Below are 57,671 nucleotides of genomic sequence, written 5' to 3' on the forward strand. Positions count from 1 at the left end.
GCCGTATCATGAAAACCATTTATAAAGTCAAAAGCGAGTGCAAAAAATACGATTAAAATCGTTATTATAAGTAAAGTATCCATTCTTGGAGGACTCCTTAAGCGTTCTTCATAATGATTGTTTCAAGTGTATTAGCAACTGTCTGACAGAAGTCAGCAATTTCTTCAAGGCTTTCATAAATTTCTTTGTATTTAATTAATTGGATTGGATCTTTTTCAACACTGAATAGATTTTTAATGGATTGGCGTTGAATTCCATCACAATATGATTCTAAATCTTTAATTTTTATTGCATTTTCGCGGATATTTTGCATTTTTTTAGTTGAAAGCAACTGTACCGCAAGTTCAATTTCATACGTACACTTTCTAATTGCATCGACAAATTTCAACATATATTCATCTGCGTCAATGATCGAGTACATTTCAAATAAAGCAGAGCAATGCTCTAGTCCATCTAATACGTCATCCATATTCATGGTTAACTGCAGAATATCTTCCCGTTCAATCGGTGTGATAAATGCATTGTTTAAATCTTTGATTACATCATGAACCATTGAGTCGCCTTTATGCTCATAATCTTTCATTGTGTCAGCAAAAACCTTTAGGTCACTAACATTATTCAGCTTAAAGTCAGCAAAATAATCAGCACTTTCTTTGATGTTTTGTGACATATTGATTAAAGCAACTGCGAATTTGTCCTGTTTTGATTTAAAAACCATGGTATTACCCCCATTTTTTAAAGCATATTTTTATGCACGGAATTTCATCCAAGAAATATAGTATGCATAGTATTGACTAAATCATTGTAATGGATTCCTTTACTAAAGGGAAAGAGATTTCGACGAAACTTTACAATAACTTAACAAAACAGATACAGTGTAATGAAATTCAACCAGTATACTGTATAGTTTTGTTAATTAAATTCCCTGATTTTACTATATACTCGTACATCACATAAAAATTACCGAATAGAATATATTTAACGAGTTTAGAAAGAAGACAGGAATGGGAAAATATATTAAGTACATAACTGCAAAGGGGAGAGAAAATGAAAAAAAATCTACTTGTACCATTACTAATTGGGATTGTTATTATTGGAGCAATCATCATGATATTTGTATCCAGCTATAACGGTTTTGTCTCTGAAGAAGAAAATGTGGATCAATCCTATGCACAAATCGAAAATCAGCTGCAAAGAAGATTGGATTTAATACCTAATTTGGTTAATACGGTTAAAGGTTATGCATCACATGAAAAAGAAACAATTACAGCGATATCCGACGCTCGCTCTAGATTAGCAGGAGCCAACTCACCAGAAGAGGAAGCAACCGCAAATAGTGAGCTTTCTGGAGCATTGAGCCGTTTATTAGTGGTAGTGGAAAACTATCCTGATCTCAAGGCTGATAAACAATTTACTCAATTAATGGATGAACTAGCTGGAACGGAAAATCGAATTTCAGTAGCCCGTAAAGATTATAATGCACAGGTATCCGTTTATAATAAAAAAGTTAAACGGTTACCTGGAGCCATCGTTGCAGGGGTAACAGGATTTGACGCAAAGGAATACTTTAAAGCTGATCCTAAGGCTGAAACAGCTCCAGATGTTGATTTTGGAGGAAATGACCAATGATGGTAAGAAAGGTTACCAGCCTTTTCTTATTAATTACCAGTTTGTTTTTTTTATATGGATTAACCAATGTGAATGCTGAGGCTGTCATTCCTGAACCTATTGGCGATATATATGTTCAAGATTTTGCGGATGTATTATCGCAGGAAGAAGAAACAAAATTACAGGCTGTCGGAAGAAGGTTAGATGATCAAACATCAACCCAAGTCTCGGTGCTGACTGTTGCTTCACTTGAAGGAACAGATATTGAAACGTTTGCTAATGAAGCGTTTCGAAAATATAAGCTAGGAAACGCCGAAAAGAACAACGGAGTCTTGCTTGTGCTGGCTCTTAATGATAAGGAAATAAGAATTGAAACGGGATACGGTCTTGAAGGAGTTCTTCCTGATGGCAAAGCAGGGAGAATCCTTGATGAATATGCAATCCCATATTTAAAAAATAACCAACCTGGCAAAGCGGTGACAGAAACCTACCAAATAATTACACAGACCGTTTCAGGTGAATATAAGGTGGATGAAAAGCCAAGCGCTGAAGCAAAAAGTCCAATTCCAGGCTGGCTGATGATTATTATTATAGTGGCTCTTGTCTTCCTCGATATAAAATTCTTTGGGGGAGCATTGTCATACACAATTCTCTCTATGCTTTCGAGAAGAGGAGGAGGTGGAGGCAGCGGCGGCCCCCGCGGTGGAGGCGGGGGTTCGGCTGGAGGCGGCGGTGCTGGGCGCGGCTGGTAAGGAATAAGGAGACAGAGCATCCTCTCAGTGCCAAAACAGGTTCGATTATTCCGAACCTGTTTCTTTTATGCATTTTCGCCCCCTGGTAAGCGAAACCTTTTACTCTCAAGCATATAAGTTTAAAATTCTGTTAGTTCGATGGTATAATTAGGCATAAAAGAAGGAGGTTATTAAATGATAGAAACAATTCAAGATTCTGTTACTTTACATAATGGCGTAAAGATGCCGCAGCTTGGCTTCGGTGTATTTAAAGTGAAAAATGGTTCAGAAACTGTAGAATCGGTTAAAAAAGCACTTGAAGCAGGATACCGGCATATTGATACGGCCGCTATTTATGGTAATGAAGAAGGCGTTGGACAAGCAATCAGAGAGAGCGGCATCCCACGTGAAGAATTATTTATCACCTCTAAGGTATGGAATACAGAACAGGGATTTGAGAAGACACTTCAAGCCTATGAAGACAGCTTAGAACGACTGGGTACGGAGTATTTAGATTTATACCTTATCCACTGGCCAGGAACGGATAAATATATCGATACCTGGAAGGCTCTTGAAAAATTATATAATGACTCTCGTGTGAGGGCTATTGGAGTAAGTAATTTCCATGTGCATCATTTAGAGAACTTAATGAAGCATACAGAACTTAAACCAGTTATTAACCAGATTGAACTTCACCCGCGTCTTTCTCAGCTTGAAATTCGAGAATATTGTAAAAAACATGACATTAAGGTTGAAGCCTGGGGTCCATTGGGACAAGGAAACCTAATTGACGAACCGACGATTAATCATATTGCTGATAAACATGGTAAGACGGCTGCGCAAGTCATGATTAGATGGCATCTGCAAAACGAGATTGTAGTTATTCCTAAATCCGTGACCCCGTCTCGTATTGTGGAAAATACACAAGTCTTTGATTTTGAATTAAGTTTGGATGAAATGAACCAAATTGACTCCCTCAACTTAGGAGAGAGATATGGATCCGATCCGGACAAAAATCTTTTTTAATAAGTGAACTAATAGTAGAGACCTCCGTTTACAGCGGGGGTCTCTTCTTGTTTATATTTTAATGATATATCTGAATATTTATACAATATTTTTTACGTAATTTATTATATATACCCAAAGTTTTTTTAAAAATGCGTAAAAAAAAATACAATTTTTTATTCGAGAAAAATGTTTTGACTGTTTTCAAACGGGGAAAGTAATTAGTACAACGGCAGAATAAAACAACTAAGAAAATCCAAACTATAGACAGGAGGCTCAATTAGGGAAAAACATCTTATATTCAAAATTAACATTATACTTTTAACATTTATTAATTAGGTATCATCTATATTTCGTTTTAAAAAAAGAAAAATCATTTCTTAGTGTTTATGCCGTGAGAACAGAGGTGTAGGTGTTTCCTACTTACTCTTTTACTCAATAGATATTTATACTTAAAAAATATTAGGAGGAATTTAATATGATGGGATTCTTATGGTCATTAATTATTGGTGGTATTATTGGTTGGTTAGCAGGAATGATCGTTGGGAAAGATGTACCATTCGGTATTGTTGGTAACATTATTGCTGGATTTATTGGTGCATGGTTAGGTTCATTAATCTTAGGAGATTGGGGTCCAGTCGTAGCTGATTTTGCTATCTTCCCTGCTTTAATTGGAGCTATTGTTTTAGTATTCATTTTAAGCATGATCTTAAGAGGTATGCGCAAAGCATCTTAATTAACATAAAAAAACCTTCCCAAATCGGGAAGGTTTTTTTTATGCCATGAAATTTTGGAAAATAGGAGGTTGATCTAAAAAAGGTGCTGTGCTTGTAATTTTAGTTTCTATAATAGGATGCTGAAATTCTATATGATAAGCATGTAAAGCTTGACGAGAAAATAACGGTTTTCCCCCGTAAAGGATATCTCCTGCCAATGGATGGTTGATGTAACTCATGTGCACACGTATTTGATGAGTTCGGCCAGTATCAAGTGTACATTTGATTAAAGTCAGTCGTTCCTTAAACCGATTAAGCACTTGAAAATGAGTAATGGCAGCTTGGCCTGATGGGGAGACTCGTCTTCTAGTAGCGTGGTGACGGTCACGGCCTATAGGTTCATTAACCGTACCTTTATCAGCCTTAATAATCCCTTGAGCTATTGCTAGATAAGTTCGCTTTATCTTTCGTTCTTCCAACTGTTTATCAAGCAAAGATCCGACAAAAGGACTCTTCGCAAATAAGACAGCTCCAGTAGTATCTTGATCAAGTCTATGGATATGTTTAAGGTAATTTAGCTTGCCGAGTGAATCTAAGTGAAAGGCAACTCCATTCAGCAGCGAATCATGATGATTTGGGTGAGCTGGGTGAGTATCCATTCCAGCAGGTTTATTCGCGATGAGAAGGAAATCATCTTCATATAAAATAGTAATGCCAAGATTTTTTGGGAAAACCGTTTCATTCGTATTATTTTCAAATACGGGTATGGATAATGTATCATCAATATTCATGGGCACATTCCAATTGGCTGGTTCATGATTTAAGGTGATTTTCTTACTCATTCGCCACGCATGTATGAGTTTTTTAGGTGCTTTCCAATATTCTCTAAGAAGGAAATCAATGGTGAAACCTTGCCACTCAAGCGGTACTTGAAGGGTCATCATTTCACCACATTTGCTAGTATGTAACATGTTTCATCCTACTTTCGACATAATTATTTAATATCTGTCATTTTACTGTCCGTTTTTTACAACAAAAGGTAAAACAACGCACCTTTTATCCTATAATATTTACTTATTGGATTTTATTCCCACGTAAAAATGATTACACAATATGATATTCTATTAGTAATAAATTATCAGGCAGTTCAGAAATATCATATGACATAAAAGGTGGGTTAAAGGTGAAGACAGTATTTTCATCGACTATTGAGCAAGAACAAGAAATCAATAACCTTGTCACGTATTTTTACAAGACAGTATTTCCACAATTCTTCACTAAAAATGAAATTCTTCATTTTATGCAAATTGGTGTATTACATAAAGACAGCGGCCGCTTTACCTATCATGGTACGTTAAAATCTGCTTTCCAAATAATGAGCTGCCTTCAAGTCATTTTAACATTGCTTGATAAAAAGATAACATGTACTTCTTTTCAATTAGACTTAGATTCCGAAGATTTATTCAACCATAACATACGCCTGCTCAGTGAAAATGGCCTTTTTTTCCCTTTTACGCATGAAAATTTTCATTTACTTGTAGAATCAGAAGATGAACGTTTCTCCTATGTAGAACCAGCTAATCAATTTCTTATCTAAAGAGTATACATAAATATAGACAGAAAAACAGGAGAAGACTTTTAAAAAGTCTTCTCCTGTTTTTTATAAATTAATTAATATCGTTCGTTTCAAACCAATTCTTAAATACTTCTTTTTCTTGATAACCGCTGATTCTGTCTTGTTCTTTACCATTTTCGTAATGGATAATTGTTGGTGTTTCAACAATTCCATAATCGTTCCAGCCTTGCTCAAACTCAAGAATGTTGTACTGTACAAGATCAATTCCCATTTCTTCAGCCAATGGAGCAACAACTGGTGTTGTTCTAACACAATGCGGGCACTCAGGACTGTAGTAATAGACAGTGATATCCGACTTGTCAGCTAATTTTTTGTCTAATTCATCCGGAAGAATGAGGTTTTGATAGTTAGGATCATCAAGTTGATCAACAGTTGATGATTTCAAATCATCCTTACCATAGGGATTACCATCTGATAGTTTATCTTCTTTTTGTATATTAGTCATAATACCGATTATAATAAATAACGCTACAATGATAGAGAGAAAAATCAACATTTTTTTCACGGTTAGGCCTCCTTATTTTTCCAAACGATGTAACTGCAAATAAAAATGAGTATAAATGCTGTGCCTGCGAGAAAGGGGATGGTAATAAAGCCGAACCAATTGATGTAACTGCCTGTACAGGGGACTCTGCCGCATGCAGCAGCATGATCTGCAAAGAATGTGACTTTTTGGATTAAATAATGATATGTAGAAATAAGTGCACCGATGCCAGCTAGAATCATGGTATAAAGGCTGATTTGATAATCTTTTTTTATTACGGCAATACCTAAAATAACCGTAAACGGATACATAAGAATTCTTTGATACCAGCATAATTCACAGGGTTCATATTGCTTTATTTCTGAAAAATATAAGCTGCCAAAAGTTGCAATGATCGAAATGGCCCATGCGAAAAATAGGAAATTATCTCGAGTAGCTGATTTTTTCATTTATACTCTCCTTACTTCGTATTCCCTAAAAATTATAGTATGATTTGATAAGTAAGTAAAATATATATACCCAGCTACTTCGTTCTGAATACCTAAGGTCATTTCTTTAAAGAAAGAAAAACTCAGTTGATCTTTCGTTTCATATGAGTAAAAGTAGGGTATGTTGTTAAAATGAAGCAGTGCCATTAAAGGAGTATGAAGAATATGGAAAACCTTGATCTACATAAGTATGAAAAAATTATGGAAATACGTAAAATGCGACTTGAAGATATAGAGGAAATTATCTCACTCCAAGAATTTTGTTTTCCTGGGATGATTCCATGGAAGAGGGAGCAATTAGAAAGTCACCTGCAAATTTTTCCTGAAGGTCAATTTGTAGCAGAATACGACGGGAAGGTAATAGGTTCTTGTTCGAGTCTTATCATTAACTTTGATGAATATGATGATCGTCATACTTGGGATGATGTGACCGATAATGGCTACATAACAAATCATAATCCAGATGGATATAATTTATATGGTATAGAAGTAATGGTTCATCCAGAATTTAGACGGATGAAGATTGGGCACCGATTATATGAAGCAAGAAAAGATTTAGTAGCTGAGCTGAATTTAAAGAGTATTATTATTGGTGGAAGAATTCCTAATTTTCATAAATATTCGGAAGAAATGTCACCAAGAGAATACGTAAAAGAAGTACAGCTTCATAAGCTGTATGATCCAGTCTTATCATTCCAACTGTTAAACGAGTTTTCTCTTATGAGAATCAATCCTAATTATCTTCCAGATGATGTTCAGTCTAATAAATATGCGACGTTAATGGAATGGAATAATGTCGATTACAGACCTAAGAATAAACGCTACTTTAAAACGTCTGAGCCTGTAAGAATTTGCGTAGTACAATACATGATGCGTCAAATTAAATCATTTGAAGACTTTGCCAATCAAGTAGAGTATTTTACTGATGTCGCATCCGACGCAAATGCTGACTTTGCAGTCTTTCCAGAATTGTTTACGACCCAGCTAATGTCATTCTTAAACGAAAGGTCGCCTAGCATGGCAGTCAAAAAGCTGACGGAGTTTACTGAACAATATATTGAACTGTTTACAACATTAGCCGTACGTTATAACGTCAATATCATTGGAGGATCTCATTTTGTAAAAGAAGATGATGATAATATCTATAATATTGCCTACTTATTCCGCCGTGATGGAACGATAGAGAAGCAATACAAAATTCATATCACTCCAAATGAACGTAAATGGTGGGGAATAAATGCTGGAGACAGTATTCGCGTTTTTGATACAGACTGTGGAAGAATTGCGATTCAGATTTGTTATGATATTGAATTCCCTGAAATGGCCCGTATTGCTACCGAAATGGGAGCGAAGATTATCTTCACACCTTTCTGTACAGAAGATCGTCAAGGGTACTTGCGCGTGAAATATTGTGCACAAGCTCGCGCAGTTGAAAATCAAATTTATACAGTTATTTCTGGTACAGTCGGAAATCTGCCGCAAACCGAAAATATGGATATTCAGTATGCACAATCAGGAATTTATGCTCCTTCAGATTTTGAATTTGCTCGTGATGGTATAGTTGGAGAAACAAGTCCTAACCTTGAAATGGTTCTTATCGGAGACGTGGATCTTGAAATTCTGAGACGGGAACGCCAAAATGGTACCGTACAGCAGTTAAAAGATCGCAGGCATGATATTTACCAGCTTCATTATCATAAAGGAGAAAAATAACAACAGGAATAAAGATGCAGAGAAGGGAAGGATTTCTATGAAATCCGTCCCTTCTTTTTTTAAAAAGATTGTGATAACTTTAGAAGATACATAATTAGTAAATATCAAACATTGTAAAATTAGAAAAGGAGTGTTTTTATGAATTGGAAGACCGGTTATCAGTCTTGGGCAGGATTTCAAAATCTTGATGAAGAATTAAAAAGAAAATTAGAAGAAATCAGCAGCGATGAAGCGCAGCTTGAGGATGCTTTTTATAAAAATTTAGAGTTCGGTACAGGCGGGATGCGTGGAGAAATAGGCGCAGGCACAAATCGCATGAATATCTATACGGTTAGGAAGGCAACGGCAGGACTAGCTGCCTATATTTCATCTTTTGGAGAGGAAGCAAAAAAACGTGGTGCGGTCATAGCCTTTGATTCACGTCATAAATCCCCGGAATTTGCTATGGAAGCAGCTAAAACACTTGGAACATACGGAATAAAGGCCTATCTGTTTGATGAACTGCGGCCAACACCTGAGTTAAGCTTTGCTGTTCGTGAACTAAATGCTTATGCAGGAATTGTCATTACGGCTAGCCATAATCCTCCTGAATATAATGGATACAAAGTATATGGTCCAGATGGAGCTCAACTTGCCCTTGAGCCGGCAGATCAAGTAATACGATTTGTTGATGACATTGAAAATGAACTGGTGCTTGAAATTGAAGATGAACAAACACTGAAGCAAAAAGGTTTGATTCAAGTTATTGGAGAAGAAATCGATGCATTGTATAATGAGCAGCTGCTAACTTTGCCAGAAAATCCTCAATTAGCGGAAGAAACTGATTTGGAAATAGTGTTTACGCCGCTTCATGGTACGTCCAATAAATCTGTGCGTCGGGCATTAAAGGACCTTGGCTATAAGCACGTTCACGTTGTTGCCGAACAAGAACTCCCAGATCCTAATTTTTCTACAGTTGCTTCACCGAACCCGGAAGAGCATGCTGCATTCGAACAGGCAATTACACTTGGGAACAGTGTCGATGCTGACCTGTTAATTGCGACTGATCCAGATGCTGACCGTCTAGGAATCGCCGTTAAAAACCACCAAGGCGAATACGTGGTATTGACTGGAAATCAAACAGGTGCACTATTATTGGATTATTTACTTACACAAAAGAAAGAAAAGCAAACACTTCCTCAAAATGGTGTGATCTTAAAGACGATTGTTACTTCGGAAATTGGTCGGAAGATTGCATCTGAATTCGGATTGCCTACTATCGACGTGTTAACTGGTTTTAAATTTATTTCCGAAAAAATTAATGCTTATAATGAAAGTGGAGAGCATAGTTTCTTATTTGGTTATGAAGAAAGTTACGGTTATCTAGTTAAAGATTTCGCAAGGGATAAAGATGCTATACAAGCCGCTATACTTGCGGTTGAAGTATGTGCGTATTATAAAAAACAAGGAAAAACCTTATATGAGGGTCTTTTAGAAGTGTTTGAAAAGTATGGTTATTATTTAGAAGGACTGCGCTCACTTACGCTTAAGGGAATCGATGGAGCTCGTCAAATCAATGGAATTTTAGACGATTTCCGTAATAACCCTCCAAAGCAAATTGCCCAACAGCACGTTGTTATTGAGGAAGATTATCGAAGCAGTCAGAAGCATTCTTTATTAAAGAATACTCAAGAACCAATTGATTTGCCAAAATCAAATGTACTCAAATATTTCTTAGAAGACGGTACATGGGTTTGCTTGCGGCCTTCTGGTACAGAACCTAAAATTAAATTTTATTTTGGCGTGCAAGGAACGTCAATGGCAGAAGCTGAAGAAAAACTTGCAGCAGTGACTTCCGATTTCATGGCTGGAATTGAAGCGAAGTTAGGCGTTAGCTAAGGATATGATAAAAGATGGAAGGACTAAGTCCTTCCATCTTTTTTTTATTTTTTAGCATAGAAACGTTTAGAAAACAAACGCTAAGAATAATTATTCAGAAACAGCCGCCCACTCCTCATAGGTACATTCCGTAGCATGATCCAAGTAACGGAATAGGGAATACAGCTTTGCTTGAACGATTGTATAATCGGTTTCAAAATGATACACATGGAGAAAATGTTCAATTTTCTTAGAAAGAAATTGATCTTTAGTTTGAACCATCAAAATGGTTAAATTATCCCAATCCGAGCGATGTGTACAAAATAATGCCCGGTCATAATCATTCTTCTCCATCAATACCCCTCCTTCATCAGGAGCTACTGTTAGTTTGTTCACGAAGCGTACGGCAATCTCTATGCAAAAAGTGGAGCTGTTGCTTTTGCACACTTGTTGCTATTTTCCTGAATAATATTGAGTATAAAAAATGTAGAAATAAGTGTCTTGTCACTGGTGAGCTTAGCAAACCGAAGAGGAATAAGCTTTGAAAAAAAATACATACTAAAAAGAACAAAATAGGTAGGAGGAATCACATGAAACAACTCATATGTGCCTGTTTAACCCTCTTGATTGTTTGCCAATTCGGACTGAATACATCTGCAGCAAATACTGGTTATGAAAAATATGGCCGAATAGCTATTGCCGTTGTTAAAGCCGATTATCCAAACGACGATGTAGTCGATTATGAATATAAGGGACGTACTCAAAATCCAAATGGACAAGCAGAGGATAGTTTTCAATTTCTAGTCAAAGATCAGGGAAAGGAAAGGACCGTGAAAGTGAAAATCAGACATGATTTAACGAATAAAAAAATGTTGAACCTTATAGTAGAAGAAAAGGGTAAGTAGACAGAGTATTATCCAGTCAGCCGCATTGAAAATGTCTTCTTCGTCATGTTCTCTCTCTTTTTTCATACAGTAGAGTAAGGATAGAAAAGGGGGAGAGGCAGATGAATACTTCAGAGCATAGGGATTTGGAGTATACAATAAGTGAAATTACCGAAATAGCAAAAGGTTTCGGTCTTGATTTTTATCCGATGCGCTATGAAATATGTCCTTCTGAAATTATTTATACATTTGGTGCTTACGGAATGCCAACCCGTTATTCGCATTGGAGCTTTGGAAAACAATTTCATAAAATGAAACTCCATTATGATTTTGGATTGAGTAAAATATATGAGCTCGTTATCAATTCGGACCCATGCTATGCATTTCTTTTAGATTCTAATTCCTTAATACAGAATAAGCTCATCGTGGCACACGTCTTAGCACACTGTGATTTTTTCAAAAATAACATTCGTTTTCAAAATACGAAACGTGACATGGTAGAAAGTATGGCCGCTACAGCTGACCGAATCCGCCATTATGAAACCATTCACGGTAAAAAAGAAGTCGAAACCTTTCTTGATGCCGTCCTAGCCATTGAAGAACATATTGACCCTTCGATGATGAGGGCAAAGTTTGATCTATTCGATGAAGAATCCAGTGAAGAAGTAAAACAAAAGCAGACCCCCTATGATGGATTATGGTCATTAGATACAAACGTTGTACCCGAGAAATCGCCAATAAAGAAACATAAGAAATTCCCGCCAAGACCAGAAAAGGACATAGTCCTATTTATTGAGCAATATAGCCGGGAACTCACCGACTGGCAGCGTGACATCTTAACCATGATGCGTGAAGAAATGCTCTATTTCTGGCCGCAGCTTGAAACCAAAATCATGAACGAAGGCTGGGCTTCGTATTGGCATCAGCGTATTCTTAGAGAGCTTGATCTCACCTCAAGTGAAGCCATTGAATTTGCTAAGTTAAATGCAGGAGTGGTTCAGCCATCCCGCACGAGTATCAATCCGTACTATTTAGGACTTAAAATATTTGAGGATATTGAGGACCGGTATGATAATCCAACAGATGAAATGAAAAAGCTTGGAATCCAACCAAAATCCGGCAGAGAAAAGATGTTTGAGGTTCGAGAAATTGAATCCGATATTTCATTCATACGAAACTATTTAACGAAAGACTTGGTGATGCGTGAGGATCTGTATTTGTTTCAAAAGCAGGGGAAAGACTATAAAATCGTGGATAAGCAATGGGAAAAAGTCCGTGATCAGTTAGTAGGGATGAGGGTGAACGGCGGTTTTCCTTATATCACCGTTAACGACGGGGACTATCAGCGCAAAGGTGAAATCTATTTAAAACATTGGTTTGAAGACATTGAACTAGACCTGAAATACTTAGAAAAGGTCATGCCCTATATCCACCAGCTGTGGGGGCGGCCCGTTCATCTAGAATCGGTGATGGAAAAGAAAGAGATTTTATTCTCGTATGATGGGAAGAGTATTCATCGTAAATATTTGTGAATAGGAATGAAGATGATGAACTCTGTTTTGAACAGGGTTCATCTTTTTTATTTCAATTAGAAAAGACAATAAAAAATTATAATAAATTGGAATATAAACCACGTCTTGATCCACAAAATATTTTCTGACTTAGAAAAAGGCTCAGACTTAAAAAAAATTATTGTTAACGATTAAGACAATCCAAAATAATAAGGAAATTTTAAGCGTTCACGACTTACACGTCCTAGTCAATTACTAGAGAATTATATACGTTATCCTACCATGCAGTCGTAGTTGAAAAAATGTCCATTGCAGAAAGTGAAATATTGCATCATCACATTGTGCCAATTCAGTCCCTGCGCACCGCTTCACAAACCGTCATGGGGTTTAATGTCTTCACATCTGGGTATGAAGAAAGCGGGCTGGGATATGGTCATTCGTTTAGCGAAAAACTCGAACCGAAAGATGATGGGACGTATGTGTTTACCTACTATTTAGGCATCGAGGAAGAAACGACTGAAGTCCGTCGTGTTCCACCGAACCACCAATTAAATAAACTGAAACAACATGCGTTAGACGCCACACTCATTGTGTCAGTGGGAAAACAAGAAATCGCCAGGTTCGGATTGACATCATGGAGTAAAAAAACTAATCAGAACAAGTAAAGGAAGCGAAAAGGGATCGAAAACAAGTGTAGGGAACGTGACCCATAGGCTTGGCTTATTTGCTCATCCTTTGTTAAAAATGGTAATAAAAAGGCATTACTGATTAGTTTTATCAATAATACTAGGTGTATGACTATTGAAGTGGGAGGATTTATAGCCAATAGCCTTACATTACTAAGTAAGTACATCCATTTCTGATGGGTCACGTCAAAATGGGGATGTGGACGTTTAAGGCAGCTATTTCTTATGGAACTTAAGGAATAGGATAGTTTAGTAAAACATGGAGTAAATAAATGCTATTGGAGGTAGTTATATTATGGAATTAGTTACACTAGAAGAGAATATCGCGAAGTTGAAAAATATTTACAAAATGTCAGACGATTTAATAAATAAGCTTTTATACACTAATGAAAAAACATATCCCTATCATCCAATAGAACTGAGTACTTTATTAACATTTGTAGATATTAATGAAGAACAAAGATTATGTACAATTATAGAAGGATTGCATAGAGACATAGGATTAAGTTATGAGACGTTAGCTGCTTATTGTGAATTAACTACGGAAGAGTTGGAAGAATTCTTGAGAAATCAAGAATCTTTAATCGATAAGAAAAAGTTTATAATAGCAGTTAGAATAATGTTTCTGCATCATATTTTGAAGGAAAAATATCCGACTGAGGGTAAAATAGAAGATTAAACTTCGCTGTCTTTATAGGTGAAGTTATTAGTGAATTAGCGGGTGTGGTAGTTGAATAAAATAAATAGTAGTTAGACCACACGTATTAGACAAGTCTAAGATGTTTGGTCTAACTATCAACTGTATTGCTTCCGTAATCAGCCTATAAAAAAGAGTAATGTTCCTGTGTACCGCACCTAGACATCACTTCATTGTATTGTCATCAAACCGATAAAAGAGCACTTTATCTTTATAGTGCCAAAATTCGAGGGATTGATTACGTTTCTTATCCACATAACCTAAAATGTCTACGCCCTGTTCTTCACGGGAATAGGTATTTTCACCGTAAGCGGCTTTTACTTTCTTAAGGGAATCACCTTCTTTGATTCCTTTTGAAGTCAGAACGTTTCCGTCCGCGCTAATACGCATGATCTCCCCCTTGGCGTTAACGGCAATTTGAATATTCTTTTGTAGTTGAAAGTAGGTATGATCTTCCGTTTTCTTATTCTCATGAAAATGTTCCCCATACGTATCGACAAATGCCTGATTGCTTATATTATCAATTAGGTAGAGTCCATTTATATTTTCTTCATGTAAGTCCGTTGTTGCTGTCCACTTATGATGAAAAGATCGAGGTAAGTTATGGTTCACGAACAAGAAAAAAAAGCCAATACAGAAGACGAGTATTATGCTGACGCTCCGCACTGTTTTTTTATTCATTTATGATCTCTCCCTAATAATCGATTGTTCTTGAAAGAAACTAAGGGAACTCCTACTTTTTTGGAGTATCCCTTATTGGTTAAATCTCCATATCATTCAATAAGCATTTTTTTAGGCAATATTGCTTTTAATTCAACTAAGTCATATATGACCAAATTAGCCTGAGTTGTAGGGTATGGTAAAGGTAATGAATAAATTCAAACGGATGCTGCCCAATTAGGATTTTGCAGTTAAGATAGTTACGAATTGTCTAAAGTAAAATCTTAGAACCCAGGGACGCATTAATAAAAAGCGTCTCTGGGTTCTTTCCATTCATTTATATATCCCACAATTATTCTTTGCTCTCAAGCAGACTAATTATAATGCCTATCAAATTCTTATGTTCATTATTAATGGATGGTTATAAGCTGAAATGCAAAGATTTTATCACTCATAGCGAAAAATGCATGGTCGTTTATGACTTAATAAACTAGAGTTTGCATTTTTTTCTTACCACGAAAAAGAAAGTTGTTCCTCACTTTCTAACGTTTACTCTCTCCCATCACGGTCCGCAGAATACTCTTGCGCCATGTCTTGGGTCGAAGATATGTCCGAGTAGTGTGCAATAGTCGATTCACGACTAGCATCCTCACCCTTTAATTGAACCAATAATCTACTAGCCTTATAAACCCCAAAGACCCAACCAAAGCAGGTAAGAAATGTTAATTTAATAGCGAAAAACAGGATACCACCTGAGAGATTGGTTGCATGGTGCATATCCCGCTCTTTTCTCGTGTAATATCTATCAGCAGGTTCATGATGCACATCTCTACGACTAAGTAAGAAATTTAACCAATCTCTCCAACCGTAAACTACTCCGATGGGGAATAACATTGCCCCACCTAAAATAATGAACGTTGACGAGTCGAATATCGGGAATGTCCCATAGTTAATAAGAATATGTAGGGAAATAATGATTGCGAGTACTGCCCCTGCACCTAATAGTTTGAATACCTTGCGTTTCTCACGTGCGTATGTCATGTCGAACCCTCCATTTTCGTATCGATATCCTAATTGAAATACCAAATCAGCAGACGATTTGTTCATAAGTTTTGGTTGTGGTTTTCTATTTAGACGTTTAGTGGGGGGTGATTAACCCATTCTCCACTCCGTAATGGAAATTCTCGTCAGCATAGGAAACGAAATAAGTAAGCCGCTCCGTCCCTCCTTCATGGGTGGGGTTGACGATTAATACTTGTTCGTTCTCAGGGTTGTACCAATAGGTATTCTCGTCTCCGTCGCTGTATTGTTGTCCATCAAACGAAGCAATCCCTGTTAGCTCGGATGCATCCCCTTCTGTATGAATGGATTCCACTACGCGATCTTGGGTGTACGACACCAACAGGTCTTTTTCTGGGTAGGTATGCACCCATTCGTAGAATCCTTCTTCATCAGGCCCTGCGTGCGTAGGATTTCCCACGGTTTTTTTGGTGTGTGCGGCAGAATCACCTAACGCGATTCCGTTCAGCACAAATTCTCCCTCTACCCAAGCAAGAAGCGGCTGACGAACGATGGAATGCGCTTGCAGGTACTTCCCGTTTACGTAGACCATGGCGGTATGACAGCTTTCATTTTCTACGGTGAGGGTAATCGTCGTTCCCCTTTTTTTCATGACCCCGCCGCATCCTTCTTTGTACTCATTTGTGAAGGTTGCCTCGTCACCCGTGATGACCCCGCTTCCTTCAAAGGCGTTTGCATAGGAACTGTCGGCATTCATCGTAGAACCAACCAACTTATACCTAATTTTCTGTTCGCTTTCTTGTTCAATGTGTAATTCACCAAGTGTGTCATCGTTGACAAAGACCCACTCGCCGTCCCATGAAGTCGTTTTGCGGGTGTCAATCTGTGTTTCGTTTTCATTCACTTGAGTAGAACGCTTGTTGCTTTCTTGCTTGGGTACCTCACGCTCACTCTCGCTCGTCTTCGGAGAAGAATTGTTTTCCTCGTGGCTGCATGCAGCCAGGATAACTCCTAAGCATAAGGCGATGATTGCTTTTCTCATGTTGTTCACTCCTAATAAAAGTTTAACGAAAATAAGGGTAAAAGGTAAATGTATGTATCTTTATCAGATTCTTCCTTTTTGCTTATATGTCACTTCATACATCGGTCATTCTCTCTAATTGTTTATATCCGCAACAGGGATGTCCAAAATGGGATATTAAATCGTGCTAGTTTTCAACGAGATCAAGTAGCGAGGAATGTTCCTCAGTATTTGCAAATTCTGAACCAATTAAGTGAGGGCGAGGATTACACTTTACTGCAATACTACTGGTGAAACGCAAAGAATTGCATAAGAAAAGACCTCATTATAAGAGGTCTTTAGGAGTTTTAAAGTCCTTTATTCTTCTACAATTTCTAACTGTTTGTAATAGTTATCTATAATGGGGTAAATATCTGGATTTGAATCGTAATAGGTATTATCAATTTGATTTAGAGTAAACTTAAATTCTTTTTCGCCATCAAAAAGAGTGATACCATATCGCCATCCAACTCGTTCTTCTTGATTATCTTGTGGAGTATATTCTATTTCTTTAATCAGAGATAGAAATTCAACAATTTGTTCTTGATTAGTTATGGTTTAGAATAACCAGTTGAACCATCTTGAATGATAACTTTATCTACATTTTCAATTTTTGCATCCTTAAAACTCTTCTAATGATTGCGTTTTTCGATTAGAACAGGCAGAAAGTAACAATAGGCTTATTAACAACATTAAGAACAAGTATTTTTTCAGATAACCACCTCCAAGTTCAATTAGACGTATTAAATTACAATCTACCTTTTTTTAGTAAATTGTAATTATATGTTAAAATGAAGGTGTACTTAAACTAACAACTCCGTTTATCACAACACTTTATCGTAAAATGCAAATTAAAAGTGAGGGGAAGTATATGCACCCTACCACAATAATTGACTTGATTTTACTTTTAGGAATTATCATAGCAATTGGTTGCTTAGCCCTTGAATTACCGAAAAAAGTTAGAAAAATTGTTTGGGTTTTATCAGGTGTGATTTTACTACTAGGCATAACCTTTTATGTAGTTAGACCATTTATTGTGCAATACCAAACAAACAAAGCAACAGAGGAATTGATGCATCATTTAGAAGGTGTGTATCCAGAGGATTCTTGGGTAATCACGGATACAGATGAACATGAAATACATCCTGTTATCTATCTTCATGTTAGATTTGAGAGCGAGACAAAAATGTTGTATGAGTATGCGGTGCAAAACAAAACCATTGACCAAGTAGACATGTGGATGTCATCAGGTCATTCTATTGAAGAAAGTGAAGTTGACCCACAGCACGAAGAGTGACATGGGTGTCATTGGACTTTAGGGCTGATTAACCATATTTAATAATCAATGCATTGCTCAGCATGATCATTTTCAAGCGTTTAGGCCAGGCGATGCTAACGTTGAATGAACGTTGTAGTTGATGTTATTGGATTTATCCACAGTAGTATCGGAACGACTCAGTTTAGGGAACTGAATTTATTTGATGAACGGTATCTCATTTGATATATTTTCTAATCCGCCTCCCAAACGGTGCTTACTTATTCGAAATGTTCATACGCCCCACATACTGAGCTTTCCCTTTATCTGTATCCAGATTGATTTCCAGAACAAACTCCCCGTTCTCTTGAGGCAACGTGATGTCGCCGTTGGCGGCAACTAACCCAATTTTTTGTTCATCATTCCACAAATACACCTGTAACGAACGCTCAACAAAGTCGGTGTGGTCAAACAACAGCTTTACTTTTTCTCCTGTCACATAGAACTGTTGCGGCTGTTTTTTAGCGAAGTCGGTGAGGTCACTTACCTCCTTGTTAATCGGTACATTTTCGGGTCCGCGCCAGGCAAGATTGGCTTCGGTCAATTCGTCTGACTCGTACCCCATCTCGCCTAACAAGGTGATGGCTGGCGGCGTAAAATCATATTCCTCCCCGATACATCCTGTTAAGGTAAAAATAACAAACCATCCTATACATACGTGTAATAAAATCTTCATTTCGTACCCCCTTAGTTTCACTATTGCTCCGTTAAAAACCATTCTGTTTTTAATTAAATTTTAACATAAATTACCTATTTTATGTTAATGGGCAAAAAAACAGGAATGATCTTACATGTTAATAAAAAACGAGTATAAGACTTTCGGTCTCATACTCAATTTCCCATGTTTATCCCCCTTTCTATCCTTATTCTGTGTTCCTTTTGTTCCTTTTCGTGCAGTGTAGCATATCCAAAATCGAAAGAGAGGGGGTGGAGATGACCTTTACCATTTTTCGAGAAGAGAGAACACAAAAAAGGAGCAGCAAAAGCTGTTCCTTTTTCTGATCATTAGTTAATTGTTACTTTTTAAAAAAAGTTTTCTGAATAAGAAGATGAGTCCTACTACCACAACTACTGTGATAATAATTCCTGGAAGGCCGTTTCTTTAGTGTATTTTATTAACCTTTGATGGTAACCTAATAAGCTTTGTAAGTTCTAATTAATGAGTGTTTGGAAATATAGGGAGAGTTAGTGTAGAATGAAAATTTAAATAACCCTTCTTTATGAAAATATAGTAAAATATTACTATTAGGTTATTAAGTGAAAGAGAGGAGAATGTTTTTTGAAAAAGTTATATAAAGTATTTATTATGTTTATCTTATTATTATCTTTTTTATCTATTAACATATCGACTACTGAAGGTGCTACAAAAAAGATAGCCCATGTAAATGTCAAAATTGGTACTTTGAGTGTAAGAAGTAATACAAGTCTTACATCTAAAAAAGTTGGTTCCTTAAAAAAGGACGCTGGAGTTTATGTTTACGCTAAAACGAAAAGTGGATGGTCAGAAATTCGTTACAAAGAGAAGAAAGCATATGTTATGACTAAACATCTTAAATTTGCTAATTCTTATTTGGCTGATAAAAAGAAAATTTATACATATGTAATAGAAGGAAAGCAGTACAAACATGTTTATACTGGGAAGAATCTAGGATGGGATGAGTGGACATTAAACAAAGAGGTGTACATTCTAGGTGAAGATAAAAATGGATTACATTCGGGATATCCCCAATCTGAATATACCACTTCTATAAAATATCCTATAAAAATAGGGAAAAAGTGGAGTATTGAGATGGGGGGAGATGGATTTGCTCTTGTGACCTCCGTTACTAAGACAGTTAAAGTTCCCGCTGGAACATTTAAAAATTGTATTGAAGTGATGACTAGTGATGGATACTTATTTTATTATGCTAAAAATGTTGGATTTGTAAAAGGTGTTTATCAAGGAGTTACGTATAACAAACTAATTAAAATGGAGAAAAAATAACCAACAAGAGTTAACCTAATTATTAGGTTAACTCTTGTTAATTTAAATATTATATATCGCAAGAGGAAAAATTCGCTTTAAATACAGAAGTAGCTCCTCTTGTGCTTTACAGTTGCGCTTTTAATAGTATTGACCTTTTACTGTCTATTAACTCGCTTTTTAAAAAACATATTAGGGGGTTTTTAAATGAAAATTACTAATGAAATGAGTAAAGGTGCATATGAAATAGCCAAAAAAGTATATTTAGGACGATTGACTAGAAGTGAAGGGAAAATAGAAATTAACAGGGCTACAGGAATGAACGAAGGTTCTGCTCAGGCTTTCATTACCATATTTTTGGCTATGATGAATGGAGAAGAATATAAAAGGGCGTTTAATAATGATACAAATAAATTTTTACTTGAAACTATTAGGAAAGATTTTGGTGAGGATTTTTATAAAAGTGCTTTAAATGCAGTACAAAAACATATAAATTATTACTCTACTTTAGGCAAAGGAAATTTATCAGGTTTGCAAAAAATTGTAAATCAAATGAGATAATAGTCTTATTTTTTCCTTTTCGTGCAGTGTAGCATATCCAAAATCGAAAGAGAGGAGTTGAGGATGACTAAGCCCATTTTTCGAGAAAAGAAAACACAAAAAAAGGAGCAGCAAAAGCTACTCCTTTTTTTGATCATTAGTTAATTGTTACTTTTTTAAAAAAAGTTTTCTGAATAAGAAGATGAGTCCTGCTACCACAATTACTGTGATAATAATTCCTGGAAGGCCGAAACTATTCATGATAAAATGTCCCCTTTTTTTATGATGATTTTACTTGGGATTAATGGTAAACGTACCGCCCGTATGCTTAACCGTCACCGTACACCATGTGGATGCATACGCTACAATCCCAGTATACTTCTTCGTTGCCGACAAGGTCGTATTTTTTCCAGAAGTAGAAAGCGAACCCGAATAGACTTTACCAATGCCATCACTACCTACTAATCCATAAGCATTATGATAAACAACTGTTTTAACAGACGTTACTTTACTCGCACCTGCTGTTGTACTCGTTTTTAAGTTGGAAGCCGTGAAACTTTGATTAATGATATTTTGAATATTGTCTTTAATCGTTCCGCTCACTTTTACGGTCACACCATTGCTTGTTTTTGAACCAGAAATTGTCTCTGAAGCAAGCAAACTGATGCCCGAAGTATTCGGTTTTTCAGCATACATTTCAACAAACGTTTGATCTTTTAATGAAAATTTTTCTCCGATTGTGTATTCTTGATCAATTCGTTCAAAATAGGAAATTTTTTCTTCTTCCGTTAACATAGAAAGCTCTTTCTTATACGCTTCTTCTGAACCTTTTGTTGATGCATTGGCTGTACCATTGAATGTGAACCCCAATAGTAAAACAAACGGCATCGTTAAAACTAACCATTTTTTCATCAAAATAATTTCCACCTAATCTATATGTTTTTATGTCCATTACCTAATTTACCAGTTCTGTTTAAAAAAGTAATGAGTCTTTACTAATAGGTGGGAATCCTTAGTAAATATACCACAGTTCGTTCAAATCGAGTGTTTTTTTCATATAATACGGCTGTGAAACGCATCGGCAAATATTGTTCACAAAAACCTTATCTATGTAAAGATTGTAATAAAAAAGTCCTTAAATTTCTTTAGATAGAGATTGAGGTAAAAGAAATGATGCTAGGCTCCTAATGTCATTTTAAGATTATTTGTGTTTTGATCACCAACTATTGAACCTAAGGAAATTCTATGTTTTGTCCGTCTAAACAAAAATTATTATATAGAAGGTTATTGATAGAAATGCTTATAATTACTCTAATATTATTTTCAAACAATTAAACACCTTAGCGAAAGGATGGCTGGGCTTCGTATTGGCATCAGCGTATTCTTAGAGAGCTCGATCTCACCTCAAGTGAAGCCATTGAATTTGCTAAGTTAAATGCAGGAGTGGTTCAGCCATCCCGCACGAGTATCAATCCGTACTATTTAGGACTTAAAATATTTGAGGATATTGAGGACCGGTATGATAATCCAACAGATGAAATGAAAAAGCTTGGAATCCAACCAAAATCCGGCAGAGAAAAGATGTTTGAGGTTCGAGAAATTGAATCCGATATTTCATTCATACGAAACTATTTAACGAAAGACTTGGTGATGCGTGAGGATCTGTATTTGTTTCAAAAGCAGGGGAAAGACTATAAAATCGTGGATAAGCAATGGGAAAAAGTCCGTGATCAGTTAGTAGGGATGAGGGTGAACGGCGGTTTTCCTTATATCACCGTTAACGACGGGGACTATCAGCGCAAAGGTGAAATCTATTTAAAACATTGGTTTGAAGACATTGAACTAGACCTGAAATACTTAGAAAAGGTCATGCCCTATATCCACCAGCTGTGGGGGCGGCCCGTTCATCTAGAATCGGTGATGGAAAAGAAAGAGATTTTATTCTCGTATGATGGGAAGAGTATTCATCGTAAATATTTGTGAATAGGAATGAAGAAGATGATCTCTAAATAATAGGGATCATCTTTTTTCTAGGTTTGTAAAATCGTCAATAATTTCAATTACTTCAATGTGCCCATTAACCAAAAGCTCTGGAAGATCAAGGTGGACCTTTCCCTCCCAATATTCTCTAGCTTGCTCCATCTTTCGTGAAAAAGGTACAGCATCTTCCTTTGGCAATAGGCTGCTGTCGCCCAAAAAAGAATGCCCCATTACTCGAAGTTTAACAATCTGTAAAACATCCCGATTGTACGAATCGAATAATTCTTTCCATCTCAAAGCATCTTCATAGCTTTTTGCAGCATATAAACAAGACAATCTTGAAGGATAGACAGGATACTCTTGAAGTCTCACCATTTCTACGATCACTTCTCTAATCGCTCGGATTGTTTGGTCTACATACTTGATAGCTACTTCGGCATTTTCTTTATTCATATTCAAGCCATCACTTGTAGAGTGATCTTGTAAAATCTGAATAAAGTCTTCACCTTTAGCATTAAGATGTTCCTTCTCAAAAAAGAAGCGATATAACGTATTATTTTGATTCTTATCAAAGAAGATGACCTGACCTAGATTCATTTTCTTCCTCGTTACAACATGATAGACAAGCAATTCGTTCTCTTCCATAAGCGGCCCCCTTATTTTATTGTTAAATTTTAACACAAAGTGAGCGTGGGTAGGACACTTTAACTGGACAGTAATAACGTAGACTTATTTATTTTCATATATTTACCATTTAATAGACCTATAGCCTGATATACAATAGTAGACGTTAAATGTGAAGGGGAGTAGTTAAATTGAAAAAAATAACAATGGTAGTATTATCACTAAGTTTAGTTCTTGGATTTTCTTTCAGTACTTTGGATGTAGCTGAAGCGAAAGGTGAAGTTAAGAAATTCAGTAATTGTAAAGCGATGAACAAAGTCTATAAAGGCGGAGTGGCTAAAACAAAGAACACGAAAAATAAAGGCGGCAAAACAAAAATTAAACCATATGTATCAAAGGCTTTATATAATGCCAATAAGACAAAAGATCGGGATAAAGATAATATTGCTTGTGAACGCTAAGTTAGGTGTAAAGGGGCTTTTTAAAGTCCTTTTTATTTTTTATAAATAATACCCTAAGGGGTATTATTTAGATTTGGAATTGGCCTAGACGGGATTATAACAGGATCAGACGGGATTATGGCCTTTCTAAACGGGATTATAGCAGGACCAGACGGGAATATCGATGCTGCTGACGGGAATAACTCTTGTTTTTGCCAAGTAATCATCGAAATACCCCCCCTTTTTTCCAAACAATCTGTTGACCATATAAGTATTTGCTTATGTTATGATAAGATAAAAAGGGTGGGAGATCATGCACCATCATTCAGATCAAAGTATTGAGGCAATTGCCGACATTTTAAAGCTTTTAGGTGATAAAACGCGGTTAACAATGGTGAAGATTATGTCTGAAAACGAATGTTGTGTATGTGAATTTGTAGATTTATTTGAGATGAGTCAACCAGCGATTTCTCAGCATTTACGAAAAATGAAGGATAAAGGATTGATAAAGGAAACAAGAAAAGGACAATGGATTTTCTATTCATTAAATCCAAATCATCCGAATTACTCTTTTGTTCAAACCGTTATTCACGCGGTCCCCAGTCAGCAAGGAAAGTTAGACAATTTAAAAGCACAGGGAAAACGAATTACCTGTTGCTAAGTATATAGGAGGAGTACCTGCAGTGATTTCAGTGATAGCAGCAATTATTATTTTTCTTTTAACCCTTACACTAGTTATTTGGCAGCCTAAAGGGTTATCAATTGGGTGGTCAGCTTGTGGAGGCGCAGTTCTTGCCTTATTGGCGGGAGTCGTAGATTTTCATGATGTATTTGAAGTAACACAGATTGTCTGGAATGCTACATTAGCGTTTATTGCAATTATAATTATTTCTCTTATCTTAGATGAAATTGGTTTCTTTGAGTGGGCTGCGCTGCACATGGCGCGGGCAGCTAAAGGTAGCGGAGTGAAGATGTTTGTATATGTCAGTATTCTAGGGGCAGTAGTGGCAGGGTTATTTGCAAATGATGGAGCAGCACTCATCCTGACACCGATTGTACTGGCAATGGTCCGGAATTTAAAGCTGGAAGATAAAATGATTTTCCCTTTTATCATTGCGAGTGGGTTTATTGCAGATACCACATCACTTCCGCTTGTAGTTAGTAATTTAGTGAACATTGTATCTGCTGACTTTTTTGGAATAGGATTCATTGAGTTTGCTTCGAACATGATTATTCCAAATTTATTTTCCTTAACAGCGAGTATCTTAGTTTTATATCTTTATTTTAGAAAGAGTATCCCTAAACAATATGATATGGCAGAGTTAAAGGAGCCAGCAGACGCGATAAAAGATATCAGGATGTTCCGGTTATCAGGTATTGTACTGGCTATCCTTCTTATCGGGTACTTTAGCAGTGAGTATATTCAAGTACCTGTTTCGTTCATCGCAGGTGTCATTGCTATCTTTTTCTTGTTAATGGCCAGACGAAGTTCAGCAGTCAATACAAAAAATGTTCTAAAGGGAGCACCTTGGAACATTGTCTTCTTCTCTATTGGGATGTATGTCGTCGTGTATGGATTGAAAAATGCAGGGTTGACCGATGTGCTGGCAGATGTTATTCAGCTGGCAGCTGACCAGGGATTATTTGTTGGTACGCTCGCGATGGGCTTCATCGCAGCAATACTCTCATCATTAATGAACAATATGCCGACGGTGATGATTAATGCGCTTGCCATTGATCATACAGCAACTTCTGGCGTTATCAAAGAAGGTCTCATCTACGCCAATGTGATTGGCTCGGATTTAGGCCCGAAAATCACGCCGATTGGTTCGTTAGCAACTTTGTTATGGCTGCATGTCCTCAAAACCAAAGGAGTCATTATTTCATGGGGTACCTATTTTAAAACGGGTATTATTATTACGATTCCAGTATTACTTATTACCTTAATTGGGTTGTATTTACGATTACTCATTGGCTGAAATAGACAAAACGATAACACAAAAAAAGGTTTGGATGAATCATATCCAAACCTTTTTTTGTTTTTTTGGCAGAGATACTTTTTCGATGAAAGAATTTTCAGAGCTGTGGCCCTATTTTTGAAAGGGGATGAAATCTGGCGGGTTTAATGGAAAGCGTAATTTTAGGGAGATATAATACGGCTATAAAGCATAGCTATTATTATATGAGAAAACTTTTACTAGAGGAGGAATAGGTATGAACAATTTCTTTGAGAAAGCTCAACAGTTTGGAAAATCTTTTATGCTCCCTATCGCTGTGTTACCTGCTGCTGGTTTGTTATTAGGAATTGGTGGGGCATTATCAAACCCCAATACGGTTTCGGCATATCCATTTTTAGATATTGGCTGGCTGCAAGCAATTTTTACGATTATGAGTTCAGCTGGTAGTATCGTCTTTAGTAATTTACCCATAATTTTTGCGGCTGGTGTAGCCATTGGACTTGCCCGCTCAGATAAAGGGACAGCAGGTTTAGCTGCCATGATCGGGTACTTTGTAATGAACAGCTCGATTAATGCATTACTGTCCATTACAGGAGATCTTGCTGAAAATAATTTGGCTGGTGCCGGACAAGGAATGGCAGTGGGCATCCAAACGCTAGAAACAGGGGTGTTTGGAGGGATTGTCGTAGGGATCGTCGCAGCTTTATTACATAATAAATATAACAAAATCCAACTGCCTCAAGTGTTAGGATTTTTCGGCGGTTCTCGTTTTATCCCGATAATTGTATCATTTACATCCATCCTTGTAGGAGTTGTATTATTTATCGTCTGGCCGTATTTTCAATTACTAATTAATCAATTAGGTTCACTCGTCACAAGTACGGGTACGATTGGAACATTGTTATATGGTTTTATTCTTCGCATGCTTGGGCCTATGGGTTTACACCATATCTTCTATCTTCCTTTTTGGCAAACCGCTTTAGGTGGATCAATGGAAATTGGCGGGCAGATTATTAATGGTACTCAGAACATCTTTTTTGCTCAATTAGCTGATCAAGAAACCGTAAAATATTATGAAGGTGTATCCAGATTCATGTCTGGCCGGTTTATAACGATGATGTTTGGACTTCCAGGTGCAGCGTTAGCCATCTATCATTGTGCTAAACCTAAGAATAAAAAAATTGTCGCAGGTATTCTATTATCAGCAGCCTTAACTTCTTTCTTAACTGGAATAACAGAGCCGCTTGAATTTAGTTTTCTATTTGTCGCCCCGCTTCTATACTTTGTTCATGCGATGTTTGATGGATTAGCCTTTATGATGGCTGATATCTTTTCTATTACAATCGGACAAACCTTTTCAGGAGGATTTATAGACTTCATCTTATTTGGTATTCTGCAGGGTATGGATAAAACAAATTGGATTTATGTAATTGTGGTAGGGATTCCATGGTTCTTTTTATACTATTTCTCTTTTAAATTTCTAATAAAGAGAAAAAATTTCAAGGTATTAGGACGAGAAGATGATGAAAAAGCTGTTAAGCAAGTAATAGCTACTGATCGTGCGAAAACTATTGTCGATGGTTTAGGTGGTGCCGCTAATATTGATATAGTGGATTGTTGTGCGACACGACTGAGAGTCACGGTTAAGGATCATTTGGTAATAAATGACGAGCTTATTAAGCAAACCGGTTCAAAGGGAATTGTGAAAAAAGGAAATGGTATTCAAGTCATTTATGGACCACAAGTTACTATTATTAAAAATGAAATTGAGGAATACCTAGAATAGTAATCTTTTATAAGGACGTGTAAACCATGCGAACATCTGTATTAAATCAAATGAATCAAGGATTAATCGTATCTTGTCAGGCATTAGAAGGGGAGCCTTTGCACAGTTCTTTCATTATGGGCCGAATGTCTATCGCAGCCAAAGAAGGTGGAGCAAAAGGGATTCGAGTAAACTCAGTACCTGATATCTTAGAGATTAAAAGATGTGTCGATCTGCCAGTCATCGGGATCATTAAACAGGTTTATGGACAGAACCCGGTCTTTATCACACCAACGATGAAAGAAATCGATGCCTTAATGACAACGGGAGTAGAAATTATTGCTACAGATGCTACATCTCGTATCAGGCCAGACGGTAAATCTTTAGAACAATTTTATCAAGAAGTGAAAACGAAGTATCCAGAGGTTATTCTAATGGCAGATGTTTCAACTGTGGAAGAAGCCATATACGCTGATGAACTAGGATTTGATATTGTGGCTCCAACATTATATGGATATACGGATGAAACAGATGGCCTAAAAATTGATTCCAATAATTATAGGGTAATAAAACAAATTGTAAGAGAAGTGAAACATGCCAAAGTGTTAGCCGAAGGGAATGTCTTCACACCGGAAATAGCTCGTACCCTATTAGATATTAATGTACACGCAGTCGTAGTCGGTGGAGCCATTACTCGACCGCAGCAAATAACCAAACGTTTTGTTGAAGCAATGACAACTAACTGAACCCATTTCTTCTCTGTCCTGTAAATAGTGTTCTGTTGAAAATTCATAACATTCATATTTATAAAATAAATATCCTAATATAATAGACAAGTTGGTTAAGTATCCTTTAATATGGTTGATAAGGAAAATAAACCTCTTAATATAAGTTAGGTGAAACAACATGGAATACTTAGGTGAGAATTTTCTACATGGGATAGAATGCAGCATGGAGAAGTTCACAAGGACAGAAAAAGAAATTGCTACCTATATCATTAAAAAGCCAACCGAAATCAGCGTGTTATCTAGTAGTCAACTAGCAAAGAAATTACATGTTTCACCTGCAACGATTACAAGGTTTTGTCAGAAACTATCCTATTCAGGATTCAATGAATTTAAGCACGAACTAAAAAGATACGTTGATTTAAATATGAGACCAGGTTTGACGGTCGGGATTAAGCAGATCGATTATTTTGCTCAATTGTACCAAAATCATTTGGACATTATTGAGAATACCTTTCAAAATGTTGCTTATCCTGACATTCAGGAAGTGGTCCTTCTTCTTAATCAGGCAAAAAAAATTCATGTATATGGGATTGGAAATTCAGGGATAGCAGCTCAAGAATTTAAATCTAAATTTTTCCGAATAGGCTTGAATATTGAAACCATTACAGATCCGCATCAAGCAGCAATGGATGCCTCACTTAGTACAAAAAAAAGTGTCGTTATAGGAATATCTCTGACGGGGGAGACAAAGGAAATTATTCGTGCTGTAAAGATAGCCAAGGCACAAGGTTCCTCAATCATTGTTTTCACTGGTGAAAAGAATTCTGAACTAAGTAAAATATCCGATATAACATTATTAGCAATGAATAAAAGCAATAGACATATGGGGCAGAATATTTCGCCGTCGCTCCCGTTTTTCTTGCTTTTTGATTTAATTTATACGGAGCTGATAACAAAGGATTATAAGAATCGAATGCATTTTAGGGAAAAGACGCTAAAGTCATTACAAGATGATGAATAGAAAAACAGCGGAAACGGGTACATATATACTTAGTTTCCGCTGTTTTTTATTCGAATGAAGAAATTAATCTGTTTCCATTTAAAGAAGGTCTTAAAGTAGGTCACCAATTTTACGGCAGTAATGGTAAAGAAATTTATCCCAAGCATATGCTTGGAGACTTTGGCTACGGAAATGATCATAATGTGAAGTACATCATGTATGTAGAAGCAATAGAGCTGGAATAACAATCAAGCATCCTTAATCGAGAGTTTAACCCTATTTCTCCTTTCTTCTTTCCCTTATACTGGAACCATGAGAAGAAGGAGTGAGGATGTTGAGTGAGAAAAAGCGTTTATGGAAAAAGCTTGTATGGCTGCATCATTCGAATGCTTGGATTTTTCTATTCCTCGCTGTCACAGGCATTATTCTCTATTTGCCACTATTACGACCAGTATTGACTGTGGTGCGTGTTTGGATTCGTGATGTTCATATAATCATTGGTTTCCTTTCTTGTGTGGTTGTACTTTTATATACGCCCGCTTTTAAAAAACATATGAAACAATTAGGCAAAAAAATGAATCAAAAAGTAAATGTATACGTAGTTCTTTTTATTTTAGGAGGGCTTTTTAGTACAGGTTTTATCCTTACCTATCATCGGCAATTTCCGGTCGGTTGGAATGCTGCGGCACTTTTTTTGCATGACTTATTTACATGGGCAGGAATTCCATACGTGCTTTACCATGCTGTTTCAAGAAGTAAATGGATTAAACGTTTTCGAAAACAGAAAAAGAAAGATCTGCCTTATCTAATTGAAAAAGAAAACCCAGTGATCAATCGAAGGAAGTTTGTTCAGATTGCAGGTGGATCTGCCTTATTCTTAGTCACTGCCCCCTTTATCGTTAAACTAGTTAAACCTGGCTTCGTCCCTTGGACATTTACAAATGGTCAAAGTGAGTATCAAATGCTGCCGGAACCAAAAGCAGCCTATCCATTAAAAGGCGGGGGCGGCGATGGGCGGTTTCGTCCCTATACAGTAACGACCATCCCATCCTTCACGGCAGAAAATTGGTCATTTACGGTCGATGGACTGGTTGAGAGGCCGTTATCTTATACATGGAGTGAGTTTCTCACACTTCCTCGGAAGGTACAGGTGAGTGATTTCCATTGTGTAACTGGCTGGAGTGTAAATCATGTTACGTGGGAAGGGATTCCTCTTCAGGAATTTCTTGACCTAGTGGGTGTTCAGGGAGAAGCGACCTATGTCAAATTGTATTCAGGTGATGGCGTGTATACAGATTCATTGACATTGGATCAAGCTCATATGGATGATATTATGGTAGCTTTACTTATCGATGGCGAGCCGATCGATCAGGATTATGGGGGTCCAGTACGATTAATTGTTCCAAAAATGTATGCGTATAAGTCTGTAAAGTGGCTGACTCGAGTTGAATTGATTGCCGAAGATCATGTTGGTTATTGGGAACAGAGGGGTTACAGTAAGGATGCCTGGATATAGAGTTGTGTGTATAAGAAACTGCCTTTACTCTGGCAGTTTCTTTATTTAGTAAATTTATCATATTGATTGTACTACTACGATGTTATACCCTTATAATAAGAATGTAAAAAAATATAGGAATCTGTATTAGGTAAAAGAAAAAATGTACTGCTGATTACTCAGTGTACTTTTTTACTGCGCTCAGATAAACAAGAGGAGGCTTCCTTAGTGGATTCGATTGTGCTTCAAATGATAGAAGCCTTCAAAAGCTTAGGGTATTTTGGAATTACATTGGCATTGACCTTTGAATTTATTCCGGCTGAAGTTGTGCTGCCTTTAGCAGGCTACTGGGTATATGAAGGAGATCGAACGCTTCTTTTAAGCATATTGTTCGGTTCCATTGGTGGTGTTACAGGTCCCCTGACAGTGTATGCGCTGGGACGTTTTGGGGGAAGGCCGCTGATTTTGAAATACGGAAAATACTTTTTAATTAAAGAAGCTCAAGTTGACAAAGCGGATGTCTTTTTTCAAAAATACGGTGGTAGTATCGCCTTTTTCGGCAGGTTTATTCCTGGGGTCAGGACAGCCGTGTCCTTACCATGCGGGATGACGAAGATGAATGTTTGGGCCTTCATGGGCTATACATTCTTAGCGATGTTCCCAGTCACGAGTGTGTATGTGTACTTGGGATACCGTCTTGGACCGAAGTGGGAAGAAGCAGGGGCGATTTTTGCAGAGTATGCCAATTATCTAATCATCCCTATTTTGTTGATTGTTGTATTGATGTTTGTACGTCATAGAAAAAATAAAACGAAGATCGTGAAGTAAGAAATAAGCTCAGACTTTTTTTATTAGAAAGAGGACTCCCCTTAGCTGGGGAGTCCTCTTTCGATACTTTACGGTATTTGTTTAATTAGTTATGCACTATCGACTTCTTTGAAGAAGAATTAACAGCAGCCTCCGCCGCCGAATCCTCCGCCAAATCCGCTGCATCCGATAATGACTAAAAGGATAAATAACACAATTAAAAGAGCGAAGCCGTTGCCAAATCCACCACAACCTCCGCCATAACCACCTGCACCAGGACCAGGACCAACACCTGACATATAATAACCTCCTCAGATTATAACTTACTATTTTAAGGCTTTCGGTTTGTTTTCTTTTCCTATTGCCTAATTCATACTATGTTGGCATGGGAAAAACGTTTGCTGTTTTAGGTAAAATGGGCGCTTAAAATCGATAGTAAGTTAGTGCTGGTATTGGATTTAACTGAGTGGATCAGCCGGCTGATTTAATTTCCTATTAAAAGAATGGTAGATAGACAATCATAATGAATAGTGGTTAAACACTGCAATTTACCTTGTTTACCGATATAATGTTTACAATACCAGAAAACTGGAGAATGAAGGGGAAATAAACAATTGGAAACAGTATTTGTATATAAAGATGAAGTATCACATAGATTTTGGCGGATTACTCGTTCAGGATTGTCCTATATTGTTATGTATGGCAAAGAAGGATCTGTAGGGATGGTAAAAACAAAAACATTCGAAACAGAAGAAGATTGTGACGACGAAGTGAAACGGCTTATTCAATTGAAATTGAAAAAAGGCTATCAACCAGCTTCTTCTGTTGGCCTAATGATTAAAGAAACGACCCTAACAGAAGAGTTATTTTGGGAGCTGCTTGAAAAAGCGCGTACAACAGGAGAAGATCCGGAAGACGGACTTGAATGGCTGGTCAATTATTTGTCTACAAAATCAATCAAGGATATTGTGAAGTTTGACTACCATTTTCATGAGTATTATATGAAGTCATATACATCCGATCTTTGGGCAGCTGCGTATATCATTATGGGGGGATGTTCAGACGACTGTTTTGATTATTTTAGAGCATGGCTTCTTTTTCAAGGAAAAAAAGTGTATGAATCGGCCATTGAAAATCCTGAATCCCTTATTCCTTATCTAAAGCGTTTAGGAGAACAAGGGGAAGTACCTCAATTAGAAGAGATTCTTTTTGCTGCGTGTGAGGCTTACGAAAAGAAAACTGGGAATGATGACGAAGATTACCTAGCAATCTATGAAAAATTAACAAAGGATCCATTTATACAGCTTGAGCTAGATTTGGATTGGGATGAGGACAATGAAGAAAGCCTGAAAGCAATGTTCCCAGGACTATGGGAATTGTATGGGGAAAGTCCCTTAGAATAGTTTCAAGGGGGAATTTACTTGGAATTTAGAACGATTGATCCAGTTCTTGATCGTGAGATGATTATCGCCTTTCGAAAGGATTCCTATGTGGTCAGCTTTGGTCATTCATCGGGTTTTGGTGATGAAGATGATTATGTTACTCGTATCAGCAAACGTGTCCTTCTTTTCCCAGAAGGACAGGTAATTGTTGAGGAAGGCGGACAATCAATTGGGCAATTAGAGCTTCAAATCGTAACGTATGAAGGAAGAGAAATTGGCTATGCAAACCTATTTTACTTAGCTGCTGACTATCGAGGGAAAGGACGGGGATCCGAACTGATTTCTTATGCTGAGGATTTTTTTCGTAAGCAAGGTGTAAAGGAATATCAGTTGAGGGTGTCACCTGATAATCATCGGGCTCTATCTCTTTACGAGCGTTCAGGCATGCATAAACTGCAGCTCGAAAGGCTTCAGAATTCTGTCTGGAGAATGAGAAAAGAGTTATAGGTGGTTTTTAGCATAACTTTTCGTAGTGAACAAGTCAGTCCTTATCATTAAGGGCTGGCTTCTTTGTGAGGAATTTAGGAATAACTAAAGGGTTGAAAGGAAATATGGAGATAATAATTTTAGGTCTTTAACATACAGCTGACACAAATGCGAGGTATGATTAAGGTAAAAAGGCTCGAACGCATTCGTTCGATATACTTTAACGGGTAAGGGGAGGCCTTATTAATGAAGAAAATACTAGTGGTTGAAGATGAGAAAGCGATATCGATGGTACTGAAGGCCTATCTTCACAGAGAGGGCTTTGAAGTGATACAGGTATTTGATGGAACTGAAGCTATAGATGTTTTTATGGAATGGGAGCCTGATTTAGTATTGCTTGATGTCATGCTACCCGGTAAGGATGGGTGGGAGATTCTTAAAGAAATCCGCGAAAAAGATGCCTGTCCGGTTATCATGCTCACAGCATTAGGAGAAGTGGATTATCGCCTTTCTGGTTTTAAATCAGGAGCGGATGACTATATATCCAAGCCATTTGTTGCGGACGAAGTAGTGGCTCGTGTACATGCTGTTCTTCGAAGATCACCAAGTATAGTAACATCAGAAAAGAAAATACGACAGTATGGCAGTCTAAAGGTAGATATGGGAACCTATACGGTATTTGTGAATGGCAAGGAAGTGGTTATGACACCTCGTGATCTTTCTTTGTTTGTGTTTTTTGTAAGTAATCCAAATCAAATATTTACAAGAGAGCAATTAATAGAACAGGTGTGGGGAATGGATTACGATGGAAGTGATCGTGCTGTGGATCTTGCCATCAAAAGGATGAGGAAGGCCTTAGATAAATGGCCTGATTCGGAAGGAGAAATCAAAACTTTGCGGGGAATGGGGTATCAATTGCTAGTTTATGAAAACTAAAAAACGAACGACGCTGCTGCGCTATTGGACAACCCGTTATTTAATTACGCTCACCACTGGATTATTGGTTTTATCTTTATTTTCTTTATGGTGGATGGAAAAAACTGCCCTCGAATATCGCTTAAGTCTATTAAAGTATTTAGCAGATGAAACAGCTGATCGTGCGATAAAGGACAATGGACAAATTGTGGTGGGACCGCTCCTTTCTGAGATTGTTGAAGAAAGAGAGAAAATCCTTCATTTAAATGAACAGCCGATTATCTATATTGTCGATCCGGATGGAGAAATCATTTATACGATGCCGCAGCTCTATATTGAGAGTGAAGATAATGTGCTTCCGAGTGTCATTATGAATAATCAAGATACGATCCAAAAAGTTAATATTAACGATGAAAACCAGGTCTATGTCGTAAAATCTCCAATTCGAGAAGATAGTAATAAAATTAAAGGCTGGGTTGTTATTGCCCAAGAAGAGGGGTCTTTGACCGAGATCAACCAGGATCATGGTTTACTAGCCATAATGATGGGTGGTCTGCTCATTATGGGCTGGTGGGTTATTTATGTTCTTTCTAAACGAATATCTAAACCCATTCAAAACGTTGCGAAGGCTGCGTCTCAGGTTCGTGAGGGGAATTATAACATTCACCTTAAGGAAGAAGAGAGTCATGAGGAAGAAATCTATGAATTAGTTGAATCCTTTAAAGAAATGACAACTCGTTTAAAGCAGATGGAGAAACTGCGAGCAGAACTATTTGCAGGTGTTACACATGATCTAAAAACCCCTGTTACATCCATAAGCGGGTTAATACAGGCAGTGAAGGATGAAGTTGTGACGGGTGACGAAAGCAAAGAATTCTTAAATATTTCTTTGATGGAAACACAACGGTTACAAAGAATGATTGAGGATTTACTTGATTATAACGCGATGGCAGCAGGAGCTTTTAAAATGCATGTGAAGAGTGAAAATATGAATTTATTTCTAGAAGAAGCTTGTTATCACTGGCAGATCACTCAAGAAGAGCAGAATTTTGAGATAGTAGTTGAGCTTCCGAGTGAAGACGTTTGGGCAAAAATGGATTCTATGCGTGTCCAAGAAATCCTAATTAATTTGCTTAATAATGCGAAACAGTCATTAGAGGGATCTGGAACGATCAAGGTGGTTCTTTATGAATTGAACGGAGAACAAGTTTGTATTGATGTCATCGATAATGGAAAGGGCATTCCGCAAAATGAACAAGAGTATGTTTTTGAACCATTCTATCGTGGACAAAAGAAAAAGCTTAAGGTACGCGGTTTAGGACTCGGGCTTCCATTTAGTAAAATGCTGGCAAATGCGCAGCATGGAAATCTTGTTCTGAAAGAAAGTAATGAAGAGGGAACTATTTTTACTATTAGTTTTAAGAAGGCTTCAACAGAGTGAATAACGAAAAAAGAGGATTGCCTGAATGACAGGCAATCCTCTTTTTTCTTATTTAAGCATTAATTAAACTAATAGCTCTCCATAATTGTACATGTCTGACTTGACGTGGTAAAAATCTGCCCATTTCTTCTTCATTATAGCCTGCATGAAGATTTTTTGAATCGAAAATAATTGGGCGGCGAAGTAAGTCAGGATTTTTTTGAATAATTTTGCAAAGCTCATTTAGTGGTGTATTATTTATATCGATATTTAGATTTTTAAATTTCTTGGAACGGGTTGAAATAATTTCATCTGTTCCGCCTTCTGTTTTACGTAGAATCGCTTTAATTTCATCCACACTTAAAGGCTGTGCATAGAGATTACGTTCATTATAAGCAATATTATTTTTCTGTAACCAGGATTTAGCTTTTCTGCAAGCCAGACTGCTCGGCGTCGTGTAAATTGTAACCATTGATATCTACTCCTCTAATAAAGATAATTTTTAAAAGTTACGTAATTTTTAATTTAAGGTCGTTTCATATTTGTCATTTTCTAGGAAAGGTAAAACGTGTTTATTACCCTATACACATACTTTACAGTGGTTATGTGTCAGCATCATGTCAAATGATCACTTTTCTGATGAAAAATAATTAAATTTTCGCGACAAGCTCTCTTTCCGGTGATTATTTATCTTTTAGAGCGGGCTATGGTATAATCAACGAACAAAGTTGAATCAATGAAATGAGGAAGAATTTTTGTTAACATTTGAAGAAAAATTGCACATTATTGAAACATTCCCTGAATTGCAGCGCAAAGATATATCATTAGGCCGAGTAAATTTCCACTTTGAAGAAAGTGTACAGGATAAGAAAATTGTTGTTCAAAATTTACATCCTAACGGAAATGGGTTTGTCTTTGCAGGTCATTTACCATATAAACAAAGAGATAAGAAAGGCTTGGTTAATATACGTGATTGCTCAGAAGCAGAGTTACGTGAACTGCTAGAACAAGCAATTGCTTATTTATCAAAAGAGCCTGCTGGAATAGAAAAAGAAGTAGAAGCTGCTGATTGTGAAGGAACTTGGGTTGGACGTAATCAACAAGAGTTGACTCTTGTTCGGGAGGACCAGCTTTGGAATGTTTATGCGGGATCTAATTTGGAAGAGTGTTTTGAATCTCCAGTTGAAGCGGAGCGATACTTACAAGAAGAAGGTTTCCGTAAAAAAAGATAAAAAAAAAGATTGCCGTTCCCTGGATTGGGTGAATGGCAATCTTTTTTTATTTATGAAAAGAAAAATGGACGAAGAGTTACACTTTTTGTCCATTTCAGTTTGTCGACAAAAGAGGTCAGGAATGTTTCATTCCGGACCTCTTTGAGTTTTGAACACTTTTCATGAAGGTTTTCTGGCTTATAAAGACTGTTCATGGCATTTTTCTAGGCCGGCCAACCTTGACTAGATCATAAATGGAAGGGAAATCCAGGGTTTCTTCCGTTTTGCGGACCAAATGGTACTCGGGAACAAGCTGGTCTAATGCGACCATTTCAAGCTGACCACGTTGCATTAAATGGGTTTTCGAAAGGATCCCTACCAAGTTTATTTTAAAATAGAACGGATTTGACTTTTGAGATTGCATTTAGAAAGGCAGTTGATTGCAGTGAAAGGCGTGAAGACTCCTGCGGGAATAGCAGGAGAGGTGAGACCCCGCAAGAGCGTAAGCGATGAGGAGGCTCACCGCCTGCCCGCGGAAAGCGAAACGCCTGGAATGGAAATCAACACCCCGTTTTAGAAGATAAAAAAGAAAACTGTAGACAAGACTCGATTTTCATCGAGTTTGTCTACAGTCTGAAATGGACGAAGAGTTACACTCTTTGTCCATTTTTCAACAATTACAAAGTCGTCGTTTTATTTTTGGTAGTTCTTTATTTCAGGGTCCAAAGAAGCTGAATTTTCTTCTTCATTTTGTGATTGTTTCTTTAGTTGTTTTACCATATAAACAATCATAAAAATAATTCCAGCTCCAAATAATGCAAGCATACCAAACATTAGAACATTATATATAAAATCACCCATAGTGAGAATAGCCTCCTTTTATTTTAGTATAACAGAAAGGAGGAGGCTAGCTAAGCGTATGTTCTTGGGAATTACGGAGCTTGGCTCGGAAAAGGGACGCAAATCGTTTTATTTTCTCATAATCAGTATCTTGATACATCTGTTCAATCTTTAAGGTCACAGCTAAGCAGCTATTCATAAAAAGCATATCTCGGAAAATATCTACAGCGCCGCAAAAGTGTTTATAATTCGTTTCTCCCGTCCCGAAAACAGCTGTCACAGTTTGAGTTAGGTCAAGCTCTTCAAGTTCATGATAAAATGCGGCCATCTTGGCAGGCAGTTCACCGTTTCCCCATGTATAGGTTCCTACAATTAAGCCATCGAATGCAGGAAGTGTTCTGATGTCCACTTCTGATACCCTATAGAGCTGTGAGTCTGGGAGGATAGAGGCAATCGCTTCGGCAATCGCCTTTGTATTCCCTCCAGCTGAATGATAAACAATAGCGATACTCACAATTCATCGAAACCATTACTAGCATTTACTTGACTATATGTTCGCGATTTCTGTTCGAAAAAGTCTGTTTTCGTCATACTGATGGATTCATCGTCAAATGTTTTGATCCAAGGCATTGGATTTTCGCTATATTCTTGATATAAATTATCCAGTCCAAGCATCCTGAGCCGCTTATTGGCAATATACTCAATGTATTCATTAAACTCTTCCAAGTCTAAATCTGCTTTATCTTGAATATCCTCGAGCATATATTCAGACCATTCTTTTTCAAGGTTTACTGCGTTTTCAAGAGTATGATAGATAAATTGCTTGTTCTCTTTGTTATTTAGTTCAGGATACTCATACATTAAAATTTGAACAAGCATGCCAACAAAGTCAAAGTGAACCATTTCATCTCGGTGAATATAAGAAATCATGGTAGCGGAGCCTGTCATCAGATTTTGTCTGCCTAAATTATAATAAAAGGCAAATGCTGAATAGAAATAAATACCTTCGAGATTGGTAGAGTGGATTAACGCTTCAAATAAATGCTGAGGAGTTGGATCGTCAACATACGTCTGATAAGCATCTACAATCGGCTGATTTCTTCTTATTACCTGAGGATGCTGTTTTATCCGATCGAATAACTGTCTTTGCTGACCAATCGGAAGCAAAGAGGCCAAGATATACGAGTAGGATTCATTATGAATGGACTCTTGCTGGGCCATATTGGCAAGAATGGCTTTTGCAGCAGGGTCCTTAATAAAACGCATAATTTCAATGAGCGTAGGAGTTTGTAAACTGTCCATGCCTGCAATCATCGTCAGTATATCGAGAAAAACGTCTTGAATATCCTCATCCAATTCCAACCACTGCTTTTTGTCTTGTATCATATTTACACTGGAAGGCTTCCAGAAGTTGTTGATCAATTGTGTATACGTATCATAAAACTTCTCATATTGGATATCATTCCAGAGAAGAAAACCTGATGCTTCCCCTTTAAAAACCCCTGTTGCTCGAGTTGGATGCGTAGGCTCAAGCATTCTGATTTTTTTGATGTGTTCATTCATGGGAATCTCTCCTTTTCTTTACCTGCCTTAGCTGCTGCAACTTTCACAGGCACTGCTGAATTCTGATGATGTTGACCGAACGTAATAGGTGGACTTCATACCGCTGTTCCAGGCTGTCAGGTGGATATCGAGCAGTTCTTTTGCCTTAATGGTGTTGTGAACATAGAGATTAAAGCTAATGGCTTGGTCAATATGACGCTGGCGGGCTGCGTTTTGTTTAATGCTTTCTTTTTGATCTAAATGAAAACGAGTCTTTTTGTAATACTCGTAAGTATTAGGTGTTAATCCTGGTGCTGTTACTTTGAATTTAAAATTCTTCTTTTCCTCGTAAAATTCAATTTCATATAATGGGTCGATTCCATCTGTTGAATTCCCTATTTTTGCTGTTGACGAGTTAGGAGCGATAGCCATGAGATAGCCATTACGAAGGCCATGTTTTTGGATATTGTTTTTTAACTCAAGCCACTTTTCATCCTCATAATGCCTAAGAGAGAAATATTCACCTGTATGCCAATCAGAGCCTTCAAAGTAAGGATAACTTTCTTTCTCTTGTGCCAGTTGATTCGAAGCTTGAACGGTAAGATACGCAATTTTTTCATATAAGGAATCAGCTAGCTGTACGGCTTCATCGGATTCCCAGTAGATGTTTTTAGAGGCTAATAGATGATGCCAGCCGAACGTTCCTAAGCCGATTGCTCTGTATCGCTTATTCGATATTTCCGCTTGTTTGACAGGAAGATTATTAACGTCAATGACATTATCGAGCATTCTTACTTGAATAGGGATAAGACGTTCAAGAACATCGTCACCAACTGCACGAGGTAAATTAACTGAGGAAAGGTTACACACAACAAAGTCTCCGCTTTTCCTCACGATGACGACATCTCCATCTTCAGTTGTGTACTCTTGTGAAATCGTAGTAGGACTTAAATTCTGGGCAATTTCCGTACATAAATTCGAGCAGTAAATCATGCCTTTATGCTTATTTGGATTCTTTCGATTTACTTCATCACGGTAGAACATATACGGGACGCCTTCTTCTAATTGTGAAATCATGATATTCTTCATGATTGTAATGGCAGGGATTTTCTCAAAAGAAAAGTGCGGTAATGTTCCATCTTCGGCAGCTTGAACGGCTATTGCATACTGTTTGCGGAAGCTTCCTTGACCTTTCACTTCATCAAAATGATCTTCAAGAGAGAACCCGAGTGTTTCTTTTACGGTATGCGGGTCAAAGAGATACCAATCAGACCGGTCACGAACAGCTTCCATAAATAAATCCGGGATGCAGACACCCGTGAAAATATCATGAGCTTTCAAGCGGTCATCACCATTTTGTGTTTTTAAATCAAGGAAGCTTAAAATATCCTTGTGCCAGACATCAAGATAAATCGCAATGGCACCTTTGCGTTGTCCAAGCTGATCAACACTAACAGCTGTTTGATTAAATAAACGGATCCAAGGTGTAGTACCTGAGCTGTTCCCAGCAAAACCTCGAATATCAGAACCCAGAGCACGTATTTTACCTGCATATAGCCCGACCCCACCGCCGAATTTAGACACTTTTGCTGCATCATAGTTTGCCATATAAATGCCGTCAATCGAATCATCAATGGCATCTATGAAACAAGAACTCAATTGACCATGCGATTTTCCTGCATTTGAAAGAGTGGGGGTGGCTACGGTCATATAGAGATTTGACATGGCCCAATAGGCTTCTTTGACAAGCTGAATTCGCATTGATGGTTCGTTGCGCATAATTTCCATCGCAATGATCATAAACCGTTCTTGAGGAAGTTCGTAAACAGCGTCTTTCTCTGGACGAGCCAGATAACGGTCATTGAGTAAATACAGACCGATATAAGAGAATAATTTGTCTTTTTCAGGGTCAATGGCTGATTCAAGTTCCTCAATCTCTTCTTTAGAGTATGAAGCTAACAATTCGGGCTTATATACAGAGTAGCGTTGACCCATTTGTGGGGTGGAAAGCTGCTGAAGCAATCCGTAAAAGGAACCGTAGGAAGTCTTTTCACCGCGGTTAGCACGAGACTCTCTGTACATGGAATGAAGCAGCTGAGCGGCAGCAGCAAACGTCCAATCAGGTGCATCGATATCGACTTTCTCGAGGGCCATTTGTATCAACTTTCTTGATACTTTTGCTTCACTAGCATCAGACTGTCTGTCCAGCCATTTTTGAAACCTAGTTTCGAATGATTTCATGTCTAGACGTCCTTCAAATTGCTTGGACAATATAGTGAATTGCTGCGAGTTGTTATTTATGGTTGTTGTTTGGGTCATAAAATGAATCCTCCTAGTTTTTAAACATAAAAAAATCCGCTCAAGGATTGTGAGCGGATTAAACGATAAGTGTAAGGAAACATGAAAGAAGGCATTACACCATCGTTTCATCATCTCAACCCCCGAAGAACAAGAAACTTAAGCAAGTTTAGGCAGGTCTCCTGACTCGTGATCACCCTACTTTGAGCCCTTCCCGTATCTCATTGATACAGTGGTCATCTCATTTCGTCACACTTACAGTTGCGGGGACAGTACCGGGATTACACCGGTTTCCCTTTTCAGCCGTTTCCGGCACCTAATCTAGCGTTTTCTATATATAGTTATGTTTTTAGTAAATTAATCTATATCTTGTGATTTGAGCTACTATAATCGTAAGCTATCTCTGAGAAAAATACAACCATTTTCATTTGAACTTCGGAATTTATTTCTTAGGAGGAAGGAATCAATTGCTAAACTCCATTTGAACTTGTTATAATCGTTAAGGTCATTATGGGTAAGGACGAAATGATTGGGAAACTCCTCATAATGTACTTAGAATCATTTCTCGAATGAATCGGTGAAAAAATGTGATAAAATAAACATAACACTTTATAAAAAGTAAACTATATTTTTAATTGAAGGAGCATTCACGTGGAAAAAGTACTCGTTTTCGGACACAAAAATCCAGATACAGATACGATTTGTTCAGCAATTGCATATGCTGATTTGAAAAAACAATTAGGTATGGACGCAGAGCCGGTTCGTCTTGGAGAAGTAAATGGAGAAACACAATTTGCGCTCGATACATTTAAATTTGACGCACCTCGTTTAGTTGAAAAGGTTGCTATCGAAGCAGATGCTGTTATTCTTGTTGACCATAACGAACGTCAGCAAAGTGCAGATGATATTGATCAAGTGCGAATTCTTGAAGTAATCGACCATCACCGTATTGCTAACTTTGAAACAAGTGACCCTTTATATTATCGTGCAGAACCTGTTGGTTGTACGGCTACTATATTGAATAAGATTTATAAAGAAAACAGTCTTGAAATACCAAAGGAAGTTGCTGGATTAATGCTATCAGCAATCATCTCAGATTCCTTGCTATTTAAATCACCAACTTGTACTGAACAAGATACAGCCGCTGCATTTGAACTGGCAGAAATTGCGGGTGTAGATGCTGAAAGCTACGGTTTAGAGATGCTTAAGGCAGGCGCTGATTTAAGTGGAAAAACAATTGAACAGCTGATTACCCTTGATGCAAAGGAATTTGCAATGGGTGATGCGAAAGTTGTCATTGCCCAAGTAAATGCTGTTGATACAAACGAAGTAATGGCTATGCAGACAGAATTAGAAGCGGCCATCTCAGCAGTTGTTTTTGAAAGGAATCTTGATTTATTCCTATTTGTTGTTACTGATATTCTGATTAATGACTCAGTAGTGCTCGCACTTGGCAGCAAGACAGACGCTGTTGAAAAGGCATATGATGTCGAACTGTTTAATAACCTAGCTGTTCTTAAAGGGGTCGTTTCACGTAAAAAACAAATCGTCCCTGTGTTGACAAATATCCTTTCAAACTAAAAAAACGAACGTATCGTTGAGTAGCGATACGTTCGTTTTTTTAATTTGTTTCATTTTTTTCTTTTTCATAGGCAATCACAATCACATCTTTATTAACCTGCTTACCGAGCTTATCCTCAAAACTCTTTACTTCATTAACTAAATCCTCAGAAAGACTGGCGGCTGTATAATCGTTTTCCTCTTGCAAGTAGTAATCCTCCTTCACATTTATCTGTAGAGGGAATTAGTATGTGCAATGGTTCCTTTGATTATACGGTTAGGAATTACTGGCTTTAGGCAGCTCTTTATTAAAAATAGCGAGGCGTTCAATTAAGTCACTGCTTGCCCTGTCAAGGCCGATGATGTGAACGGTTTTCCCTTGCTCTCGGTATTTTAAAACGACTTTATCTACAGCACCGACCGCTGAATCATCCCACAAGCGGGAATGAGAGAAATCAATGATAATGGTCTTCACCGACTCTTGGGCTGTCAATTTATTAACGAAGTCACTTACAGATGCAAAGAAAAGCTGCCCCGTCACTTGATAGGTGACATCTGTTGAAGTTTGAATCTTTTCGATATGAACCCGAGATAGTTTTGCTGAGAAAAAGATCATGCTTAAAATGACACCGGTGAAAACACCCTTGGAAAGATCATGTGTATAGACAACAGTAAATACAGTGACTAGCATAATAAAGGTATCACTCTTAGGTGTTAAATGAAGTCTTTTTAATGATGACCAGTCAAAGGTTCCGATTGAAACCATAATCATAACGGCCACAAGTGCTGCCATAGGAATTTTAATGAGGACGTCATTTAAAAGGACAATTAATATCAGTAAAAAGACACCTGCTACAAAAGTCGATAATCTTCCGCGGCCTCCGGATTTAATATTGATTCCTGATTGTCCAATCATGGCGCAGCCAGCCATACCGCCAAAGCAGCCCGCAATAATATTAGCTATTCCCTGTCCGCGTGCTTCTTTATTTTTATTGCTTTTAGTATCTGTCAAGTCGTCCACGATTTGAGCAGTTAAAAGGGATTCAAGCAAACCTACAAAGGATAAGGCAAGAGAATATGGAAAGATAATGGATAGTGTTTCAAACGTTAATGGAATGTCTGGAAGCATAAATAAAGGCAATGCCTGTGTCAGTTCTCCCATATCACCGACTGTCCGAACTCCTGCACCTGTCGCTATAGTAATAATGGTAATAACGATTATTGCTACGAGTGCAGAGGGAATGACTTTTGTGAATCGTGGAAACAAGTAAATGATGGCAAGAGCCCCAGCTGTCATTACGTACATAATCCAAGTTTCCCCGACAAAATGAGTTAATTGAGCACTGAAAATTAAAATGGCTAATGAATTTACGAATCCAGTCATCACGGGACGTGGGATAAATTTCATTAATTTACCGATCTTACAGACACCGAATATAATTTGCAGAACGCCTGTTAGAATAGTTGCTGCAAGTAAATACTGCAGACCATAATCTTTTACGAGGTCCACCATAACAAGCGCCATTGCAGCTGTAGCAGCAGAAATCATTCCTGGTCTTCCGCCTACAAACGATATGACCACTGCAATACAAAAGGATGCATAAAGGCCGACCATTGGGTCAACCCCGGCAATAATTGAAAAAGCAATCGCTTCTGGAATGAGTGCGAGTGCCACGACAATTCCTGATAATATATCACCACGGATATTGCCAAACCATTCTTGTTTAATTGATTGGATAGTCAAAATAGTTCTCCCTTTTCTATAAAAAGTACCGAGACTTTATTAATATTGGTGTTGATTAACGAAGTAGATTATACCATGGTTCAGAAATACGTGCGGCTTAATTTACACAAATGGTTAGATGATAAAGCAGTAAATATATTAAAAAAAAGCCTGAAGGAGCAGCCTTCAGGCTTTTAAATACATATGGTTAGATTCGTTCGCTTGAAGAATCATCTTTTGTTTCATGTTTATCTCGTTCTTCTTTTTTTTCCATTTCGATATCTTCTAGTGGGAGATCGTCGATGGGCATTACCACCTGATCACGTATTTTCTGATCTTCCCAATTCTTTTGAAAGGCTTTAGATTTGTCGTTCCGCTCCTCCAAAATTTTGTCTTTATCAAGACCCGATTTATTATGATCACGAACTTCATCCATAAAGAAACCCTCCTCTAATATAGTACCTACTAATTATATTCCCATTTTAATTACTAGAGAAACATTTTAAAAAACAAATTTTGGGTGATTTCTTCATAAAATGGTAACGCTTACCGATAGTAAGGAGTAAAGGTATTTCAGTGTGTGAGGTATAAAAACCGCATAAGAATAGAGAGGGAAACTTATGAAACTTTCAATCAGACAAAAATTGGCCGGAGCATTTACGATTGTTCTTATTATTTTAGGCGTCACTACATTGGTTACTAACTGGGAAATTGGCCGGGTTAATGACGCGTATCAGGAGATTCTAGAAAATGACGTTCAAAAATTAATTGAGATAAATAATATGAAAGCGCTTATGCAGGATGAAACGAATCATGTTCGTGGATATTTGCTGACGGGCGATGAAAAATATTTAGAAAACTATAAACAAAGTACCATAGAAATGAAGGCGTTAGTTAAGGATGTACTTAGTAGAGAAAAAACAGCAGCTGGTAAGAAGCTGTTGAATGATATAAGTGATGCAGAGAAGGCCTATCAGCAAGCAGCAGACAGACAGCTGCATTATAAACAATCGGGCAGTGAAGAAGAGTATATGACGATCTTGAAAGCAACGGAGGCTGGGATTGGAAGAACATTCACAGAAAAAATGGTCATGTATAAAGATTACCAAGAAAAGCAAATGATTGAAATTAAGAAAGTGGAAAATCATAAGACAAATAGAATTCAGCTTATTGTTCTGATTGTTGATCTGGCAGGCGTGTTTATTGGAATAGGTTTTTCGATAACATTGGGCAGGCACATTTCGCTGCCCATCCGAAAAACCTCCGCAGCAATAGAGGAAGTGGCTAATGGAGATTTAACGATTCAAACAATTAAAGTGAAAAATCGTGATGAAATTGGGACACTGGCATCTTCAATGAATAAAATGGTACATGATTTACGCAGCGTAGTTAAATTAGTTCATGAATCCTCTGAACAGGTTGCATCGAGTAGTGAAGAGCTCTCAGCCAGCGCAGAGCAAAGCAATCTGGCTGCCAAACAGGTAGCGAGATTGACTGAAGGCAATGCGGTTTTAATTGATAAACAAGCCTTTGAACTGGATCATATTTCCGAGTCTATTGAAGAAATGACGGCGGGTATTCATGCGATCTCTTCAAGCGGTGACAAAATGGAAAAAGCAGCAGATACAGCAAGCCTTGTAAGTAAGGCAGGGATGGAAAAAGTGGAAAATGTTGTTCAGCAAATGGAGGCGATACATGAGTCTGTCAAGGATGCCTCCTATATGATTGAATCGCTTGGACATCGATCTGATGAAATTAGTAAGATAGTTGGAATGATTACGAGTATTGCTGATCAAACCAATTTACTCGCTTTAAATGCGGCTATAGAAGCGGCAAGAGCAGGAGAACATGGTAAAGGTTTTGCCGTAGTAGCTGATGAAGTACGAAAACTCGCCGAGGAATCAAAAAAATCGGCTGAACAGATTTCGTCCATGATTAGTGTGATTCAAGATGAAACGAGTAAAGCTGTGGAGTTAATGGCTGCTGGGAATAAAAAGACAGCAGCGGGTATGCGTCAAACACAAGAAGTGAATGATGCATTTATCCAAATTACGGGATCGGTTGGAAATGTATCAGAAAAAGTCCAAGATGTGTCTACAGCAGTTGAACAATTATCTGTCAGCAGTGCGCATATTGTACAAGCTGTCCTTCAAGTTAAACATTTTTCAATAGAAAGTATGGCAGCCAGCCAAGAAAGTTCAGCAGCAACGGAACAACAGCTTGCAGCGATGGAAGAAATCGCGTCATCATCAGAATCACTTTCACATCTTTCTGAAGAACTTCAGGCATTAGTCAGGAAGTTCACTGTATGATAAGCCCTTTGCATCGATTTACTGATGCAGGGTTTTTTTTTGAGAAGAAGTGTTGATTGTTTTTAACTGCAGCTTGCTGGAGGGAGAGAATAAAAGTATGATAGATATGAAATTTTTTACTTTGGGATGGGGTATATGGGCAATCAATTAAGGAAGATAGGACCAGGGTTATTGGTTTGCATGATAATTGGAACAGGATCTTTATTTGCGGGAAAGTGGTTTCCTAACCTCGGTGCTGGGACCATTGCGATCTTATCTGGGATCATTCTTGGAAATTTAGGAGTAAGCAGACATTCCCGGCTAGACGCAGGAACCAAATTTTCTGAATCCACGTTATTATATACAGCGATTATTCTACTAGGTGCTACAGTCAGCTTCCAGGCAATTGCTGCAATTGGATGGAACGGAGCCTTGTTTATCCTGTTAATCATGATGAGTACAGTAACGGCTGCTCTATGGATGGGGAAAAGGATGGGGTTACCAGAAGATTTTCGGATGTTAATGGCTGGTGGAAATGCAGTATGTGGTTCTTCAGCCATTGCGGCGGTCGCACCGGCTATAGGCGCAGATGATAAACAAAAAGGGTTAGCCATAACGATGGTGAACCTCACTGGAACCATTTTAATGTTAGTCCTTCCATGGCTTGTAGGACTTCTTTATAGCGATAGGATAATACCTTCATCAGCCTTAATTGGAGGCGTACTCCAATCCGTTGGTCAAGTGGTCGCCAGTGGAAGTATGGTAAGTGAGGAGGTAAAGGATCAGGCGGCTATATTTAAGATCGTTCGAATCCTGCTCTTAGCAGGCGTTATTTCCTTATTAGTCTCTTTACGCGGGAAGAAACAACCCTCAGCGCAGAAAACTAAATGGTACACTATTCCTTGGTATATTAAAGGTTTTTTTATTCTATGTACGATAAATACATGTTTAGCCTTGCCGGAGTTGCTAGAAGTGAGTATGAAGAAAACAGGGAACTTCTTAGAAATTACCGCCCTAGCAGGAATTGGACTGAGAGTGAAATTTGCTGATTTAATTGCGCAGGGAGCAAAAGCGGGTTTATATACGGTGCTGCTAGCCAGCTGTCAATTGGCTGCGGCAGTTATTCTTATCCTGCTGCTGTTTTAATGTTTAGCAGTTTCATAACCAAACACCCCTGCTCGATGTGAGCAGGGGTGTTTGGTTATGAAACAATTTCCGTTTGTTGAATGGGGAATTGTTTGATTTCTGAAACTGGCTGAACATGCTTGTATATCTCAATGTAACGGATATGATGTTCTTCCATGTCTTTAATTTTAAAACTAAAAGGTCCTTGTGTTAAGATATCCCCTTGTTTAGCCTCGTAATTTGCAGTCAGCATCCAACCGCCAATGGTATCAATATCTTCAGACATAATCTCAAGTCCCAATAAATCATTTACTTCGGTGATTAGTAGTTTCGCATCAACGATATAATGGTCATCCTTAAGTTTTCGCACTTCTGGTATCTCATCCAAGTCGAATTCGTCACGTATGTCTCCAACAATCTCTTCTAAGATATCTTCAACTGTAACCATGCCAGAGGTTCCACCGTATTCATCCATCAAGATGGCGATATGAATACGTTCTTTTTGCATTTTTAAAAGCAAGTTATGAATAGGGATACTATCAATAACACGAATAATTGGTCTGATGTATGGTTCGATGGTTTTTGTTGACTGACTATTATTTGTAATCATTTCTGTGAAAAATTCTTTCACATTAACCATTCCAATCACATGATCCTTGTCGCCGTCAATAACAGGATATCTAGTGAATTTTTCCTCAGTCATAATGGTAAAGAAATCTTCAATTGTATCATCTTTGGAAAAAGTGACAATCTCAGTCCTAGGAACCATAATTTCTTTAGCAATTCGGTCATCAAATTCAAAAATCTTATTTACATATTTAAACTCAGATTGGTTGATTTCACCACTTTTATAGCTGTCAGATAGAATAATTCGCAGCTCTTCTTCACTGTGGGCAATTTCATTTTCTGAAACAGGCTGTAAACCAAAAGTACGAATAAGAAGCCTTGCTGAGCCATTTAATACCCAAGTAAAGGGATACATAATCTTATTAAAAAAGATCAGCGGTCTGGATACAAGCAGCGTGATTTCTTCAGCTTTTTGGATGGCCAGCGTTTTTGGTGCCAATTCTCCCACAACAACATGAAGAAAGGTGATAAAGATAAAGGCGACTGCAAAAGAAAGAATATGGGAAACATTATCGGGAATATTTATACCGGTTAGAAGAGGTCCAATGATTTTTTCCACTGTAGACTCGCCAATCCAACCAAGAGCTAGTGCAGTAATGGTAATGCCTAGCTGACATGCTGATAAATATTCATCCAAATTGGAGACAATTCGCTTTGCTTTAAGAGAATTCCGTTTCCCTTCTTCAATTAACTGGTCAATTCTTGAACTTCTCACCTTAACGATTGCAAACTCTGATGCTACAAAAAATGCCGTCAAAGCAATTAAAATGGCTACAAAAACCAAGTTTATTATGTCCAAATAGTCTTCCTTAATTCGCCATTAAAGGCAAATAAGGAGCCCACCTCCTAAGATATTAAAAAATAGTAAAAGTGTATCAGGGTAAGTCCGACGGGAAATTGCAAAACTAGTTTGCCTATACACAGTGCAAGCTTGTTCTAACAATTATTCGTTAGCATCATCCCATCAATCACCTCTGCTTCTATTTAAATAACTTAATTATAGAAAAACTTATTAAAACCGTCAAATGACTTAAAGCACCGTAAAGAGGTAGTATTTCATCTATATGGTGGTTACGCCTTCAATATTAACGGTTTTTAGTGGTTTTTACCATTAATACGTCTTATTAAATAGAATATTCAGAATATATTTATTTGCTAATCATGTACGACTAAAATAGGACAACCATCATATATTTAAAATGATAAGAGGGGAAGGTGGATAGGCAATGCATCTATTAGAAAAGGCCGGGGCGATTCTGGTAGGAAGTTTACTCCTTGGAATTGGCGTTAATTTCTTTCTTAGTCCTTACCATTTACTCGACGGCGGTATGATTGGTATCGGCCTATTGATCCATTACTATTTTGACTTCCCAACTGGACTGAGTATGATACTAATGAGTATTCCTCTATATATATATGCGTGGTATTATCAGAGGAAATTATTCATTCAGAGTCTTCATGGGTTATTGATCTCTTCCTTGTGTGTCGATTGGCTTTCGGGTTTTCCATTCAGTTGGGACATACCTGTTTACATGAACGCCATTTTAGGCGGAACGTTTATCGGCTTGGGTATTGGATTAATGCTCCGGTATGAGACAACTACAGGAGGGACGGACTTACTAGCAAAGATCATTTCAAATAAACTATCGATAAATCCTGGTCTGATTATCTTTGGCATAGATGTATGCATCATATTATCTGGAATTGGTATTGTAGGTATGACTACATTTTTGTATTCTGGTTTGACCATTCTGTTTGTTGCCATACTAACATCTATAACGGTTAAGAAGACAGTTTAGTTGATTATGTTTTAGGAAAAGGTGACTAGTGCAGAAAAAGGAAGGAGAAGGGATTCTATTTCTATTTGTACAGTCATCTTTTTGATGGTTACACAGGCAATCTATTACGAAGGTTGGATCTTAGTGAAGACTTAATGAGTTTTACAGGCTTTTTCACGATTCTAAATGATAAATTAGTGGTTCTTCATAATCAAATGACTAGTTGATGAGAATTTCATATCTAATAAAATGTCAAGTAATAGGCTGTGAAATGAGAAAAAGAGGTTTTACTTGACTTTATTAAGGGAAAGTAAAAAACAACAAGTAATCCGAAGGGGTGACGAAGTTGGGTAATGAAATAATTAATAAATTTAAGAACATGGGAATACAAGTTGAAAAGACAAAATCACGCCATGAAATATTCTCTACTGTTTTTCGTGATGATCCGGAAGTCCTGCTGTCTCAAACTTCATTCTTTTCCCAACAATTAGCCTGTATAAAACCAGATAAACGAAAAATCAGCGAATTATAAGTCATGAGCGTGCGCTAATCAGGGTATGCTTTTTTTATTTGTTTAAACTAGTTAAAGCCTGTACTAGAATGCCAATTATCCTCATAGAATAAAATAAATAACCAGGTAAGGGGACATATATGTCAGACATCATAATGAAATGCTTGGCTTTTTTTTCTGATATGGGGTATTTCGGAATTATGTTCGGATTAATGATTGAAATTATTCCTAGTGAACTGGTTTTAGGATATGGCGGCTATTTAATCAGTCAAGGGAAAATGGGGTTTGGAGGGGCCGTTTTAGCGGGAACGATTGGAGGGACCCTGGCACAACTATTTCTATATTGGGCTGGTTTTTATGGAGGACGTCCATTTTTGCTGAAGTATGGAAAATATATCTTAATCAATGAACATCAAATGGACGCAGCAGAGCGTTGGTTCAAAAAGTACGGAGCAGGGGTAGTGTTTATTGCGAGATTCATTCCCATTGTGAGGCATGCTATCTCTATACCAGCTGGGATTGCAAAGATGTCGCTAATACGGTTCAGTGTTTATACGGTATTAGCCATCGTTCCGTGGACGGTTCTTTTTTTATGGCTCGGTAAAACACTAGGAGATCAGTGGCATTTAGTAAAAGAAGCATCAGCACCCTATATAGGCGGACTCTCTATATTAATCATATTAGCGGCAGTGTATTTTTGGTGGAACCGAACTACTCATGAGCCAATCGTCGTTGTCACAAGAAAAGAATTTTTTAGAAACAAACAGAATAAATGATAAAAAAAGCTTGCAGGTTCTCTGCAAGCTTTTTTTCAATTCTCTAAGTTAAGTTCATTCTCTAATTGAAGCCGTTCAAGATTTTTTGTTACTTCAATGCACTTTATTGAGTGATCTTCCATTTCTAAGACCTTGAAACAGAAGCCGTCCTTTTCAATAATATCATTCTCATGTACATCATAGTTTTCTGTTAGAATCCATCCGCCGATTGTATCAACGTCTTCTTCGTTAAGATGAATACCAAGAAGATCATTAACCTCTTTTACGAGAACCTTGGCATCAAACATATAATGTCCGTCTTTAATCTTCCTAATAGAAGCTACTTCGTCTATATCAAATTCATCGCGAATTTCACCAACGATTTCTTCAAGGATATCATCAACCGTTACTAATCCTGAAGTGCCGCCGTATTCGTCCATTAATACGGCCATATGAATACGTTCTTTTTGCATTTTTACAAGTAAATCATGAATAGGGATATTCTCCATTACACGAATAACAGGGCGAGTGTAGGCTTTTAAACTCGTTGAAGGGCTTTTTCTTTTCTTAACAAAATCAGAAAAAACTTCCTTAATGTTAATCATCCCAATAATATGGTCTTTGTCTCCATCTACAATCGGATATCGAGTGAATTTTTCTTCCTTCACAATGTCAATAAACTCTTGGATGGTACCATCATTATAAAGTGTAATGATTTCAGTACGCGGAACCATAATTTCTTTGGCAATTCGGTCATCAAATTCAAAAATATTATTCACATATTTGTATTCAGCTTGATTAATTTCCCCGCTCTTATAGCTTTCAGAGAGTATCATTCTAAGCTCCTCTTCGGAATGTGCAATCTCTCCTTCCGAAGCAGGTTTTAATCCAAATAACCCTGTGACAAAGCGTGCTGAGTGATTTAGTAACCAAATAAATGGAAATGCAATCTTATGAAACATAATTAATGGCTTAGATATTAGCAAACTGACTTGCTCTGCTCTTTGGATCGCGATTGTTTTCGGAGCTAGCTCACCCACAACTACATTTAAAAAAGTAATAACAGAAAAGGCAATTAAAAATGTTATGATTCCTGAGATATCTGCTGAAATATGAAGTTTCTCAAAGACTGGTGCCAAAATACTGTTCATTGTGGGTTCACCAATCCACCCAAGACCTAGTGCAGTAATTGTAATTCCTAGCTGGGTAGCAGATAAGTATTCGTCAAGATTCCCTGTTACTTTGCGGGCAGCTTCTGCTTTTGGATGTCCTTCTTCAATAAGCTGATCAATCTTTGAACCACGCACTCGAATTATTGAAAATTCGGATGCTACAAAAAAAGCAGTTAAAGCAATTAAAATGAAAACTAAGATTAAATTAAATATGTCCAACCATGTTGGGGCGGATTCAACAGTATACAGAACTTGAATCGTTTGAATGGTATGTTCAAGTTCTATAAATGCAAACTGAAGGAATCGTCCCGGTCACCTCCTAATACTGATTATTAGCTGTAGCTTTTGATTAAATTTTCTTGATTAGTATATACATAAATAATGGTAGACATGTTAGTACAGAGTTTACCTATCTAATTAATCTGTCCATGCCCATACGCTCAATGAATCACCCTCTATCCTTTAAGTATAAAGAACAATAGGTCATTCAGTCAAAATTTTCGAGCAGGCTTAGTCTCCCCATATTCTTAAAGATGATTAGAAATATATAAATACCCATTTAGATCTATTATGTAAACTCTGAAATTAAAAAATTGTCCTCTATACCGGATTCGATACGTAAGGTACCTCAATAATAAATGTGGTGAGTTGGTCGGAAGAATCACAGGTTAGCGTACCCCCATGTTTTTCGATGATTTCCTTACAGACAAATAAACCTAGTCCAGTGCCCCTTTTTTTCGTTGTAAAGAAGGGCTCAAATAGGTGAGGAAAGATACTGTCGTCAATTTTCGGACCATTATTTGAAATAGTTAGTTTAAGCATATTTGATTTACTTTTCTCGGTATTGATCGTAATGGTTGGATTGGAAACAGATGACAAGATATCTAAAGCATTTAAAATAATATTTAACAATACTTGACGAAACTCTTCCCTCGAACCTTTTAGGAAAAAGTTAGCTGTAAATGAGGAGGTAATGGATGTATTTGCTCCTAGAATACTCGGATACAAGAATTCAATAACCTCCTTGGTTAATTGCTCAATGGAGAATAATTCAATTGTTAAATCGTATGTATCCCTCTTAGAAATATTGAGAAACTGAGTTATTCGTAAATTCAGCTGAGTTAACTCCTTGGCGATTATATCTAAATATTTTATTTTTGGCTTTTCATCTTGTAATAGCTGAATAAACCCCATTATAGATGTAAGCGGATTTCGAAATTCATGGACAAAAGATGATGTCATCTGCCCAAGCAGGGTTAATCTATCTTTATGGGTAGAACTAATAAAGTAATAGTGGTTTTCATTCATTTTTGATTTGAGTTCTGAGTAATGCTCAACAGTATGGTAAATGAATTGGTCAAAACAATCATTAATGATCAACAGGAATTCATGACTTTCAGCAGCTGTTGGATTTAATGGCAGTAATCGATTAAATAGAATAGTTCTTCCTAATGAAACACTTTTTATAAATTCTGCAATATTGACTTCTGCCTGCAGTCTATCAGAAGCTACAATGTGTGCGTAATTTTTAATTTTGGAATCGATTATTTCTGGTTTTTTTTCAGTTAAAGCTTGGATTATTAGGTCGAAAAGCTGCATTCCATTTGTGTGATTACCATCTTTAAATGGGTCCTTTACTTTATAAGTAATGGTTTTAGACCATTCAGCTGCGATGGAGGACTTTTCGGAAATAAGGACTTCAATAGCGTCTTCAAAGTAATTCATCATACCCTCCATAACTTTAAAAATGATTCGTTTAATTAAATTCGATAAATGGAGATAAAAGTCCTTTTTTAGATATTTCTTACTAATGATTTTCCAATTCTGATAGGTTTCAAAGCAAGCCAGCTAGTTACTTAGTAAATGGTTCGACGTGAATAATTGCTTGCTTAATATTATGCTGTTTGCTCAAATTTTCTTCAACTTTCTCGGTGATGTGATGACCTTCGAGGATACTTAAGGTTGAATCAACATGAATCGTAGATTCGACGAGAATTTGATTTCCGTGCATGCGTGCTTTAATTTCGCTCATTTCTTTTACCCCAGGTGTTTTACTAATGGTTTCTCCGATTGTTTGAAGAAGTTGTTCATCAAACCCATCAGTCAGCGAATAGGATGAATCCCGAAAAATACTCCAGGCGGTTTTACAAATAATGATTCCAACGAGTAAGGCAGCGACGGAATCAAGCCAGTTAATTCCAATTTGTGTGCCGAGGATTCCAACCAATGCACCTAGACTTACTAATGCATCAGATTTATTATCCTGAGCAACAGCGTTAATAGAAGCACTGTTAATCTTCTTACTTATATTTAAATTATAACGGTATATTCCGTACATGAAAATGGCCGAAAACAAAGCAGTATATGAAGTCAATATACTGGGTGTTTCATGGTGACCTGAAAAAAAGGTTTGTATACCGGTAACGATTACTTGAACCCCGACGGAAGCCATTATAAATGCTGATACTAAAGATGCGATGGTTTCTGCACGCCTATGTCCATAAGCGTGGTCCTCGTCAGGCGGGCGTTTTGAAATCTTTAACCCGATTAGGACAGCTAATGAGGCAAGTATATCAGTTGTATTATTCAAGCCATCTGCCCATAAACCCTGAGAATGACCGAAATAGCCGATGCTCAGCTTTAATACAGAAAGGAACAAATAGGCAGCTATACTTACATATGCTCCTTTTTCAGCGGTAATAGAGTATTTATCTTGGTACATATATTTTACCTCCCGCAATTGCCTGTTAAAGATACCAAAGTAAATGTATGTGTGTCTATAGAAAAAGAGTCGTCTAAAGTCATTTAAATTGGTGGTTTTCAGCTGTATTTCCTTGGTATAAATTTGTTGCCATAAGGAAATCTGTCGAAAAGTCTAGAATTTAATAACTTGTATGTAATTGAAATTAATAGTATATTTTGTGTAAGGATAATTGAATATATCCACAAGGGGAGCCGTATGGCTGAGAGTGAGCGAATGAGTTCTTACCCTATGAACCTGTTAGTTAATGCTAACGTAGGGATGTGGTTTTGGATAAAGCAATGCAGGTGATCCATAACCCTCTGTCATTGCTTTTTTGCGTGCAAAAAACAATGGCAGATACTCATGAACGCTTCCCACAAAGATGAAGGGGGAAGAAAAATGAACCATAAGACATTATTTTTAGTAGAGGTAGCTGTTTTTTCTTCACTGGCATTATTACTTGATTTAGTATCAGGATTTATTTTTTCAAGAATTTGGCCACAGGGAGGATCAGTGTCCATTGCAATGGTTCCGATTTTTCTCATGGCTTATCGCTGGGGAATAAAAGGCGGGCTTTCCACAGGATTTTTACTCGGCCTTTTACAAGTTGTCAGTGGAACAGCTTGGATTGCGCATCCTATTCAGGGGTTTATTGATTATTTTTTAGCCTTTACTGTAGTGGGGATTTCAGGTGTTTTTATGACTCGCGTAAGTAGTTATTATAAGAATGGCAACAAAAAAATGGGGTTGTTCTACGGAATAGCAGGAATGTTTACAGGCAGCTTCTTGAGGTATATATGTCATGTTATTTCTGGGATCTTCTTTTTTGGATCTTCCACCCCTGCTGGTACACCAGTACTTACATTCTCCCTTGTCTACAACGGCACATATATGCTGGCAAGTTTTCTTCTTTCTGGAGTAGTAGTAGCTATGTTGTATTCTTCGGCTTCAAACGTACTTCTGAAAAAAGCGTATTAAAACGGTTTCCTGTCTTTTTTTATTAAATGAGTGTAAGATGGCACTAAAATGCTAAAAGGTGACGTATGAATCGAGAAGAAATTATTGCTCTTATTTCAGGTATAATCAAACCCATTCGTTTAGATCTTGGTTATTCGCAAGAAAAGATGGCCGAAATGCTTGGATTATCTAAAAAAACACTTGTACAGATTGAAAAACAACGAGTGTCTGCAAGCTGGACGGTTGTCATTGCTATATGTGCTTTGTTTCGTGAACATACTCTTCTTCAAACGGCATTAGGCGGTGACCCGTTAGAGACGATTGATACCACGGTCCGCTCTGGCGTTACACAACGTAAAGAAAAAACATTGGGCGGCAAGGTATGGTGGACAGAGGTGTCTGTCATGTCAGGTTACATCTTACAAAAAAATAATATCAGTCTACATTATCGTATTCTCGATGATAAGTATTACAGAATATACAGTAGTTTAGATGAACAGGAAGCTGTAAATCGCTTTCAAGAATTAATTTCCACCGATAAACAAGGCCGTTCTCTTTAGGAGAATCGGCCTTGTTTGTTTATTTGTCAGGTATGTCAAGGGGTCTATTCATTTTCGCAATTAGAACAGGACATGGAGAATCTTTAATTACAGCACTACTGGTGCTGCCTAAGAAAAACTTCTTCAATCCGCTTTTCTCACTTTCTCCAACAATAATAAGACTGGCATCTGTTCTTTGAGCATAACTACAGATGCTGTCTCCTGTATTCCCTTCTAGTACTTCGAATCGGCCTTGTATTTGGTGTTCGCTTAGTAATCTTCTTACAGTGCTTTCAGCTATGGTCACACTGTTTTTTACGACTGTATGTGTATCATCCGCCTGTGAAAAACCAGGTTCCATTGCAAGCACAGGTTGATTTTGAGAAGGGTCAATATAAAATCCTTCATTAATTTCAGACATGGAC

At 37.4% G+C, this 57,671-nt stretch carries 62 protein-coding genes, 2 pseudogenes and 2 riboswitches (2 of these 66 running past the window's edge); of the genes and pseudogenes, 37 read left to right on the forward strand and 27 right to left on the reverse strand.

Features of this window, described 5'->3' with window-relative positions; genetic code table 11:
• A protein-coding gene (locus MHI18_RS15090) for an inorganic phosphate transporter (RefSeq protein WP_340848506.1) crosses the window boundary here: on the reverse strand, nt 1–83 show its start. Its footprint begins 916 nt before the window's first position; the window shows 83 of its 999 coding nt (coding positions 1–83); it begins with the start codon at nt 81–83; the stop codon falls past the left edge of the window.
• Nucleotides 84–97: 14 nt separating this feature from the next.
• Nucleotides 98–718, reverse strand: coding sequence for a DUF47 domain-containing protein (locus MHI18_RS15095; protein ID WP_340848507.1), 621 nt, complete (start codon nt 716–718; stop codon nt 98–100).
• A 329-nt stretch (nt 719–1,047) separates the two neighbouring features.
• Here MHI18_RS15095 and MHI18_RS15100 point away from each other — a divergent pair, with 329 nt between their 5' ends.
• From MHI18_RS15100 to MHI18_RS15115, 4 genes are all read left to right on the forward strand, one after another.
• Nucleotides 1,048–1,629 (forward strand): LemA family protein, encoded by a 582-nt coding sequence (locus MHI18_RS15100; RefSeq protein WP_340848508.1) that lies wholly within the window; start codon nt 1,048–1,050, stop codon nt 1,627–1,629.
• A complete protein-coding gene (locus MHI18_RS15105; RefSeq protein WP_445670038.1) occupies nt 1,629–2,360 on the forward strand; it encodes a TPM domain-containing protein in 732 nt (243 codons plus the stop codon). The genes MHI18_RS15100 and MHI18_RS15105 overlap by 1 nt, the downstream gene beginning before the upstream one ends.
• A gap of 174 nt (nt 2,361–2,534) precedes the next feature.
• Nucleotides 2,535–3,365, forward strand: a complete 831-nt coding sequence (locus tag MHI18_RS15110) for an aldo/keto reductase (protein WP_340848512.1) — start codon at nt 2,535–2,537, stop codon at nt 3,363–3,365.
• A 457-nt stretch (nt 3,366–3,822) separates the two neighbouring features.
• Nucleotides 3,823–4,080 (forward strand): GlsB/YeaQ/YmgE family stress response membrane protein, encoded by a 258-nt coding sequence (locus MHI18_RS15115; protein ID WP_340848513.1) that lies wholly within the window; start codon nt 3,823–3,825, stop codon nt 4,078–4,080.
• Between the two features lie 39 nt (nt 4,081–4,119).
• Here MHI18_RS15115 and MHI18_RS15120 read toward each other — a convergent pair whose 3' ends face one another.
• A complete protein-coding gene (locus tag MHI18_RS15120) occupies nt 4,120–5,031 on the reverse strand; it encodes an RluA family pseudouridine synthase (RefSeq protein ID WP_340848515.1) in 912 nt (303 codons plus the stop codon).
• Between the two features lie 212 nt (nt 5,032–5,243).
• Here MHI18_RS15120 and MHI18_RS15125 point away from each other — a divergent pair, with 212 nt between their 5' ends.
• Nucleotides 5,244–5,657 (forward strand): DUF5365 family protein, encoded by a 414-nt coding sequence (locus tag MHI18_RS15125; protein WP_340848517.1) that lies wholly within the window; start codon nt 5,244–5,246, stop codon nt 5,655–5,657.
• Between the two features lie 70 nt (nt 5,658–5,727).
• Here the strand turns inward: MHI18_RS15125 and MHI18_RS15130 are convergent, their stop codons facing one another.
• Nucleotides 5,728–6,201 carry a thioredoxin family protein gene (locus MHI18_RS15130; protein ID WP_340848519.1) on the reverse strand — a complete coding sequence of 158 codons (474 nt, stop codon included), beginning with the start codon at nt 6,199–6,201 and terminating at the stop codon, nt 5,728–5,730.
• Nucleotides 6,202–6,203: 2 nt separating this feature from the next.
• Nucleotides 6,204–6,629, reverse strand: a complete 426-nt coding sequence (locus tag MHI18_RS15135; protein ID WP_340848521.1) for a disulfide oxidoreductase — start codon at nt 6,627–6,629, stop codon at nt 6,204–6,206.
• A gap of 204 nt (nt 6,630–6,833) precedes the next feature.
• Between MHI18_RS15135 and MHI18_RS15140 the strand changes: the two genes are divergently transcribed.
• On the forward strand, nt 6,834–8,381 hold the full coding sequence (locus MHI18_RS15140; protein WP_340848522.1) for a bifunctional GNAT family N-acetyltransferase/carbon-nitrogen hydrolase family protein: 1,548 nt from the start codon (nt 6,834–6,836) through the stop codon (nt 8,379–8,381).
• Nucleotides 8,382–8,519: 138 nt separating this feature from the next.
• Entirely contained in the window at nt 8,520–10,259 is a 1,740-nt protein-coding gene (locus MHI18_RS15145; protein ID WP_340848523.1) for a phospho-sugar mutase, read from the forward strand.
• Nucleotides 10,260–10,349: 90 nt separating this feature from the next.
• Here the strand turns inward: MHI18_RS15145 and MHI18_RS15150 are convergent, their stop codons facing one another.
• Complete coding sequence (locus MHI18_RS15150; RefSeq protein WP_340848525.1) at nt 10,350–10,592, reverse strand: YhdB family protein; 243 nt, start codon at nt 10,590–10,592, stop codon at nt 10,350–10,352.
• Between the two features lie 236 nt (nt 10,593–10,828).
• On the opposite strand from MHI18_RS15150, the gene MHI18_RS15155 reads away from it, so the two are divergent.
• The 4 genes from MHI18_RS15155 (at nt 10,829) to MHI18_RS15170 (ending at nt 13,998) form a co-directional block, all read left to right on the forward strand.
• On the forward strand, nt 10,829–11,143 hold the full coding sequence (locus tag MHI18_RS15155) for a DUF3889 domain-containing protein (RefSeq protein WP_340848526.1): 315 nt from the start codon (nt 10,829–10,831) through the stop codon (nt 11,141–11,143).
• Between the two features lie 101 nt (nt 11,144–11,244).
• The gene (locus MHI18_RS15160; protein ID WP_340848528.1) at nt 11,245–12,654 is read left to right on the forward strand and encodes a SpoVR family protein; all 1,410 of its coding nucleotides are present in this window, start codon (nt 11,245–11,247) and stop codon (nt 12,652–12,654) included.
• A gap of 281 nt (nt 12,655–12,935) precedes the next feature.
• A complete protein-coding gene (locus MHI18_RS15165; RefSeq protein WP_340848530.1) occupies nt 12,936–13,298 on the forward strand; it encodes a hypothetical protein in 363 nt (120 codons plus the stop codon).
• A gap of 316 nt (nt 13,299–13,614) precedes the next feature.
• On the forward strand, nt 13,615–13,998 hold the full coding sequence (locus MHI18_RS15170) for an HTH domain-containing protein (RefSeq protein WP_340848531.1): 384 nt from the start codon (nt 13,615–13,617) through the stop codon (nt 13,996–13,998).
• Between the two features lie 183 nt (nt 13,999–14,181).
• Here MHI18_RS15170 and MHI18_RS15175 read toward each other — a convergent pair whose 3' ends face one another.
• The 3 genes from MHI18_RS15175 to MHI18_RS15185 form a co-directional block, all read right to left on the reverse strand.
• Complete coding sequence (locus tag MHI18_RS15175) at nt 14,182–14,697, reverse strand: hypothetical protein (RefSeq protein WP_340848532.1); 516 nt, start codon at nt 14,695–14,697, stop codon at nt 14,182–14,184.
• Nucleotides 14,698–15,225: 528 nt separating this feature from the next.
• Nucleotides 15,226–15,717: a hypothetical protein gene (locus tag MHI18_RS15180; protein ID WP_340848533.1), complete on the reverse strand. Its 492-nt coding sequence runs from the start codon at nt 15,715–15,717 to the stop codon at nt 15,226–15,228.
• Between the two features lie 97 nt (nt 15,718–15,814).
• The gene (locus MHI18_RS15185; protein WP_340848534.1) at nt 15,815–16,738 is read right to left on the reverse strand and encodes a hypothetical protein; all 924 of its coding nucleotides are present in this window, start codon (nt 16,736–16,738) and stop codon (nt 15,815–15,817) included.
• Nucleotides 16,739–17,627: 889 nt separating this feature from the next.
• Here MHI18_RS15185 and MHI18_RS15190 point away from each other — a divergent pair.
• On the forward strand, nt 17,628–18,053 hold the full coding sequence (locus tag MHI18_RS15190; protein WP_340848536.1) for a hypothetical protein: 426 nt from the start codon (nt 17,628–17,630) through the stop codon (nt 18,051–18,053).
• A gap of 235 nt (nt 18,054–18,288) precedes the next feature.
• Here MHI18_RS15190 and MHI18_RS15195 read toward each other — a convergent pair whose 3' ends face one another.
• Nucleotides 18,289–18,747: a hypothetical protein gene (locus MHI18_RS15195; RefSeq protein WP_340848537.1), complete on the reverse strand. Its 459-nt coding sequence runs from the start codon at nt 18,745–18,747 to the stop codon at nt 18,289–18,291.
• Nucleotides 18,748–19,350: 603 nt separating this feature from the next.
• Here MHI18_RS15195 and MHI18_RS15200 point away from each other — a divergent pair.
• A complete protein-coding gene (locus tag MHI18_RS15200; protein ID WP_340848538.1) occupies nt 19,351–20,055 on the forward strand; it encodes a hypothetical protein in 705 nt (234 codons plus the stop codon).
• Nucleotides 20,056–20,241: 186 nt separating this feature from the next.
• The gene (locus MHI18_RS15205) at nt 20,242–20,595 is read left to right on the forward strand and encodes a hypothetical protein (protein ID WP_340848540.1); all 354 of its coding nucleotides are present in this window, start codon (nt 20,242–20,244) and stop codon (nt 20,593–20,595) included.
• A gap of 270 nt (nt 20,596–20,865) precedes the next feature.
• Here MHI18_RS15205 and MHI18_RS15210 read toward each other — a convergent pair whose 3' ends face one another.
• Complete coding sequence (locus MHI18_RS15210) at nt 20,866–21,486, reverse strand: hypothetical protein (RefSeq protein ID WP_340848541.1); 621 nt, start codon at nt 21,484–21,486, stop codon at nt 20,866–20,868.
• A 438-nt stretch (nt 21,487–21,924) separates the two neighbouring features.
• Here MHI18_RS15210 and MHI18_RS15215 point away from each other — a divergent pair.
• Nucleotides 21,925–22,557: pseudogene (locus tag MHI18_RS15215) on the forward strand (SpoVR family protein); the annotation flags it as partial.
• 36 nt (nt 22,558–22,593) lie between these two features.
• On the opposite strand, the gene MHI18_RS15220 reads toward MHI18_RS15215, so the two are convergent.
• A complete protein-coding gene (locus MHI18_RS15220; RefSeq protein ID WP_340848543.1) occupies nt 22,594–23,199 on the reverse strand; it encodes a DUF2441 domain-containing protein in 606 nt (201 codons plus the stop codon).
• Nucleotides 23,200–23,369: 170 nt separating this feature from the next.
• Between MHI18_RS15220 and MHI18_RS15225 the strand changes: the two genes are divergently transcribed.
• From MHI18_RS15225 to MHI18_RS15260, 8 genes are all read left to right on the forward strand, one after another.
• Nucleotides 23,370–23,639 (forward strand): excalibur calcium-binding domain-containing protein, encoded by a 270-nt coding sequence (locus MHI18_RS15225; RefSeq protein WP_340848545.1) that lies wholly within the window; start codon nt 23,370–23,372, stop codon nt 23,637–23,639.
• Nucleotides 23,640–23,931: 292 nt separating this feature from the next.
• Entirely contained in the window at nt 23,932–24,279 is a 348-nt protein-coding gene (locus tag MHI18_RS15230) for an ArsR/SmtB family transcription factor (RefSeq protein WP_340848546.1), read from the forward strand.
• Nucleotides 24,280–24,301: 22 nt separating this feature from the next.
• Nucleotides 24,302–25,597: an arsenic transporter gene (locus tag MHI18_RS15235; protein WP_340848547.1), complete on the forward strand. Its 1,296-nt coding sequence runs from the start codon at nt 24,302–24,304 to the stop codon at nt 25,595–25,597.
• A 235-nt stretch (nt 25,598–25,832) separates the two neighbouring features.
• Nucleotides 25,833–27,362 (forward strand): maltose/glucose-specific PTS transporter subunit IIC, encoded by a 1,530-nt coding sequence (locus MHI18_RS15240; RefSeq protein ID WP_340848548.1) that lies wholly within the window; start codon nt 25,833–25,835, stop codon nt 27,360–27,362.
• A 26-nt stretch (nt 27,363–27,388) separates the two neighbouring features.
• Nucleotides 27,389–28,087 (forward strand): N-acetylmannosamine-6-phosphate 2-epimerase, encoded by a 699-nt coding sequence (locus MHI18_RS15245; RefSeq protein WP_340848549.1) that lies wholly within the window; start codon nt 27,389–27,391, stop codon nt 28,085–28,087.
• A 160-nt stretch (nt 28,088–28,247) separates the two neighbouring features.
• Nucleotides 28,248–29,090, forward strand: coding sequence for a MurR/RpiR family transcriptional regulator (locus MHI18_RS15250; protein ID WP_340848550.1), 843 nt, complete (start codon nt 28,248–28,250; stop codon nt 29,088–29,090).
• Between the two features lie 313 nt (nt 29,091–29,403).
• The gene (locus MHI18_RS15255; RefSeq protein ID WP_340848552.1) at nt 29,404–30,585 is read left to right on the forward strand and encodes a molybdopterin-dependent oxidoreductase; all 1,182 of its coding nucleotides are present in this window, start codon (nt 29,404–29,406) and stop codon (nt 30,583–30,585) included.
• A gap of 207 nt (nt 30,586–30,792) precedes the next feature.
• Nucleotides 30,793–31,392, forward strand: coding sequence for a DedA family protein (locus tag MHI18_RS15260; RefSeq protein ID WP_340848553.1), 600 nt, complete (start codon nt 30,793–30,795; stop codon nt 31,390–31,392).
• A gap of 119 nt (nt 31,393–31,511) precedes the next feature.
• Here MHI18_RS15260 and MHI18_RS15265 read toward each other — a convergent pair whose 3' ends face one another.
• Complete coding sequence (locus MHI18_RS15265; protein WP_340848554.1) at nt 31,512–31,670, reverse strand: YjcZ family sporulation protein; 159 nt, start codon at nt 31,668–31,670, stop codon at nt 31,512–31,514.
• Nucleotides 31,671–31,985: 315 nt separating this feature from the next.
• Between MHI18_RS15265 and MHI18_RS15270 the strand changes: the two genes are divergently transcribed.
• From MHI18_RS15270 to MHI18_RS15285, 4 genes are all read left to right on the forward strand, one after another.
• Nucleotides 31,986–32,774 carry a DUF4240 domain-containing protein gene (locus MHI18_RS15270; protein WP_340848555.1) on the forward strand — a complete coding sequence of 263 codons (789 nt, stop codon included), beginning with the start codon at nt 31,986–31,988 and terminating at the stop codon, nt 32,772–32,774.
• 18 nt (nt 32,775–32,792) lie between these two features.
• On the forward strand, nt 32,793–33,260 hold the full coding sequence (locus tag MHI18_RS15275; protein WP_340848557.1) for a GNAT family N-acetyltransferase: 468 nt from the start codon (nt 32,793–32,795) through the stop codon (nt 33,258–33,260).
• 225 nt (nt 33,261–33,485) lie between these two features.
• Nucleotides 33,486–34,175, forward strand: coding sequence for a response regulator transcription factor (locus tag MHI18_RS15280; RefSeq protein ID WP_340848558.1), 690 nt, complete (start codon nt 33,486–33,488; stop codon nt 34,173–34,175).
• Nucleotides 34,165–35,595 carry a HAMP domain-containing sensor histidine kinase gene (locus tag MHI18_RS15285; RefSeq protein WP_340848559.1) on the forward strand — a complete coding sequence of 477 codons (1,431 nt, stop codon included), beginning with the start codon at nt 34,165–34,167 and terminating at the stop codon, nt 35,593–35,595. The genes MHI18_RS15280 and MHI18_RS15285 overlap by 11 nt, the downstream gene beginning before the upstream one ends.
• Nucleotides 35,596–35,647: 52 nt before the next feature.
• Here the strand turns inward: MHI18_RS15285 and spx are convergent, their stop codons facing one another.
• The gene (gene spx / locus MHI18_RS15290; protein WP_040376421.1) at nt 35,648–36,046 is read right to left on the reverse strand and encodes a transcriptional regulator Spx; all 399 of its coding nucleotides are present in this window, start codon (nt 36,044–36,046) and stop codon (nt 35,648–35,650) included.
• A gap of 283 nt (nt 36,047–36,329) precedes the next feature.
• On the opposite strand from spx, the gene MHI18_RS15295 reads away from it, so the two are divergent.
• Nucleotides 36,330–36,806: a hypothetical protein gene (locus MHI18_RS15295; RefSeq protein WP_340848560.1), complete on the forward strand. Its 477-nt coding sequence runs from the start codon at nt 36,330–36,332 to the stop codon at nt 36,804–36,806.
• Between the two features lie 217 nt (nt 36,807–37,023).
• On the opposite strand, the pseudogene MHI18_RS15300 reads toward MHI18_RS15295, so the two are convergent.
• From MHI18_RS15300 to MHI18_RS15320, 5 genes and pseudogenes are all read right to left on the reverse strand, one after another.
• A pseudogene (locus tag MHI18_RS15300) lies at nt 37,024–37,158 on the reverse strand (IS5/IS1182 family transposase); the annotation flags it as partial.
• A 320-nt stretch (nt 37,159–37,478) separates the two neighbouring features.
• Nucleotides 37,479–37,646 (reverse strand): hypothetical protein, encoded by a 168-nt coding sequence (locus MHI18_RS15305; protein WP_340848561.1) that lies wholly within the window; start codon nt 37,644–37,646, stop codon nt 37,479–37,481.
• Nucleotides 37,647–37,692: 46 nt separating this feature from the next.
• Entirely contained in the window at nt 37,693–38,139 is a 447-nt protein-coding gene (locus MHI18_RS15310) for a flavodoxin domain-containing protein (RefSeq protein WP_340848563.1), read from the reverse strand.
• Entirely contained in the window at nt 38,136–39,188 is a 1,053-nt protein-coding gene (locus tag MHI18_RS15315) for a ribonucleotide-diphosphate reductase subunit beta (RefSeq protein WP_340848564.1), read from the reverse strand. The genes MHI18_RS15310 and MHI18_RS15315 overlap by 4 nt, the downstream gene beginning before the upstream one ends.
• A 27-nt stretch (nt 39,189–39,215) precedes the next feature.
• Nucleotides 39,216–41,486, reverse strand: coding sequence for a ribonucleoside-diphosphate reductase subunit alpha (locus MHI18_RS15320; RefSeq protein ID WP_340848565.1), 2,271 nt, complete (start codon nt 41,484–41,486; stop codon nt 39,216–39,218).
• Between the two features lie 134 nt (nt 41,487–41,620).
• Nucleotides 41,621–41,800, reverse strand: a riboswitch (cobalamin riboswitch).
• A 316-nt stretch (nt 41,801–42,116) separates the two neighbouring features.
• Here MHI18_RS15320 and MHI18_RS15325 point away from each other — a divergent pair.
• Nucleotides 42,117–43,046, forward strand: coding sequence for a manganese-dependent inorganic pyrophosphatase (locus tag MHI18_RS15325; RefSeq protein WP_340848566.1), 930 nt, complete (start codon nt 42,117–42,119; stop codon nt 43,044–43,046).
• Between the two features lie 40 nt (nt 43,047–43,086).
• Here the strand turns inward: MHI18_RS15325 and MHI18_RS15330 are convergent, their stop codons facing one another.
• From MHI18_RS15330 to MHI18_RS15340, 3 genes are all read right to left on the reverse strand, one after another.
• Nucleotides 43,087–43,233 carry a hypothetical protein gene (locus MHI18_RS15330; protein ID WP_340848567.1) on the reverse strand — a complete coding sequence of 49 codons (147 nt, stop codon included), beginning with the start codon at nt 43,231–43,233 and terminating at the stop codon, nt 43,087–43,089.
• A gap of 69 nt (nt 43,234–43,302) precedes the next feature.
• Entirely contained in the window at nt 43,303–44,769 is a 1,467-nt protein-coding gene (locus MHI18_RS15335; RefSeq protein ID WP_340848568.1) for a SulP family inorganic anion transporter, read from the reverse strand.
• Between the two features lie 187 nt (nt 44,770–44,956).
• Nucleotides 44,957–45,184, reverse strand: coding sequence for a hypothetical protein (locus MHI18_RS15340; RefSeq protein ID WP_340848569.1), 228 nt, complete (start codon nt 45,182–45,184; stop codon nt 44,957–44,959).
• A 184-nt stretch (nt 45,185–45,368) separates the two neighbouring features.
• Here MHI18_RS15340 and MHI18_RS15345 point away from each other — a divergent pair, with 184 nt between their 5' ends.
• Together MHI18_RS15345 and MHI18_RS15350 are read left to right on the forward strand one after the other, a co-directional pair.
• The gene (locus MHI18_RS15345) at nt 45,369–47,060 is read left to right on the forward strand and encodes a methyl-accepting chemotaxis protein (RefSeq protein ID WP_340848570.1); all 1,692 of its coding nucleotides are present in this window, start codon (nt 45,369–45,371) and stop codon (nt 47,058–47,060) included.
• A gap of 135 nt (nt 47,061–47,195) precedes the next feature.
• Nucleotides 47,196–48,185: a YeiH family protein gene (locus MHI18_RS15350; RefSeq protein WP_340848571.1), complete on the forward strand. Its 990-nt coding sequence runs from the start codon at nt 47,196–47,198 to the stop codon at nt 48,183–48,185.
• 55 nt (nt 48,186–48,240) lie between these two features.
• On the opposite strand, the gene MHI18_RS15355 is transcribed toward MHI18_RS15350, so the two are convergent.
• Complete coding sequence (locus MHI18_RS15355; RefSeq protein WP_340848572.1) at nt 48,241–49,590, reverse strand: hemolysin family protein; 1,350 nt, start codon at nt 49,588–49,590, stop codon at nt 48,241–48,243.
• A gap of 427 nt (nt 49,591–50,017) precedes the next feature.
• Here MHI18_RS15355 and MHI18_RS15360 point away from each other — a divergent pair, with 427 nt between their 5' ends.
• From MHI18_RS15360 to MHI18_RS15375, 4 genes are all read left to right on the forward strand, one after another.
• Complete coding sequence (locus MHI18_RS15360) at nt 50,018–50,590, forward strand: YitT family protein (protein ID WP_340848573.1); 573 nt, start codon at nt 50,018–50,020, stop codon at nt 50,588–50,590.
• Between the two features lie 65 nt (nt 50,591–50,655).
• Nucleotides 50,656–50,796, forward strand: coding sequence for a hypothetical protein (locus MHI18_RS15365; protein ID WP_340848575.1), 141 nt, complete (start codon nt 50,656–50,658; stop codon nt 50,794–50,796).
• A gap of 119 nt (nt 50,797–50,915) precedes the next feature.
• On the forward strand, nt 50,916–51,101 hold the full coding sequence (locus MHI18_RS15370; RefSeq protein ID WP_340848576.1) for an Lmo0850 family protein: 186 nt from the start codon (nt 50,916–50,918) through the stop codon (nt 51,099–51,101).
• A gap of 119 nt (nt 51,102–51,220) precedes the next feature.
• Nucleotides 51,221–51,856 carry a DedA family protein gene (locus MHI18_RS15375; protein WP_340848577.1) on the forward strand — a complete coding sequence of 212 codons (636 nt, stop codon included), beginning with the start codon at nt 51,221–51,223 and terminating at the stop codon, nt 51,854–51,856.
• 35 nt (nt 51,857–51,891) lie between these two features.
• Here the strand turns inward: MHI18_RS15375 and MHI18_RS15380 are convergent, their stop codons facing one another.
• From MHI18_RS15380 to MHI18_RS15390, 3 genes are all read right to left on the reverse strand, one after another.
• The gene (locus tag MHI18_RS15380) at nt 51,892–53,226 is read right to left on the reverse strand and encodes a hemolysin family protein (RefSeq protein WP_340848578.1); all 1,335 of its coding nucleotides are present in this window, start codon (nt 53,224–53,226) and stop codon (nt 51,892–51,894) included.
• 381 nt (nt 53,227–53,607) lie between these two features.
• A complete protein-coding gene (locus MHI18_RS15385) occupies nt 53,608–54,732 on the reverse strand; it encodes a histidine kinase N-terminal domain-containing protein (protein ID WP_340848579.1) in 1,125 nt (374 codons plus the stop codon).
• Between the two features lie 127 nt (nt 54,733–54,859).
• Complete coding sequence (locus MHI18_RS15390; RefSeq protein ID WP_340848580.1) at nt 54,860–55,729, reverse strand: cation diffusion facilitator family transporter; 870 nt, start codon at nt 55,727–55,729, stop codon at nt 54,860–54,862.
• A 216-nt stretch (nt 55,730–55,945) separates the two neighbouring features.
• Nucleotides 55,946–56,047, forward strand: a riboswitch (TPP riboswitch).
• Between the two features lie 102 nt (nt 56,048–56,149).
• On the opposite strand from MHI18_RS15390, the gene thiT reads away from it, so the two are divergent.
• The gene (thiT, locus tag MHI18_RS15395) at nt 56,150–56,728 is read left to right on the forward strand and encodes an energy-coupled thiamine transporter ThiT (protein ID WP_340848581.1); all 579 of its coding nucleotides are present in this window, start codon (nt 56,150–56,152) and stop codon (nt 56,726–56,728) included.
• A gap of 65 nt (nt 56,729–56,793) precedes the next feature.
• Complete coding sequence (locus tag MHI18_RS15400; RefSeq protein ID WP_340848582.1) at nt 56,794–57,267, forward strand: helix-turn-helix transcriptional regulator; 474 nt, start codon at nt 56,794–56,796, stop codon at nt 57,265–57,267.
• A 19-nt stretch (nt 57,268–57,286) separates the two neighbouring features.
• Here MHI18_RS15400 and MHI18_RS15405 read toward each other — a convergent pair whose 3' ends face one another.
• Nucleotides 57,287–57,671, reverse strand: partial view of a universal stress protein gene (locus MHI18_RS15405; protein WP_340848583.1) — the 3' portion only. 161 nt of this gene lie beyond the right edge of the window; only the last 385 of its 546 coding nucleotides appear in the window; the start codon falls outside the window, past its right edge; its stop codon occupies nt 57,287–57,289.

Origin of the sequence: Peribacillus sp. FSL H8-0477 (assembly GCF_038002765.1) — a bacterium.
In the GTDB taxonomy this organism is placed as follows: domain Bacteria; phylum Bacillota; class Bacilli; order Bacillales; family DSM-1321; genus Peribacillus.

Coding starts and splice junctions, on each gene's coding strand:
- MHI18_RS15100 (WP_340848508.1), top strand. CDS start 1,048: ATGAAAAAAAATCTACTTGTACCATTACTAATTGGGATTGTTATTATT.
- thiT (WP_340848581.1), top strand. CDS start 56,150: ATGAACCATAAGACATTATTTTTAGTAGAGGTAGCTGTTTTTTCTTCA.
- MHI18_RS15340 (WP_340848569.1), bottom strand. CDS start 45,184: ATGGATGAAGTTCGTGATCATAATAAATCGGGTCTTGATAAAGACAAA.
- MHI18_RS15120 (WP_340848515.1), bottom strand. CDS start 5,031: ATGTTACATACTAGCAAATGTGGTGAAATGATGACCCTTCAAGTACCG.
- MHI18_RS15305 (WP_340848561.1), bottom strand. CDS start 37,646: ATGGGTGATTTTATATATAATGTTCTAATGTTTGGTATGCTTGCATTA.
- MHI18_RS15345 (WP_340848570.1), top strand. CDS start 45,369: ATGAAACTTTCAATCAGACAAAAATTGGCCGGAGCATTTACGATTGTT.
- MHI18_RS15350 (WP_340848571.1), top strand. CDS start 47,196: ATGGGCAATCAATTAAGGAAGATAGGACCAGGGTTATTGGTTTGCATG.
- MHI18_RS15140 (WP_340848522.1), top strand. CDS start 6,834: ATGGAAAACCTTGATCTACATAAGTATGAAAAAATTATGGAAATACGT.
- MHI18_RS15285 (WP_340848559.1), top strand. CDS start 34,165: ATGAAAACTAAAAAACGAACGACGCTGCTGCGCTATTGGACAACCCGT.
- MHI18_RS15280 (WP_340848558.1), top strand. CDS start 33,486: ATGAAGAAAATACTAGTGGTTGAAGATGAGAAAGCGATATCGATGGTA.
- MHI18_RS15360 (WP_340848573.1), top strand. CDS start 50,018: ATGCATCTATTAGAAAAGGCCGGGGCGATTCTGGTAGGAAGTTTACTC.
- MHI18_RS15205 (WP_340848540.1), top strand. CDS start 20,242: ATGAAAATTACTAATGAAATGAGTAAAGGTGCATATGAAATAGCCAAA.
- MHI18_RS15265 (WP_340848554.1), bottom strand. CDS start 31,670: ATGTCAGGTGTTGGTCCTGGTCCTGGTGCAGGTGGTTATGGCGGAGGT.
- MHI18_RS15375 (WP_340848577.1), top strand. CDS start 51,221: ATGTCAGACATCATAATGAAATGCTTGGCTTTTTTTTCTGATATGGGG.
- MHI18_RS15115 (WP_340848513.1), top strand. CDS start 3,823: ATGATGGGATTCTTATGGTCATTAATTATTGGTGGTATTATTGGTTGG.
- MHI18_RS15110 (WP_340848512.1), top strand. CDS start 2,535: ATGATAGAAACAATTCAAGATTCTGTTACTTTACATAATGGCGTAAAG.
- MHI18_RS15315 (WP_340848564.1), bottom strand. CDS start 39,188: ATGAATGAACACATCAAAAAAATCAGAATGCTTGAGCCTACGCATCCA.
- spx (WP_040376421.1), bottom strand. CDS start 36,046: ATGGTTACAATTTACACGACGCCGAGCAGTCTGGCTTGCAGAAAAGCT.
- MHI18_RS15170 (WP_340848531.1), top strand. CDS start 13,615: ATGGAATTAGTTACACTAGAAGAGAATATCGCGAAGTTGAAAAATATT.
- MHI18_RS15400 (WP_340848582.1), top strand. CDS start 56,794: ATGAATCGAGAAGAAATTATTGCTCTTATTTCAGGTATAATCAAACCC.
- MHI18_RS15135 (WP_340848521.1), bottom strand. CDS start 6,629: ATGAAAAAATCAGCTACTCGAGATAATTTCCTATTTTTCGCATGGGCC.
- MHI18_RS15145 (WP_340848523.1), top strand. CDS start 8,520: ATGAATTGGAAGACCGGTTATCAGTCTTGGGCAGGATTTCAAAATCTT.
- MHI18_RS15320 (WP_340848565.1), bottom strand. CDS start 41,486: ATGACCCAAACAACAACCATAAATAACAACTCGCAGCAATTCACTATA.
- MHI18_RS15220 (WP_340848543.1), bottom strand. CDS start 23,199: ATGGAAGAGAACGAATTGCTTGTCTATCATGTTGTAACGAGGAAGAAA.
- MHI18_RS15390 (WP_340848580.1), bottom strand. CDS start 55,729: ATGTACCAAGATAAATACTCTATTACCGCTGAAAAAGGAGCATATGTA.
- MHI18_RS15245 (WP_340848549.1), top strand. CDS start 27,389: ATGCGAACATCTGTATTAAATCAAATGAATCAAGGATTAATCGTATCT.
- MHI18_RS15240 (WP_340848548.1), top strand. CDS start 25,833: ATGAACAATTTCTTTGAGAAAGCTCAACAGTTTGGAAAATCTTTTATG.
- MHI18_RS15185 (WP_340848534.1), bottom strand. CDS start 16,738: ATGAGAAAAGCAATCATCGCCTTATGCTTAGGAGTTATCCTGGCTGCA.
- MHI18_RS15150 (WP_340848525.1), bottom strand. CDS start 10,592: ATGGAGAAGAATGATTATGACCGGGCATTATTTTGTACACATCGCTCG.
- MHI18_RS15230 (WP_340848546.1), top strand. CDS start 23,932: ATGCACCATCATTCAGATCAAAGTATTGAGGCAATTGCCGACATTTTA.
- MHI18_RS15095 (WP_340848507.1), bottom strand. CDS start 718: ATGGTTTTTAAATCAAAACAGGACAAATTCGCAGTTGCTTTAATCAAT.
- MHI18_RS15195 (WP_340848537.1), bottom strand. CDS start 18,747: ATGAAGATTTTATTACACGTATGTATAGGATGGTTTGTTATTTTTACC.
- MHI18_RS15105 (WP_445670038.1), top strand. CDS start 1,629: ATGGTAAGAAAGGTTACCAGCCTTTTCTTATTAATTACCAGTTTGTTT.
- MHI18_RS15175 (WP_340848532.1), bottom strand. CDS start 14,697: ATGAATAAAAAAACAGTGCGGAGCGTCAGCATAATACTCGTCTTCTGT.
- MHI18_RS15190 (WP_340848536.1), top strand. CDS start 17,628: ATGCACCCTACCACAATAATTGACTTGATTTTACTTTTAGGAATTATC.
- MHI18_RS15210 (WP_340848541.1), bottom strand. CDS start 21,486: ATGAAAAAATGGTTAGTTTTAACGATGCCGTTTGTTTTACTATTGGGG.
- MHI18_RS15250 (WP_340848550.1), top strand. CDS start 28,248: ATGGAATACTTAGGTGAGAATTTTCTACATGGGATAGAATGCAGCATG.
- MHI18_RS15160 (WP_340848528.1), top strand. CDS start 11,245: ATGAATACTTCAGAGCATAGGGATTTGGAGTATACAATAAGTGAAATT.
- MHI18_RS15155 (WP_340848526.1), top strand. CDS start 10,829: ATGAAACAACTCATATGTGCCTGTTTAACCCTCTTGATTGTTTGCCAA.
- MHI18_RS15165 (WP_340848530.1), top strand. CDS start 12,936: ATGTCCATTGCAGAAAGTGAAATATTGCATCATCACATTGTGCCAATT.
- MHI18_RS15180 (WP_340848533.1), bottom strand. CDS start 15,717: ATGACATACGCACGTGAGAAACGCAAGGTATTCAAACTATTAGGTGCA.
- MHI18_RS15385 (WP_340848579.1), bottom strand. CDS start 54,732: ATGAATTACTTTGAAGACGCTATTGAAGTCCTTATTTCCGAAAAGTCC.